General features: G+C 51.4%; 44 protein-coding genes and 2 tRNA genes (2 of these 46 cut by a window edge). 24 read left to right on the top strand and 22 right to left on the bottom strand.

Features of this window, described 5'->3' with window-relative positions:
- The 3 genes in view from DXV75_RS13150 to DXV75_RS13140 are tightly spaced (at most 7 nt apart) and all read left to right on the top strand, a layout consistent with a single transcriptional unit that may run on beyond the window.
- Positions 1 to 1,012, top strand: partial view of a DUF445 domain-containing protein gene (locus DXV75_RS13150; RefSeq protein ID WP_115593877.1) — the 3' portion only. Its footprint begins 194 nt before the window's first position; the window shows 1,012 of its 1,206 coding nt (coding positions 195-1,206); its start codon lies beyond the left edge, outside the window; the stop codon is at positions 1,010 to 1,012.
- Positions 1,013 to 1,019: 7 nt separating this feature from the next.
- Positions 1,020 to 1,691 (top strand): TetR/AcrR family transcriptional regulator, encoded by a 672-nt coding sequence (locus DXV75_RS13145; RefSeq protein WP_115593876.1) that lies wholly within the window; start codon positions 1,020 to 1,022, stop codon positions 1,689 to 1,691.
- On the top strand, positions 1,691 to 3,130 hold the full coding sequence (locus DXV75_RS13140) for a wax ester/triacylglycerol synthase domain-containing protein (protein ID WP_115593875.1): 1,440 nt from the start codon (positions 1,691 to 1,693) through the stop codon (positions 3,128 to 3,130). Before DXV75_RS13145 ends, DXV75_RS13140 begins: the two co-directional genes overlap by 1 nt.
- A 10-nt stretch (positions 3,131 to 3,140) precedes the next feature.
- Here the strand turns inward: DXV75_RS13140 and DXV75_RS13135 are convergent, their stop codons facing one another.
- Positions 3,141 to 3,857, bottom strand: a complete 717-nt coding sequence (locus tag DXV75_RS13135; RefSeq protein ID WP_115593874.1) for a DUF1439 domain-containing protein — start codon at positions 3,855 to 3,857, stop codon at positions 3,141 to 3,143.
- Positions 3,858 to 4,033: 176 nt separating this feature from the next.
- Between DXV75_RS13135 and DXV75_RS13130 the strand changes: the two genes are divergently transcribed.
- Complete coding sequence (locus tag DXV75_RS13130; protein ID WP_115593873.1) at positions 4,034 to 5,671, top strand: GMC family oxidoreductase; 1,638 nt, start codon at positions 4,034 to 4,036, stop codon at positions 5,669 to 5,671.
- Here DXV75_RS13130 and DXV75_RS13125 read toward each other — a convergent pair.
- Positions 5,668 to 6,279: a TetR/AcrR family transcriptional regulator gene (locus DXV75_RS13125; protein ID WP_115593872.1), complete on the bottom strand. Its 612-nt coding sequence runs from the start codon at positions 6,277 to 6,279 to the stop codon at positions 5,668 to 5,670. The genes DXV75_RS13130 and DXV75_RS13125 overlap by 4 nt on opposite strands.
- Before the next feature lie 176 nt (positions 6,280 to 6,455).
- Here DXV75_RS13125 and DXV75_RS13120 point away from each other — a divergent pair, with 176 nt between their 5' ends.
- Positions 6,456 to 8,495 carry an NADPH-dependent 2,4-dienoyl-CoA reductase gene (locus DXV75_RS13120; RefSeq protein WP_115593871.1) on the top strand — a complete coding sequence of 680 codons (2,040 nt, stop codon included), beginning with the start codon at positions 6,456 to 6,458 and terminating at the stop codon, positions 8,493 to 8,495.
- 4 nt (positions 8,496 to 8,499) lie between these two features.
- Here the strand turns inward: DXV75_RS13120 and DXV75_RS13115 are convergent, their stop codons facing one another.
- The 4 genes from DXV75_RS13115 to DXV75_RS13100 form a co-directional block, all read right to left on the bottom strand.
- Positions 8,500 to 9,585 (bottom strand): alkene reductase, encoded by a 1,086-nt coding sequence (locus DXV75_RS13115; RefSeq protein ID WP_115593870.1) that lies wholly within the window; start codon positions 9,583 to 9,585, stop codon positions 8,500 to 8,502.
- Positions 9,586 to 9,741: 156 nt separating this feature from the next.
- Positions 9,742 to 10,869 carry a retropepsin-like aspartic protease family protein gene (locus DXV75_RS13110; RefSeq protein ID WP_115593869.1) on the bottom strand — a complete coding sequence of 376 codons (1,128 nt, stop codon included), beginning with the start codon at positions 10,867 to 10,869 and terminating at the stop codon, positions 9,742 to 9,744.
- Complete coding sequence (locus tag DXV75_RS13105) at positions 10,869 to 11,318, bottom strand: acyl-CoA thioesterase (protein ID WP_115593868.1); 450 nt, start codon at positions 11,316 to 11,318, stop codon at positions 10,869 to 10,871. Before DXV75_RS13105 ends, DXV75_RS13110 begins: the two co-directional genes overlap by 1 nt.
- Entirely contained in the window at positions 11,311 to 12,018 is a 708-nt protein-coding gene (locus tag DXV75_RS13100; RefSeq protein ID WP_245953219.1) for a DUF8198 family protein, read from the bottom strand. Before DXV75_RS13100 ends, DXV75_RS13105 begins: the two co-directional genes overlap by 8 nt.
- A gap of 224 nt (positions 12,019 to 12,242) precedes the next feature.
- Here DXV75_RS13100 and DXV75_RS13095 point away from each other — a divergent pair, with 224 nt between their 5' ends.
- The 6 genes from DXV75_RS13095 (at position 12,243) to DXV75_RS13070 (ending at position 16,663) form a co-directional block, all read left to right on the top strand.
- A complete protein-coding gene (locus DXV75_RS13095; RefSeq protein WP_281268920.1) occupies positions 12,243 to 12,815 on the top strand; it encodes an elongation factor P hydroxylase in 573 nt (190 codons plus the stop codon).
- Positions 12,812 to 13,945 (top strand): ATP-NAD kinase family protein, encoded by a 1,134-nt coding sequence (locus tag DXV75_RS13090; RefSeq protein ID WP_115593866.1) that lies wholly within the window; start codon positions 12,812 to 12,814, stop codon positions 13,943 to 13,945. Before DXV75_RS13095 ends, DXV75_RS13090 begins: the two co-directional genes overlap by 4 nt.
- Before the next feature lie 10 nt (positions 13,946 to 13,955).
- Positions 13,956 to 14,252 carry a YfcL family protein gene (locus DXV75_RS13085; protein WP_115593865.1) on the top strand — a complete coding sequence of 99 codons (297 nt, stop codon included), beginning with the start codon at positions 13,956 to 13,958 and terminating at the stop codon, positions 14,250 to 14,252.
- A gap of 237 nt (positions 14,253 to 14,489) precedes the next feature.
- On the top strand, positions 14,490 to 15,170 hold the full coding sequence (locus DXV75_RS13080; protein WP_245953218.1) for a FlgO family outer membrane protein: 681 nt from the start codon (positions 14,490 to 14,492) through the stop codon (positions 15,168 to 15,170).
- 6 nt (positions 15,171 to 15,176) lie between these two features.
- A complete protein-coding gene (locus tag DXV75_RS13075; RefSeq protein ID WP_245953216.1) occupies positions 15,177 to 15,929 on the top strand; it encodes a FlgO family outer membrane protein in 753 nt (250 codons plus the stop codon).
- Between the two features lie 5 nt (positions 15,930 to 15,934).
- Positions 15,935 to 16,663 (top strand): FlgO family outer membrane protein, encoded by a 729-nt coding sequence (locus DXV75_RS13070; protein WP_115593864.1) that lies wholly within the window; start codon positions 15,935 to 15,937, stop codon positions 16,661 to 16,663.
- Here DXV75_RS13070 and mnmC read toward each other — a convergent pair.
- Positions 16,644 to 18,662 carry a bifunctional tRNA (5-methylaminomethyl-2-thiouridine)(34)-methyltransferase MnmC2/FAD-dependent 5-carboxymethylaminomethyl-2-thiouridine(34) oxidoreductase MnmC1 gene (mnmC, locus tag DXV75_RS13065; RefSeq protein WP_115593863.1) on the bottom strand — a complete coding sequence of 673 codons (2,019 nt, stop codon included), beginning with the start codon at positions 18,660 to 18,662 and terminating at the stop codon, positions 16,644 to 16,646. The two genes, DXV75_RS13070 and mnmC, sit on opposite strands and share 20 nt — an antisense overlap.
- Before the next feature lie 168 nt (positions 18,663 to 18,830).
- Between mnmC and fabB the strand changes: the two genes are divergently transcribed.
- The 6 genes from fabB to DXV75_RS13035 all read left to right on the top strand — a co-directional run bounded on the left by fabB (position 18,831) and on the right by DXV75_RS13035 (position 28,620).
- Positions 18,831 to 20,045, top strand: a complete 1,215-nt coding sequence (gene fabB / locus DXV75_RS13060; RefSeq protein ID WP_115593862.1) for a beta-ketoacyl-ACP synthase I — start codon at positions 18,831 to 18,833, stop codon at positions 20,043 to 20,045.
- Between the two features lie 183 nt (positions 20,046 to 20,228).
- Complete coding sequence (locus DXV75_RS13055) at positions 20,229 to 20,849, top strand: OB-fold-containig protein (RefSeq protein WP_115593861.1); 621 nt, start codon at positions 20,229 to 20,231, stop codon at positions 20,847 to 20,849.
- Positions 20,850 to 20,866: 17 nt separating this feature from the next.
- Complete coding sequence (locus tag DXV75_RS13050) at positions 20,867 to 22,612, top strand: flotillin family protein (protein WP_115593860.1); 1,746 nt, start codon at positions 20,867 to 20,869, stop codon at positions 22,610 to 22,612.
- Positions 22,613 to 22,938: 326 nt separating this feature from the next.
- Positions 22,939 to 24,087, top strand: a complete 1,149-nt coding sequence (locus DXV75_RS13045; protein WP_115593944.1) for a 4-phosphoerythronate dehydrogenase — start codon at positions 22,939 to 22,941, stop codon at positions 24,085 to 24,087.
- A gap of 63 nt (positions 24,088 to 24,150) precedes the next feature.
- On the top strand, positions 24,151 to 25,167 hold the full coding sequence (locus tag DXV75_RS13040; protein ID WP_115593859.1) for an aspartate-semialdehyde dehydrogenase: 1,017 nt from the start codon (positions 24,151 to 24,153) through the stop codon (positions 25,165 to 25,167).
- Positions 25,168 to 25,623: 456 nt separating this feature from the next.
- Positions 25,624 to 28,620, top strand: coding sequence for a FimV/HubP family polar landmark protein (locus tag DXV75_RS13035; RefSeq protein WP_115593858.1), 2,997 nt, complete (start codon positions 25,624 to 25,626; stop codon positions 28,618 to 28,620).
- Between the two features lie 79 nt (positions 28,621 to 28,699).
- On the opposite strand, the gene DXV75_RS13030 is transcribed toward DXV75_RS13035, so the two are convergent.
- The 9 genes from DXV75_RS13030 to DXV75_RS12985 all read right to left on the bottom strand — a co-directional run bounded on the left by DXV75_RS13030 (position 28,700) and on the right by DXV75_RS12985 (position 36,666).
- Positions 28,700 to 29,374, bottom strand: coding sequence for a DUF4097 family beta strand repeat-containing protein (locus DXV75_RS13030; protein ID WP_115593857.1), 675 nt, complete (start codon positions 29,372 to 29,374; stop codon positions 28,700 to 28,702).
- 206 nt (positions 29,375 to 29,580) lie between these two features.
- Positions 29,581 to 29,937 carry an outer membrane protein assembly factor BamE gene (locus DXV75_RS13025; RefSeq protein WP_115593856.1) on the bottom strand — a complete coding sequence of 119 codons (357 nt, stop codon included), beginning with the start codon at positions 29,935 to 29,937 and terminating at the stop codon, positions 29,581 to 29,583.
- Between the two features lie 118 nt (positions 29,938 to 30,055).
- Positions 30,056 to 31,741 carry a DNA repair protein RecN gene (recN, locus tag DXV75_RS13020; protein WP_115593855.1) on the bottom strand — a complete coding sequence of 562 codons (1,686 nt, stop codon included), beginning with the start codon at positions 31,739 to 31,741 and terminating at the stop codon, positions 30,056 to 30,058.
- A gap of 116 nt (positions 31,742 to 31,857) precedes the next feature.
- Positions 31,858 to 32,676: a nucleotidyltransferase domain-containing protein gene (locus DXV75_RS13015; RefSeq protein WP_220272529.1), complete on the bottom strand. Its 819-nt coding sequence runs from the start codon at positions 32,674 to 32,676 to the stop codon at positions 31,858 to 31,860.
- 19 nt (positions 32,677 to 32,695) lie between these two features.
- A complete protein-coding gene (gene rtcA / locus DXV75_RS13010; protein WP_115593854.1) occupies positions 32,696 to 33,733 on the bottom strand; it encodes an RNA 3'-terminal phosphate cyclase in 1,038 nt (345 codons plus the stop codon).
- Positions 33,734 to 33,736: 3 nt separating this feature from the next.
- Positions 33,737 to 34,963: an RtcB family protein gene (locus tag DXV75_RS13005; RefSeq protein WP_115593853.1), complete on the bottom strand. Its 1,227-nt coding sequence runs from the start codon at positions 34,961 to 34,963 to the stop codon at positions 33,737 to 33,739.
- A gap of 120 nt (positions 34,964 to 35,083) precedes the next feature.
- Positions 35,084 to 36,223 (bottom strand): slipin family protein, encoded by a 1,140-nt coding sequence (locus DXV75_RS13000; RefSeq protein WP_245953214.1) that lies wholly within the window; start codon positions 36,221 to 36,223, stop codon positions 35,084 to 35,086.
- 298 nt (positions 36,224 to 36,521) lie between these two features.
- Positions 36,522 to 36,593: transfer RNA gene (locus tag DXV75_RS12990), tRNA-OTHER, on the bottom strand.
- Position 36,594: 1 nt separating this feature from the next.
- Positions 36,595 to 36,666 (bottom strand) — tRNA-OTHER (locus tag DXV75_RS12985).
- 258 nt (positions 36,667 to 36,924) lie between these two features.
- Here DXV75_RS12985 and rtcR point away from each other — a divergent pair.
- The 6 genes from rtcR to DXV75_RS12955 all read left to right on the top strand — a co-directional run bounded on the left by rtcR (position 36,925) and on the right by DXV75_RS12955 (position 46,216).
- Positions 36,925 to 38,520, top strand: a complete 1,596-nt coding sequence (rtcR, locus tag DXV75_RS12980; protein ID WP_115593851.1) for an RNA repair transcriptional activator RtcR — start codon at positions 36,925 to 36,927, stop codon at positions 38,518 to 38,520.
- Positions 38,521 to 38,741: 221 nt separating this feature from the next.
- Complete coding sequence (locus tag DXV75_RS12975; protein ID WP_220272528.1) at positions 38,742 to 41,663, top strand: peroxidase family protein; 2,922 nt, start codon at positions 38,742 to 38,744, stop codon at positions 41,661 to 41,663.
- Positions 41,660 to 42,709: a catalase gene (locus DXV75_RS12970; RefSeq protein ID WP_115593849.1), complete on the top strand. Its 1,050-nt coding sequence runs from the start codon at positions 41,660 to 41,662 to the stop codon at positions 42,707 to 42,709. The genes DXV75_RS12975 and DXV75_RS12970 overlap by 4 nt, the downstream gene beginning before the upstream one ends.
- 42 nt (positions 42,710 to 42,751) lie before the next feature.
- Positions 42,752 to 43,207: a hypothetical protein gene (locus DXV75_RS12965; protein WP_115593848.1), complete on the top strand. Its 456-nt coding sequence runs from the start codon at positions 42,752 to 42,754 to the stop codon at positions 43,205 to 43,207.
- Between the two features lie 6 nt (positions 43,208 to 43,213).
- The gene (locus DXV75_RS12960; RefSeq protein ID WP_115593847.1) at positions 43,214 to 44,719 is read left to right on the top strand and encodes a c-type cytochrome; all 1,506 of its coding nucleotides are present in this window, start codon (positions 43,214 to 43,216) and stop codon (positions 44,717 to 44,719) included.
- Positions 44,720 to 44,737: 18 nt separating this feature from the next.
- On the top strand, positions 44,738 to 46,216 hold the full coding sequence (locus tag DXV75_RS12955; RefSeq protein ID WP_115593846.1) for a c-type cytochrome: 1,479 nt from the start codon (positions 44,738 to 44,740) through the stop codon (positions 46,214 to 46,216).
- Positions 46,217 to 46,320: 104 nt separating this feature from the next.
- Here the strand turns inward: DXV75_RS12955 and DXV75_RS12950 are convergent, their stop codons facing one another.
- Positions 46,321 to 51,099 (bottom strand): DUF2272 domain-containing protein, encoded by a 4,779-nt coding sequence (locus DXV75_RS12950; RefSeq protein WP_115593845.1) that lies wholly within the window; start codon positions 51,097 to 51,099, stop codon positions 46,321 to 46,323.
- A 604-nt stretch (positions 51,100 to 51,703) separates the two neighbouring features.
- Between DXV75_RS12950 and DXV75_RS12945 the strand changes: the two genes are divergently transcribed.
- Entirely contained in the window at positions 51,704 to 53,407 is a 1,704-nt protein-coding gene (locus DXV75_RS12945) for a BNR-4 repeat-containing protein (RefSeq protein WP_245953213.1), read from the top strand.
- A gap of 81 nt (positions 53,408 to 53,488) precedes the next feature.
- Here DXV75_RS12945 and nadK read toward each other — a convergent pair whose 3' ends face one another.
- From nadK to DXV75_RS12920, 5 genes are all read right to left on the bottom strand, one after another.
- The gene (nadK, locus tag DXV75_RS12940) at positions 53,489 to 54,364 is read right to left on the bottom strand and encodes an NAD(+) kinase (protein ID WP_115593844.1); all 876 of its coding nucleotides are present in this window, start codon (positions 54,362 to 54,364) and stop codon (positions 53,489 to 53,491) included.
- Positions 54,365 to 54,433: 69 nt separating this feature from the next.
- On the bottom strand, positions 54,434 to 55,201 hold the full coding sequence (locus DXV75_RS12935) for a 3-hydroxybutyrate dehydrogenase (RefSeq protein WP_115593843.1): 768 nt from the start codon (positions 55,199 to 55,201) through the stop codon (positions 54,434 to 54,436).
- Entirely contained in the window at positions 55,198 to 56,208 is a 1,011-nt protein-coding gene (locus DXV75_RS12930) for an extracellular catalytic domain type 2 short-chain-length polyhydroxyalkanoate depolymerase (RefSeq protein ID WP_115593842.1), read from the bottom strand. The genes DXV75_RS12935 and DXV75_RS12930 overlap by 4 nt, the downstream gene beginning before the upstream one ends.
- Positions 56,209 to 56,226: 18 nt before the next feature.
- A complete protein-coding gene (locus DXV75_RS12925) occupies positions 56,227 to 57,429 on the bottom strand; it encodes an E22 family MetX-like putative esterase (RefSeq protein WP_115593841.1) in 1,203 nt (400 codons plus the stop codon).
- Positions 57,430 to 57,438: 9 nt separating this feature from the next.
- Positions 57,439 to 57,671: the 3' portion of a GntP family permease gene (locus DXV75_RS12920; RefSeq protein ID WP_115593840.1), read on the bottom strand. The gene runs 1,063 nt beyond the window's last position; the window shows 233 of its 1,296 coding nt (coding positions 1,064-1,296); its start codon lies beyond the right edge, outside the window; it ends in the stop codon at positions 57,439 to 57,441.

The following is a 57,671-nucleotide window of genomic DNA, read 5'->3' as shown; positions in this document are numbered from 1 at the left end:
GGTGCTTGGCAAGCTGCTGAGCGTTGAGGAACTGGCCCGGCGCCTGGACGCCGGAGCACTGACCCAGGCCATTCAAAGGCGGCTTAAGCAGGTTATCCGTAAAATTGTCAATGATGTGATGCAGGAGTCTGCGCCTCAGCTGTGGGCGTCCATGCCGGTTCAGGGAAAAAATCTGGTTTACCGTCGCATCGAAAACGACATTCCCAACGTTGTGCACAAAATGGTTGATGACTTTCAGCATAACGTGAACGAAATTCTCGACATCAAGGAACTGGTGGTTGAACAGCTTGTAAATTCGCCTGAGCTCATCAACGAGATTTTTCTCACCGCCGGTGCGCGGGAGTTTCCGTTTATAGTGCGTTCCGGCTTTTATTTTGGTTTTTTGTTCGGTTTGCCGACCATGATTTTGTGGCATTATTTTCAGGCCTGGTGGTTGTTGCCACTGGGTGGCCTGATTGTTGGTTACGCGACCAACTGGATTGCGATTAAAATTATTTTTGAACCCAAGAACCCCCATAAATTTGGCCCTGTAACGATTCAGGGAATGTTTCTGAAACGACAGGGGGAAGTGTCCAGGGTATATTCGGAAATCATCGAACAGAAGCTGATCAATCCCCGCAATATTACCCATGTCATCCTGCACGGTTCCGGCTCGGCACAGTTACTGGAACTTATTGAATTGCACGTAAATGACGCCATTGAACGTTATGTCGCTGTGGCCCAACCCTATTTCGCTCTAGGAGTGGGCTCTGACAACTATTACAGAATGAAGTCGCTGGCCGTTAAGCAGATTTTTGACAATTCGGAGAAGTACCTGCTTTATGCCTACGATTATGCCAATGAAGCGCTGAATGTGGGCGCTGATCTCTGCGCCCGGATGCAGGCATTGTCATCGGAGGAATTTGAAGGCGTATTGCGGCCAGCGTATCAGCAGGATGAATGGAAACTGATTGTAACCGGGGCCATGCTGGGATTACTGGCAGGTATAGCACAACTCTACCTCATTTGGTGATACAAGCATGAAAACAGCAGAAAGGATTCTACTGACTGCGCTGACGTTATTTAATGATCATGGTGAAAATAACGTCACCAGTGTTGATATTGCCATGGAACTGGATATCAGTCCGGGCAATCTGTATTACCACTTCAAGGGCAAGGAAGTGATTGTTGATGCCCTCGTGGAGCTTCACCGCCAGCAGGTTATGCCACTATTGGCAACTAAGCTCCAGCAGCAGGTAGGCGCGGAAGATCTGTTTTATTACCTCTACATGCTGGTTGAAAAATTCCAGCTGTTTCGATTTTTATACCGATGCCCTGCAGACCTGGCAGAGAAATACCCCACAATAAAAAAGCGCCAGAGGCAGCTGGTAGGGGCACTTCAGATGCAGTTGACTGGCATACTGACCTGGTTGATAAAAAATGCAGAGCTTGCCGTTGAAGATTCCCGGCTAAGCCTTCTGGTTGATTCATTGTGTCTGATTCTGACCCAGTCCTATACCTTAGATCAATTGCAGAGCAGGGAAGATGAAGACGCGCAGCGGTACCATACACTTTCAATGATAATCACCTGTTTACAGCCCCGTCTGACCTTGTCTCCTGAAAGCCAGACGCAGATTCAACGGGCCGTTGACAGTCATTCGTTGGCACAATTCAGTGCGCAGATGCAACAGCGACTTGAGGAGGGGAATTGATGGCCAAGACACTGTCTTTTTTGGATAAAAGCTTTTGGCTGGCCGATTCTGACGCGAACCCGAAACATGTGGCTTGCCTGCAAAGACTGGAAATGCCTGAGGGCGCCGATCCCGTGCAGTATGTGGTAGCACTTCACGCCGAAATGCAGAGCTTTTCCAAGGCATGTTCACCGTTCAACTGCCGGGTTAAAGCCCTGTTCAAGTACCCTCTGGGTTTGCAACCCGTTAAAAATATGAACATGCAGTACCATGTGCAGTTGCACAAAGTTGCAGACATCAATGATGCCAGGGCCATGGACAGTTTTGTAGCACGGATGCATGAGTCCAGAATGGACCCCGACAAGCCACTGTGGCAATACCATTTTATTTATGATGGTGTTTCGCGGCAGTATGCGATTTACATACGGGTTCACCATATGTACGGCGATGGCTCAACACTGGTTCGCTGGTTTCAGGCAGGTTATATGTCCAGGCCGAAACAGCAGGGTTTCACGCCGGTTTGGGCTATGAAGCGTCAACGCACCCGCAAACCGAGGGAAAAATTCCGAACCCGTCTGTGGCAGGGGATCTGGAACAACCTGCTGATGATAAGAGATTTATCAGTGATCTTTATCCGTTTGTTGCTCAAACTGGTTCACATTAACCCGCACTATATGCCGGTACCTTTTTCAGGCACGAAAACCGTGCTTACCGGGCAGGTTAAAGAGGGCAGGGCTGTAGCTACTATGGATCTCGATTTTACCCGGGTCAAAGCGCTCAGCCGCCGTACCCGGGCGTCAGCCAATGAGATTTTGCTATGTGCTTTTGATATTGGTGTGCACAGGCTCCTGCAGGACCACGGCCATGTGTTCCGCAAGGCACTGTACACCAATATGCCGATTAATTTGCGCAAACCAGGGGAGAAAACCACTGGCAATAAGATTGCTATTGTACCGGTACAGCTGGCTCACGGTGATCAGGATCCGTATTTACGGCTGAGACAAATCATTATCAATCACCGTATTGTTAAATACGCTGCTCAGCGTGCAACACCCGGGGCGTTCAGTGCGTATACCATAGTGATTCAGTTTTTTGCTCAGCTCTTTGAGTGGTGTCATGTGTCAGATTGGGTCAAGCCCATCGGCAACATTCTGGTTTCGAATATTCCGGGGCCGAAAGATTACCGATATTTCAAGGACAGCAAGCTTTTGTCCTGCTACCCAATTTCAACCATGACCCCAGGTGGGGGCGTTAATATTACGTTGATGACCTATGCGGGAACGGCAAACGTGGGCTTGGTGTGTTGTAATAAGTCGATTAAATCCTTACAGCCATTGGCAGAATATTTCAGTGAGGCATTTGATATGCTGGAAGCCAGCGTGGATGACCCAAGCCTGAGTATTGCAGATATTGGTGAGCACCTTGAACAAATGCCGATATCTATCGTCAGTGAACACTGAACAGGGAGTTTCAAAACCAAAAGCGTAATTCGCCTTCATCCACTGACACCAATTTGCCGTAGCAACGAAACAGTTGCTCGCGCCAGTGATTTTCCTGCAGAGTATAACTGGGCTGCAGTTTGTCCAGCTGCTGTTCCAGAGCCTGCTGAATTTGTGGCTGATGATAATCCAGCACCCGTTGCATGCTGCCGGATAAATAGAGGCTTAAATAGTTTAGGGTTTTCTCGGAAGTGCCTGCAGAGATGACGTTCAGGGCATTTTCAAATGGAAAGCGTAAAAGGTTACCCAGCCCTTTTGGCAGCATGCTGCTTATCAGTCCCCGGGTATCCTTCAGAAGCGCATATTCATCATTGATAAGCTGGATGGCGCTGATGGTTGGAGCGGTAACGTTAACTGCGCATTTCGCTGTGTCATAGTCCGGTTTTACGGTAATGCCAATAACGAGGTGCGCCCGGTACAGCGGAGTGCCCATCCAGGAAATTTTAAGTGCCGCCAGAGACTGAAGTTGGACCTGATTGGAGTTTTGGGGAAGGGTGATTTCACCCCGCAACAGAGTCAGTTCGGCGCTCCCCACAGGAATTTTGACGGGAAGAGAACGGGGAAACGCAGGCTCAATCATCTGTGATAGTTCTGATGCGCTGAACTTATCGTACTTGAGTTTTCCCATTTTTATCAGGCTGACGCCAACCAGAAATTTGAGGCGATCGCGCCAAGGCAATAGCCTCATGGGCCAGTCTCCCTGTTCAGATTCATTGATGCCCTAACATGCTGGCAGTAGTGTGAATGTAACCTAAATGGCGGGGAAACTCTAATGCCTGAAGCAGTGACTTTATGCTATCGGAATTTGATTAAACTTTGATAAACTGGTACGAGCAGTAACCTCAACCACAAGTTACCTATTATATGCAAACAGCCCAGGAAAAATTCGATTACCTCATCGTAGGGGGCGGCTCGGCCGGTGCCGTGCTGGCAGCGCGGTTATCTGAAAACCCCACGGTTTCGGTTTGCCTGATAGAAGCCGGGGCACCGGATAACAACCCTTTGATTCATATTCCTTTTGGCTTGTCTCTTTTGGGCAGGTTCCGCAGCCTGGGATGGGGATATTACACAGCACCTCAGGCTCAGCTATATGATCGGGAGTTGTTTTGGCCCAGAGGCAAAACGCTGGGTGGCAGCAGCTCTGTGAATGCCATGTGTTACATTCGGGGGCAAAATCAGGATTACGATCGCTGGGCGAACGAAGGTGCCAGGGGCTGGGATTTTGAACAGGTTTTGCCCTATTTCAAGCGTTCAGAAAACTATTACCGCGGTGCGGATGAGTACCATGGGGTTGGAGGCCCTCTGAATGTTGATAAACTGCGCCATACCTGCCCGTTAACCGACGCTTTTGTGGAAGCTGCGCAATCGGTGAATTTGCCAATACTCGATGATTTTAACCGTGAAGAACGCGAAGGCCTGGGGTACTACGATGTTACCCAGATCAATGGCCAGCGGTGTTCGACTGCCAAAGGGTATCTTAAACCGGCCACCGGGCGTAATAATCTGACCGTGCTTACTCAGGTGATGGCCGAGCGGGTGTTGTTCAGGGAACGCCGGGCGGTAGGGGTCCAGGTTCGGTTTAAAGGCAAAGTCAGGCGCCTGTATGCCCGTCATGAAGTAATACTGAGTGGTGGGGCTATCAACTCGCCTCAATTGTTGATGTTGTCGGGAATTGGGCCAAAAGAAGCGCTTCAGGAGCACGGGATTCTGGCTCTGGTGGATTTACCTGGAGTTGGACAAAACCTTCAGGACCATCTGGATGCGATTGTTCAGTTTAATTCCCAGGCTCATGAAGGGTATGCTGTTGCCTTGTCAGCACTGCCTCAATACATCAAGGCCAGCTTTGACTATCTGTTTGGCCGCAAAGGTATTTTTTCTTCAAACATTGCAGAAGGGGGCGGATTTGTGCGCTCCAGTCTGGCTGAAAACGGCCCGGACATTCAATTTCACTTTCTGCCGGCCAAACTCCGGGAGCATGGCCGCCGGTCGGTGTTCGGCTACGGATTTGGGCTGCACGTTTGCTGTTTGTATCCCAAAAGTCGGGGTTCGATTACCCTGCAAAGCAACCACCCCGCCGATCACCCTTTAATTGATCCGAATTATCTCGCTGAAGAGGACGATTGCAAGGTTATGATTGAGGGCGTTCGCCTGGCGCGCCAGATTTTAAATTCTCCCTCCTTTGCGCCTTTCCGGGGCAAGGAAAGGCTGCCCGGAGCCCAGGCTGAAACGGATGAACAAATACTGGATTTTATCCGGGCACGCAGTGAAACCATTTATCACCCAATCGGTACCTGTAAAATGGGGGCGGATAATGATCCTATGGCGGTGGTGGACAACCAGCTTCGGGTCCGCGGTGTATCGGGGCTACGGGTAGTGGATGCCTCAGTAATGCCTTCGTTGTTAGGAGGGAATACCAATGCACCCACGGCCATGATTGCAGAGCGTGCAGCCGATTTTATCAAGGCAAGTCACGCCGGCGTCAGAGCCCCGATCGACGACTAACAATCAGTTTTGTGCTGGATGAACAGCGCTGCGGCACAGTCGCACATTTCTTCAATATGGCTGCTGTCGGCATAGATGCCGTCAATCAGCAACCGGGCGATGCCATGCAAGGTCCCCCAGGTAACCTGCGCAAGCCGAACCGGGTCCTGCTCTTTGGGCAACAGTTCATGCTGTTGCCACATGCGTGTCATCTCTACCTGGTACTGAAAGCTGGGGTAAGCAACGTTTTTCAGATCCTCGCTGGCGGCTCCCTGCTGCCACAATGTCCGGCCAAACATAAGTTCATACATTTGTGGGTTAGCTGCGGCAAAGCCAATGTAATTCTTGATGAATACTCTAAGGCGTTTTGCTGCAGGCACTTCGTGCTGCTCAAATATCTGTTTTGCTACATCATGCCATTGTGCGAATCCCTGGGCTGCAATGGCGCTTAACAGCGCGTTTTTGTCTTTAAAGTGGTGGTAAGGGGCTGTGCGGGACACACCCAAATCTTCTGCCAGTTTTCTTAAGGATAATCCGTCAATGCCGTGAGTTTCCAGCCTCTGAGTGGCGGCCTGAAGCAGGGTGGCCTGTAAATCGCCGTGATGATAACGCTGAATTGACTCCGTCATGTAACCTCTAACTGATAGTCTGCTGAATTTGTCTGGTAATTATCTTGACACTGTCAACATAGCCTTTTATCTTGACAGTGTCTAGTTTAAAAATTACCGGTGTTTTGCCAATTCCAATGATGACAAAAGGGCGAACACCGGATTGTCAGTCTGACAACCAACAGGATTGATCCAATATGACTTCAGTTACTCAGCCTCACCCTACCTATCCCCATTTATTTCAGCCGCTGGATTTGGGCTTCACCCAGTTAAAAAATCGTGTACTTATGGGCTCCATGCATACCGGGCTGGAGGATATTCCCAAAGGCCATATTGCGATGGCTGAGTTTTACGCTGAGCGGGCCAGAGGGGGCGTGGGCCTGATTGTTACCGGGGGAATCGGCCCAAATGAAGAAGGCTCCACTCACCCGATGACCCGCCGTCTTGATTCAGACAAAGCGGTTGCTAACCACAGACTGGTGACCGATGCGGTGCACGCCGAAGGTGGAAAAATCTGCATGCAGATCCTGCATACCGGCCGTTATGCCTATACCGACAAGCTGGTAGCGCCTTCGGCCATTCAGGCGCCCATCAACCCATACAAACCCAAGGCGCTCAGTGACGAGGAAATTGAAAAGCAAATAGAGGATTTCGTCTTTGCCGCCACCCAGGCACAGAAAGCCGGGTACGATGGGGTTGAGATCATGGGGTCTGAAGGGTATTTCCTCAACCAGTTTATTGTACGCCGCACCAACCAGCGTGATGACAAGTGGGGCGGTGAGTATGAAAACCGAATCCGTCTGCCCATTGAAGTAGTTCGCCGGGTTCGGGAAGCGGTTGGTGAACGGTTTATTATTGTCTATCGTCTGTCCATGCTCGATCTGGTGGAAGGCGGTTCGAGTTATGACGAAGTTGTGATGCTGGGCCAGCAAATTGAACAGGCTGGTGCAACCATCATCAATACCGGGATCGGATGGCACGAAGCCCGCATTCCTACGATAGCAACCAAGGTACCTCGAGCGGCCTTTACCTGGGTAACAGCCAAGTTCCGCGACGCCTTGTCCATACCCGTTGTTACCTCCAACCGCATCAACACACCGGAAGTGGCCGAAGAAGTGCTGGCCAGGGGGGATGCGGACATGGTTTCCATGGCCAGACCGTTTCTGGCTGACGCAGAGTTTGTGCTTAAAGCGGAGCAGCAACGCAGTGATGAGATCAATACCTGCATTGGGTGCAATCAGGCCTGCCTGGATCACGTATTCCAGGGCAAAATATCCAGTTGTCTGGTTAATCCCAGAGCCTGCCATGAACTGGAACTGGTGATAAAGCCGGCGGAGTATCCCAAGCGGTTAGCCGTGGTAGGAGCCGGGCCGGCAGGGCTGGCAGCCGCGGTGACGGCGGCCAGGCGTGGGCATCATGTAACCTTGTATGATGCCGGTTCGGAGATTGGTGGGCAATTCAACATCGCCAAGCAGATCCCCGGTAAGGAAGAATTCTACGAAACCCTGCGTTATTTTGGCCGCCAGATTGAATTGACTGGTGTAACGCTGCATTTGAACACCCGGGTTACTGCCGACGAACTCAACCGTGGCGGGTTTGACGAAGTGATTCTGGCGACCGGGATCCTGCCCAGAACCCCGGATATCAAGGGCATTGATCACCCTAAAGTTCTGACATACTTGCAGGTAATTAAAGATAAATTACCAGTGGGCAATAAGGTGGCCATTATTGGTGCCGGGGGCATTGGATTTGATACTGCAGAATACCTTTCTCATGGCAGCCAGTCACCCAGTCAGGACGTGGCGGCATTTATGAAGGAATGGGGAATTGACATGACCCTGCAACATCGCGCCGGTGTAGAGGGAATGCAGCCAGCTCCTGAGCCTTCACCGCGCACCATCTATCTGTTACAGAGAAAATCGTCCAAAGTGGGTGCCGGGCTTGGAAAAACCACTGGCTGGGCTCATCGTGCCGGCTTGCTGATGAAAGGGGTTAAAATGCTGCCAGGGGTGGAGTATCGTTGTATTGATGATGAAGGGTTGCATATTCAGCTCAATGGCGAAGTAAAGGTGCTCCCCGTGGACAATGTGGTTATTTGTGCCGGCCAGGAGCCTTTGCGTGAACTGGTGGAGGGGCTGGACTTGCCGTACCACCTGATTGGCGGAGCTGATGAGGCGCTGGAACTTGATGCCAAGCGCGCCATCGATCAGGGTACCAGACTGAGCGCCCGCCTCTGAGCGCTCATTTTTCTGTCATGAAGGGGTAGTCAACGTACCCCTTTTTATCGCCGGAATAAAACGTATCGGGATCCGGTGCGGCCAGGTCAGCACCTGTCTGAAACCTGTCCACCAGATCAGGGTTGGAAATAAAGGGTCTGCCAAAGGCAATGGCGTCGGCATACCCTGACTTAATGGCCATCTGCGCGGAGAGGTAATCGTAATCTCCGTTGCCAATGTAAAACCCCTGCCAGGCTTCTCTTAACCGGCTTTGAATATAGAGTTCACGGTTGTTAGCAGCAACGCCGGGAAATCTTTCCACCATATGCAGATAGGCCAGCTGATAACCGTTGAGCATGTCGATGGCATAGCGGAAGGTTTTCAGCGGGTTGCTGTCGTTGATGTCGTTGAAGGTGCTGGTAGGGGAGAGCCGAACGCCCACACAGTCGGCTGGCCATTCGGCGAGCACTGCCTCGGTAACCTGGCGCAAAAGGCGTGTACGGTTTTCCAGGCTGCCACCGAATTCGTCGTCGCGGCGATTTGTGCTGTCACGCAAAAACTGATCCAGCAGATAACCGTTTGCGCTGTGTATTTCAATCCCGTCAAAACCCGCAAGCAGGGCATTTTTGGCTGCGTGAGCGTAATCCTCAACGGTTTTCTGAATGTCTTCAAGGGTCATGGCCCGTGGTTTTGATGCCGCTTGCATCCCACCGTTAAAAAATACTTCCACGTCAGGCTTGATGGCCGAGGGGGCCAGCGGTGCGTCTCCGCCGGGCTGAAAGTGGCTGTGGCTGATACGGCCCACATGCCACAGTTGCAGAACAATTTTTCCGCCCGCATTGTGTACCGCCTGGGTAATATCACGCCACTGTCGCGTTTGTGCGGCAGAGTAAATGCCTGGGGTTCGAATATACCCCTTACCCCGGGGGTTGATTTGAGTGGCTTCGGTAATGATCAACCCTGCAGAAGCCCGCTGCTCATAGTAGCTTGCGGCATAGTCCGCAGGTATGTCGGTGTCGTCATCCGCGCGGCTACGGGTCAGCGGAGCCATAAATATCCGGTTGTGGGTTTCCATACTGCCAACCTGTGCCGGAGAAAACATGTCTGGCATGGTGTTCCTCTTGTGTTGGGGTTGTGGTTCGTCGGTTTGTGTGGATATGCGCCCAGGTCCGGGCTTGGTATCTGCACGATAATCTTTACAGTGTGCTACGCTGCTGGGCGATGAAAAGATTTACCCGAATCTGGATTTTTGTGGGCTGAAAAACGCCTAATGCTCACGCAACACCAGCTGGTCTGAAACCTGATCAATACGAAAATCAAACACTTTGAGTACGTTCATGCCCAGAAGGCCCTCCGCCCGCTGCATTTCACCAACAGGCATGACCAGTACACTCAGGTCAGAAAACTGGTAAGGACCAAGGGTGACTTGTGGTAATTGCACCAGAGGGGCGCGAATTTTCCCGGCCGCAGTATTGACATCGAAAACGCCAATAAAGCGAACCCGTTGGGTGGATTTTATCTGTTCAAATACCTGGCTTGAGATGGCGGTGGTACTGGCTCCGGTATCCAGAAGCATGTTGGTAGGCCTTTCGCCAATCCGGATTTGAGCCAGAAACTGATCCCCCACTCTTATCAGGCTCAGGCGCTGTTCACCCCCCGGTTCCCGGTCAACAGGCTTGTCAGTTGAAATATTTTCCCTGTTAAAGCCGGTTTCCCGGGCACGGAAAGCGCGTTGGCGAATAATTTGAGCCTGGCTGTCGTTTGGTGGCAGGGATGCCAGCACGTCTTCCATCAGGGTCATTTTTTGTTGCTGGCCATAGGCTTCGGCAAGCCCCAATATATAGCCACGGTGTTCAGGCAATAGCTGAAACAACGGCTCCAGCAGCTGCGCCATTAGGTCCCACGCCTGATCTTCTTTAAGTTGCCGTATGGCATTTTCAGATAATTCATTGATTATTGAGTAAATTTTTTGTCGCTCGGCGGGCGGTAAGGGCATCTCCAGGAGTGAGTAGTAATGCATCAGGGCTTCAGAAAGGGGTTGGGTAAGCGCTATCAGCTCAGCTTCCAGTAACAGTAGTTCTGCGTTTTCGGGGTTGGCTTGAAGCAATTCGGTAAGCCGGAATGCAACTTCATCATAATCGCCCTGCTGCAAACTGTGAGTGAGCCTTTCTATGGCGTCATCAAGACTTAAAGGAACGTCGGGGCTAACCGTCTCCATGCCGGATTTTAAATTGGGGGGCAGGTACACCGAATCAGTCGGTTTGGTTTGGTTTGAGGGGGAGATCAGATGGAGCTGTGTGCCCTTTGCATGATTAAATATCCGCCATAACAGCCATCCGTTTACAGCCAGAGACGCCAAAAGCAGAATGCTAAGCAGCGTTATAGCCAGGCGCATTATTGTGCTCCCACGCAGGCCTGGCCATAAATTTCTCGGAATTTTTCCGGCATACGCTTGGGCGCACCTGTGGTCACACTTACGCAGATAAACTGGGTTTTGGCGGCGTACACCGTTTGCTTGCGGCGCGTGCAGACAAACTGGAACTGCCGCGTAAGAGACACGGTGTTATCACAGGCAATGATCCAGGTGCCACATTCAATCACATCCCCCAAGTGGCAGGGCAAAAAATAGTCCAGTTCGTGGCGGCGGATAACCATGCCGCGGTCACATTCGGCATAGTCACTGAAACTCAGCCCCAGATGGTTGGAATGGGCCCAGGCCAATAATTCCTGCTGGCCCAGGTAAGCCACGTTGTTAACGTGCTGATAGTGATCAATGTGCTGCTGGCCAACCTGCCAGGTCTGGATGAATGGATTTTCGTGATACCAGGGAAGTCGTTCAGACATGAGGCAGCGGGTTGTCCTTTTTCAAATCAAGGTTCTCGTCGAACAGTTGTAGCATCAACGCTCGTTCCCGAGCAATAACCGGTTCAATAAAACTGTGTACATCACCGAGACCCTTGAAGGCGTCGAACCCTCGTTCCAGAAACTCGTGCAGAGTTAGTAATCCCGCCATTTTTGCGGGGCGGCGCGCGAGCTTGATGAGCATGCCGATGCCACGAATGTGCACCACATCAGCTAATTGCTGGCCCAAATGCGCAATGATTTCTATCTGATGGCGGCGGTCATCGGGGCGGCCAACCTGACGGTAGGCGAGTGCGTAGCTGTCACGGTCCAGGTTTTGGCCCTGAAGTTTGTCAGCCATCGCCAGGTCAAGCTCAAACGACAGTGCGTTAAGCGCCAGTGCATCATCCAGTGCGCTCATGGCTTTGTTGGGCAGCACACTGGCAAGTTTGGGGATCACGCGAGCCAGGTCGGCATCCCGCTGGCTGAAGTCTTTGGGGCCATACAGTTCATCGACAAAAAACTGCATTGCCAGCTGGTAGCGCTTCTGGCTGGCCAGGTCGGCATGAGTTGCAAGCAGGCGCTGGCACTGCCAGGCCTGCAAAGCATGGACATCATTGAGCAGTTGGCTCTGTTCGGCCTGTTCTCTGAGTTCATTAACCTGATGCAAATGTTCGACGATTGGGTGGGCGGAACCTTTCAACGGCAATCTCCTGAACTGAAACGGTTGGGGCGAACCAGCCGGAATCGACACTTGGTTTTCCATCTGGCTCGCCAACTGGCTCGGTGGCGTTCACCCAGTTTATGACAAGCTTTGTGTCACACCAACCTCTACAGAGGATTTATCCCCCGGAATGGCCGATGGTCGGAGTTTTTGGTAGACTCGCGGCAGTTTTAAATCCCGCGTTTAAGGTGATTGTGAGTTTTCTGAGTACAGACAATGGTGCAACAGATCTGAAGTCCCAGGATGACCCGCAACTGGGTATATTGATTCGGCTGTTTGATCGCCTCTTCAGCGACACATACCATACCCGGCTGGTTCGTGGTGAGGAAGAACCGGTTTATCTGCCGGCAAAAGATGGATTCGGCCACCACCGGATTGTGTTTGCACACGGTTACTTTGCCTCGGCGCTGCATGAAATCGCACACTGGTGCATTGCCGGTGAAGCCCGTCGACAGCTCGAAGACTATGGTTACTGGTATTGCCCCGATGGGCGGGATGCCTGCCAGCAGGCCGAATTTGAAAAAGTTGAAGTAAAACCCCAGGCCATCGAATGGGCTTTTACCCTGGCGGCGGGCCGCTCGTTTCGAGTCAGCACGGATAATCTCAATGGCGCGGAGCCCGATCGGGATGCGTTTACCAATGCAGTACAGCAACAATTGCTGAGCTATTTGGAAAACGGGTTTCCTTCCCGGGCGGCACAATTTATCCAGGCACTGCATCAACAATTCAATACGCCGCCATTGTGTCCAATCTCCCTGCAAGGTCAGGCCGCATGAAGCCGGCGCGGCGTTTCCGGTTAGGTGTGCTGGTAAACCCATTTGCCGGTATCGGTGGTGCACTCGCGCTCAAGGGCAGTGACGGAGCAGAGATCCGGGAGCAGGCACTGGCGTTGGGGGCAAAGCCTCAGGCCAATGCCAGAATGGGTAAAGCCCTGAGCCGGCTCGTTGACGCCGCTGCTGAATTTGAAATATTTACCGTTGCCGCAGATATGGGGCAAAGCATTTGTGAGGCGTTGGGCCTGCCCTGCCAGGTGGTGTATACCCCGGCGAATGTTCAAACTGAAAGCAGCGACACTGAAGCTGCTGTCCGTTGTCTTATCGAAGCGGGGGCCGATCTGATTCTGTTTGCCGGAGGAGATGGTACTGCCCGCAACGTGTGCCATGTGGTTCAGGACCGGGTGCCGGTTCTTGGAGTACCGGCTGGCTGTAAAATCCATTCTGGGGTTTACACTGTAACGCCGTCCGCGGCCGGTGAAGTGGTGCTGAAAATGCTCAGCGGTGAACTGGTTTCAGAATACGAAGCGGAAGTGCGTGATATCGATGAACAGGCCTTTCGTCAGGGGCGGGTTGTTGCACGCCACTATGGTGAGATGCGCGTTCCCCATGATCTGACTTATGTGCAGTCTGTGAAAATGGGGGGGCAGGAAAGTGAAGAACTGGTGCTGGCAGATATCTGCGATCATGTAACCGAACTGATGGATGAAATGCCCGACACGCTGTTTGTGATGGGCTCTGGTTCCACCGTTGCTTCCGTTATGCAGGAGCTTGGGCTGGAAAATACGTTGTTAGGTGTTGATGTGATTCGACAGGGGCAACTCCTGGCTAAAGATGTAACTGCCGAACAGCTGTTACAGATAACCGACGGGCATGACGTCAGGCTGGTCGTAACCGTGATTGGTGGCCAGGGCCACGTGTTTGGTCGCGGAAACCAGCAACTGAGTGCCGCTTTTTTAAAACGCCTTGGCAAAGACCGAATTCTGGTTCTTGCTACCAAGCAAAAGCTACAGCAATTGGGTGGGCGCCCCCTGAGGCTGGATACCGGCGACAGTGAATTGGACAAAGCCATGGCAGGCAGCTTTTCCATTATCACCGGGTACCATGACAAAGTGTTGTACACCGCAGTATAGGAGTATCTAAATGCAGTTTTCCCCTCAGGCTCCCCAAAACTTCATTCAGTCGGTTAGCCATATTGAACAACAGCTCGATGCGGTGGTTGATCACGGAAGTGATGATGAGCTTTTTGTCGCCAGTTATTTACAGGGGCACTTTGCCGTACTTGCCAGGCAGTTGGAAATGCGCGCCGATGCCGACATCACATTGCTCGATGAAGCCATGAAAAACAGCCTTAAACAGGCTTTTGCGCAAAAGGAGCTTGATGCTGAGGATCAGGATAAGGTTGCAGCTTTGTGGCAACGTTTGGTTGCGAGGGCCTGAATCGTTGCCAGGCTGGCAAGGGTTTGCCCTCTGACGGATTTTTCCTACCCTTTTGTGGGCTTACCTAGCGTGGCTGAAACGCTTTTGACGGCATGGGTAATGACCTGAACGTAAAAGATGTATTTGGTGTGAAAATTGCATAGTGCTGGCGAGGCGTCAATGTACCGTCACGGCTGAAATGGTGTGGCGGACATTGTCAAAAAATACGGTTCCCCAGATGTGAAGTAGAATTGGACCATGAGCAAATACACCTATTATTCTCCAGCCCGAAAGTGTTATCGCCGGGGGTTGCGTTTTCGTTATGTGGCCATTGCTATCCTGATAGGCATAATTGCGGCGATGAGTGGCTGTACCACCCACATTGAAGCGCCGGTTCTCACCCAGGCACAAATTGGTGAAGCATCGCAAAATGGCGTACCTGCACTCGGCAATGTTGAATACCACACCCATTTGCTGGCCAACGAATTGTTTATCCAGCTTAAGCCATCAAGGCAGGCGCGCTATGCAGTGGCGGGCTTTGTTCCTGCCGACACCCTGAATATTAACGCTGAGGAACAGCACCCTCTGATGATGCTAAGCCAGCAGCTTGAGCAGGGGTTGATCACTGAGGGCGTGAAACGTGGATTTATCGCTCAAGAGTTCAAGCTTACGAACGATATATTAATAGAACCTGAGTCTGATCGGGTATTGTCTCGTAATATCGAGCACCTTTCAGACGCAGGGCGGGTGGATTTTTACATCACCGGCACAATGGTTTATCAGCAGGAAGGGGCGATTGTAAACGCCCGGGTCATCAACGCTCAGACAAAAGATGTGGTGGCTGCGGCAACGCGGTTTTTTCCGCAACAGCTATTCTGGCGTGAAGAGCAGGTGTCCAGCCGCAATGGAAGACTATACAGAACCGAGCATAAGGGGTAACGGGGAATGAATAAGCAAGTCAGTCTGGTCGCTTTGGGGCTTGCCGTCAGCTCAGTTTTGGGAGCGTGCGCAATGCCGACGGAATTGTCATCAACGGCCCCTGAAGCGGCACCGGTAAGTACTGCATCTGCAATCAATGTGGTCGACATTGTGGCAGTAGAGCGGGACCCTTCTGCGGCAGAACCGGTTGAAGATATGGACAACTTCGGTGCCATTGGGCAGCCGCCACTGTATTCCAGTGAACAGGGGGCGTATCAGGGGCGGCCTCTGACCAAGCACATTGGCGATTACGTCAAGAATATGACCCAGGACCTGGTTGCTAATCTGGAATACGTTAACGTTAAAACCCCTGTTGCAGTGACCAACTTCGCGTTGCTGGATTCAGACTTGCAGGAAACCAATCTGCTGGGCCAGCAAATGGCAGAATCTTTTATCCATGAATTGCACAAATTCCGCATTCCGGTGCTGGATCACAAAGCCACCGATTACATTCGCATTACCGGCCAGGGCGATTTCTTGCTTTCCCGTGACTATCTGGAGCTGGATGCCAGTCTGCCAATTGAATACGTACTGACCGGCACCATGGCCAAACACCAGGGCGGTGTACTGGTCAATGCCCGCATTCTGGGCTTGCAATCACGGGCGGTGGTGGCCAGCGCACAAATGCTGGTGCCTTTCTACGTGGTGGACGCCTTGATCCCCAGTGATGGCAATCATCGCGGCGGAATGCGCGACGGTGTGAAGCTAAGCCAGGGGTAAGTTGAATGAGGCAGATAGCAATTTCGGCCACACGGATCAGCGTCGCATGCGCTCTGGTTCTTGCGCTGACCGGATGTTCGGCTACCCGTGAAAACTTTTCTTACTGGTTCAGTGAAGACGGCCGTGCAGTTAAGGCAGATGAAGCGGTTGAAGCACCCAGGGGAAGTGGCCTGGAGTATCGGCCGGACTCCCGGGATCATGCCTATAAGTATGAAGCACAAGCGCAAAGTGATGACCGCTACCGTGACCCCTTGCAGCAGGGCTTTTCACCTTCCCAGACCCACAAGCGGCTGAACGACTACGCGGCACAACTGGCCATGGACCTGATGGCGAATGCAACCCGCATGTCCACTTCCGATTTGGTTGGCATTGCCAGTTTTGTGCGCCTGAACCGTTCTCTTCAGGAGCCTACGGTGCTGGGTAACCAGATGGCCGAGTATCTGATGGCCGAACTGCAGGACTTTGGTCTTGCCGTGGTGGACTATAAACTTGCGAACGGCATTCAGGTAACCGAATCCGGAGATTTGTCGCTGAGTCGTAAAGGAAGCGAACTGGCAAACCAGGTGGCAATGGACCATATCCTCACCGGCACCCTGATTGAAGACGGCCGTGGAGTCCGGGTTAATGCCCGAATTGTTTCGGTGGAGAACCGCCAACTGGTCGCCAGCGCGAGTGTTTATATTCCGGCTTTTATGGTTACCAGCCTGAACGCGGTCACTCAGGCTGGTCGCTAATCTTATTGCGTAAACAGTCTCTAATAACGAAGCGGCTGGGGCTTACTGCCTGCAGCAGGGTGTCAGTCAGCGGCAGTGGTGAATGGGTCAGCTGACTGGCCAGTATCTCGCCCATGAGAGGCGCCGTGGTTAATCCTCTTGAACCCAGTCCTGTCAGAACACTGACCCGGCTGGCCGGTGGCATCGCCTGTTCTTCCAGCGGCTTGCCCTTTCCCAGCCCGGCGTAAGTTTCCCGTAACTGACTCCAGTCATGCACATGTCCTGTAACAGGTTGATGATCCGGCAACCCCAAGCGAATGGCGGCCCGCGCTTTACCATCGTGCTTCAGTGCAGAAATCCAGTCACATTCACTCATGGCCTGTTGATGGGTATTCAGATTCGCCTCACTTTCGCTGACTCTTACTTCCTGCTGAAGGTCCTTTTTTACGTAAGTGGAACCCAATGCATGGCGTCCATTCCAGGCCGGAGTCAGGTACCCTTTATGACACAGCACGGTAGATAACCTGTCCATCGGAGGCTGGGAGGGGAGGGACTCAACCTGGCCCCGGACGGCGCGAAATGGCAAGCCCTGTAACGCCGGGGACGCTGCAGACTCATGCCCACTGGCGAGCACCAGATGGGCAAACTGTTTTGGTGGCTGACCGTCAAAGTGAACGGCAACGGCTTCGGATGTTGCCTCATAGTGATTGACCCTTGTACCCGTATGTACGGTGATAAGGCCTGTCTGCGTGGCTTTTTTCAATAACGCCTGAACCAGTTGTGGTGGGCTTAGCCACCCACCTTGTTCAATGAACAGGCCAGAGTAGGGCAACGTGATACCCGCCAGTTCCGTGGCTTGCGCAGAATCCACACCCCTCACCAGTTGTGCAGGCCAGACAGCCTGTTGCAGCAAATTACTCTGTCGCTTTGCCACTTCTTCACTGAACGCCAGTTGCAGTACTCCGCAAAATTCGTGTGGTACCGGCTCGCCGCTAACCGCTTCATCGTATAAGCGGCGGGCGTATAAAAAACTGTGTGCCTGAATCTGGCTGGCGTGACTGGCCTGAGCGTGTAACTGAGGGTAAAAGCCACCCTGGGGATTTCCGGAGGCACCCTGAGCCAGCTCGTTACTGGCGCAAAACAGTTCACAACGAATATGTTTTTGCACCAATGCATAGGCAATTGCTGCGCCAGCCAGGCCTCCGCCAATAATCGCAACGCTGTCTTTCGCAGTAATTGCATCAGCCTGATACCGTGAATAGGGCGGATTAATAGGATCTTTGGCTTCGTTTTTCGAATAATGGCCGATCAGCATGTCACGCTTGCGGCCGAAACCTCCAACCTTTTCAATGCAGAACCCGGCTTGCTGCATGCCACGCTTGACGATGCCTGCGGCCGTAAAGGTGGAAAACGTTCCGTTGGGTTTGCTCAGACGGGCCATTTCGCCAAAAAGGGCATCGGTCCACATATCGGGGTTCTTGCTTGGTGCGAATCCATCCAGAAACCAGGCATCTACAAGCCCAGAGGGTGGATTGTGCCATTCAGGCAGCGTATCGTGCACGTCGCCCAACCACAAATCCAGACAGGTATGAAATGCCGGCATATGCAATCTGTGGCAGCCCTGGATGGCCATGGGATAAACGCTGAGCAAAGCGTCAGAGGCCTCTTTCAGCTGCTCAAATGAGCCCAGCGCCCGGGCGATATCCGGTTTGGGTAAAGGGAATTTTTCGGTGGTCAGAATATACAGCTGTTTTAATGTATGGTTCGGATGTTGCATTCGAAACTGCTTGAAGGCCAGCATGGCTACCAGACAATTCAAACCGGTACCGAACCCGGTTTCGGCAATCACAAAACTGGGCTCGGAGTGCTTCGCCCAGCGCTCAGGCAGGTTGTTACCTCTCATGAATACGTGGTAGGTTTCATTTATGCCACTGTCATTAGAGAAATACACATCGTCGAACAGATCGGCGACAGGAGTTCCCTGATCATTGAAGTGGATTTGAGCCTGGGGTGTTTTCACTCGCGAGCCTTGAATTGTTCAGTCTGAGATATTGCGTCAGGATCATACCTGTGAGGCGCATTCAGCGGTAGTGATTTTCCGGTTTAGACCAATGCCATCAGTTAAAGAGCGGACCACTTTGTGATGGAAAATCGTTACCATATGCCGCATCAACGCAAAAGGTGTAATATGAGAAGAGCTGTTATTACCGGCCTGGGTATTGTATCCAGCATCGGTGTCAATAAAGACGACGTTTTGGCGTCGCTGAAATCCGGCCGATCCGGCATCACATTTTCCGAGCAGTTCGCCGAAATGGGGCTGCGAAGCCAGGTGTGGGGTAATGTCGATATAGACCTTAAGGATCACATTGACCGCAAGTCGATGCGTTTTATGGGCGATGCAGCCGGGTACGCATATGTTGCCATGCAACAGGCCATTGAAGATGCAGGCCTGGAGCCGCATGAAATCTCCAACGAACGCACAGGCATAATTGCCGGTTCAGGTGGCGCATCCTCTGAGAATCAGGTGCTTTCTGCAGATATTCTGCGCGAAAAGGGCGTAAAGCGTATGGGGCCTTATATGGTTCCCCGCTGTATGGCTTCCACAGTTTCAGCCTGTCTGGCTACGCCGTTTCAAATCAAAGGCTTCAATTATTCAATCGCTTCTGCCTGTGCCACCAGTGCTCACTGTATCGGTAACGCACTTGAGCTGATTCAGCTAGGTAAGCAGGACCGGGTGTTCGCCGGTGGTGGTGAAGAATTGCACTGGGCATTGTCCAGTCAGTTCGACGCAATGGGCGCTTTGTCTACCAAGTACAACGATAACCCAGCTGTGGCTTCACGTACTTACGATGCAGACCGTGACGGTTTCGTCAGTTCCGGTGGTGGTGGCATGGTTGTGGTAGAAGAGCTGGAAACTGCGCTGGCGCGGGGCGCGAAAATTTACGGTGAAATCGTCGGTTACGGAGCTACTTCTGACGGTTTCGACATGGTTGCACCTTCAGGCGAAGGGGCCATTCGCTGTATGAAGATGGCGCTGCAAGGTGTGAAGGGGCCTGTGGATTACCTCAACACTCACGGTACTTCAACGCCGGTGGGTGACGTTAAGGAACTGAACGCCATTCGCGAAGTATTCGGCAATTCGCAGGTGCCCATTAGTGCTACTAAGTCACTGACCGGACACGCGCTGGGTGCGGCCGGGGTTAACGAAGCCATTTACAGCCTGCTGATGATGGAAAACAACTTCATTGCGCCTTCCATAAACATCGATACCCTGGATGATGCAGCGCAAGGTCTGGACATTGTTACCCAGACCCGTGAAGCAAAACTGAATACCATCATGTCCAACAGCTTTGGTTTTGGCGGCACCAACGCGACCTTGGTTATTCAGCGCTATCAGGGCTGAATGAAAAACCGGTTTGACTAAATCGGCGCCTCAGGGCGCCTTTTTTGTGTCTCGCTGCCACCCCTGAGCTTAGGTTCAGTTCTGTAACAGCGGAATAATGCTGTGTTATCAATTCGCTATTTCCGTGATATAACGTTTTTTACCAAAGAAAAAATCGGTTTTTAGCCAGGGAAGAAGGTGTCGATGTCTTTTTTGTTTTCAGATGCCAATATGTTTTACAGTGCGGCGTTGGTGTTTGTTGTACTGTTATTTATGGTCGAGGTTCTTGGCCTGCTATTTGGCCTTAGCCTTGTGGGGTTGCTGGACGATATTGTGTCTGTGGATGCAAAAGCAGACCTTTCCGCAACAGGCCCGAGCGAGCTACTAAGCTGGCTATGCCTGGACAGATTACCACTGCTTGTCTGGCTGATTTTATGGCTGACCTGCTTTGGCGCAACCGGGTTTTTCATTACTTCTTTCCTGTTGGCAGGGCTGCCATTTGGTGTTCCTGCTGCTCTGCATATTGTTGTCTCGATGATTTTCGCGACTTTTCTCACTGCCAAATTTGGTGGTGGTCTCGCAAAGCTTATCCCCAAGCAGCAATCCACGGCCATTGATACAGAATCTCTGGTTGGTTCTGCGGCTGTCATTACGCTGGGAACCGCTTGTGCTGGTTCTCCGGCGGAAGCAAAAGTGACCGATGCGTTTCAGCAACTTCATTATGTGATGGTGGAGCCCATGGAAAACGATAATTTCGTGAAGGGTGACACCGTTATTCTGGTTCAAAAAGGACCTCGTGGCTGGCTGGCCACGCGTTATCAGTAGTAAATTAAGGACTATATATGCAACCCATTGATTCTAATAACTTGATTACCATCGCGCTGATTGCAGGGATTGGCTTTATAGCGATGCTTACCATTGGTTTGATTTTTGCCAAGCTGTATAAGCGGGCCACCAAGGAGACCGCCTTTGTGCGGACCGGACTGGGCGGCGAGAAAGTGATTAAAGACGGCGGCGCGATAGTGCTGCCTGTGGTTCACGAAACCATTCCGGTCAATATGAATACGTTGCGCATTGAAGTTGAAAAGACTCAAAAAGATGCGCTTATTACTAAAGACCGCATGAGGGTTGATGTTAAAGCCGACTTCTATTTGCGGGTAGCACCAAACGCGGCAGGCATTTCCATGGCGGCACAGACGTTAGGTACCCGAACCACCCGGGCAGAAGAAGTTAAAAAGCTGATGGAATCGAAGTTTGTGGACGTACTGCGTGCAGTGGCTGCCGAAATGACCATGACAGAGATGCACGAACAGCGGGCCGACTTTGTGCAAAAAGTTCAGCAGAGTGTTGCCAATGATCTGGAGAAAAACGGTCTTGAACTGGAATCGGTGAGTTTGACTGGCTTTGACCAGACAGATCTGGAGTTTTTTAATGAAAACAACGCATTCGATGCCGAAGGTCGTGCCCGCTTAGCCAAGATTATTGAAGAGAAGCGTAAGGAAACCAACGACATTCAGCAAGAAAACCGCATTAAAATTGAGCAGCGTAATCTGGAGGCGGAAAAGCAGGCGCTGGACATAAAGCGCGACGAAGAGGAAGCCCGTCTGATGCAGGAGCAGGTGCTACAGTTCAAACGTCAGGAGCAAAAGGCTGAAATTGCCAAACAGCGGGAACTCAAAGAGCGTGAAGAGCGTGAAGCTGCGATTGCCAAGGAGAGGGCTATTGAATCCGCTGAGATTGAGAAATCACGTGAAATTGAAACGCAGGACATCGCCCGTCGTCAGGCGTTGGAGCAAGCTCGTATTCGACAGCAGCAGGAAGTGGAAGTTGCAGAGCAAATCAAGCAGATAGCAGTTGCGGCAAAATCTGAAGAAGAGTCGGCGGCCCGCGCAAAAGCGGCAGAAGCGGAAAAAGCCAAGGTTGAAAAGGAAGAAGCGGTTATTACTGCCCGCCAGGTTGCAGAAGCAAATCGCCGCATGCAGATCGAAGTGATAGATGCTACCAAGGAGGCTGAACGTGAGGCAGTTTCTATCAAAGTGGAAGCCGAAGCCAAGAAGGAAGCGGCCGAGAACACAGCTGACGCCATACTGACCGAGGCTCGGGCTTCGGCCGATGCGAAAAAACTGCAGGCTGAGGCAGATGAAAAAGTATTTGCCGTGGAAGCGGAAGGTAAACGTGCAATGTACGAGGCTGAAAACAGTCTTAAGGTCGAACAAATAGAACTTCAGAAAGCGCTGGCCATTCTCAAAGTACTGCCTCAAATAGTCGCCAATGCCGTGAAACCGCTGGAAAATATTGAAGGGATAAAAATATTGCAGGGCTATGGCAGCCTTGGAGCGGGCGGAGAAACTGTGGTGACAGGGCAGGGTGGAATTGCTGAGCAGGTTACCAGTGCAGCACTCAACTATCGGGCAAACGCCCCCGTTGTCGACGCGATGTTAAGAGAACTGGGCATGGTTGATAATGAAAAAGGGACGTTGGATGACCTTATCAGAGGGCATTCACAGATCACAACCAGCAGTTTTAGTGGCGCCCGCAATGCCAGCGTGAATGGTGCGCAAAAGCCTGACGAAACTCAGGCAGACTGATAGTACGCGCAGGGTGTTGATAAAGTCCCGCTTTTCGAGTGAAACACTCTGCAGACTGGAGACAAACGTAGCGAGCGAAGAAAGTGCAAGGAAAAAGTCGCCGAAAAACCGCAGTTTACATAGGGTAAATGAGGATTTTGAGAAGACTTTTGACGCTGCAATTTCAAGCGCAGTAGTTTGTCATCAGTCTGGGCTGACTGATGGTCAGCGTTTAACTACCCTCATAAATGCGGGCCTCGATGCCCGCATTGCGTAACAGCAATCGTTTTAATCTGTCTGAAGTTATTCTACACTGCCCCACTTTGAAAAAGCGTGCGCAGATATCCATGAAGTTATTGTTTGAAGACAGCATCCCGTTTGGACAGGTGTATTTTGCCGAATTGGGCGATGCACAGGCTTATAACTGGCAAACACTTCAGCCACAGGACCTCAAGGACGTAGATGTACTTGCGGTGCGCTCTACCACCCGAGTGAACAGTGAGTTACTGGCTCAGGCAAATGCGTTGCAATGTGTTTTCACCGCAACCGCGGGTACCAACCACATCGACAAAACCCTTCTTCAGAGCAAAAACATTGGCTGGGATTCTGCCGCCGGCTGCAATGCAGTATCGGTTGCAGAGTATGTGCTCAGTGCATTATTGCGCGCAGATGGCGACGGAAAAATCAGCCTTGCTGCATGCAAGGTTGGAATTGTTGGCGCCGGCCACGTTGGCACTGCGCTCTGCAGGTTACTGGATGCCCTTGAGATCCCCTATTTACTTTGTGACCCTCCGCTGCAGGCGGCGGGTGATGTGCGCCCAATGGTAGGAATGGAGGAGATCCTGAAATGCGATGTTATCAGTCTTCACGTGCCATTCACCCGGCTGGGTGAATACCCGACAGCTGCAATGATAGGTGCGCATGAGTTGGCGGCGCTAAATCGGAATCAGATGCTGATAAATGCCTGCCGGGGCGAGGTCATTGATGAGCGGGCCTTGCTTGAGCGTATGGCCCGACCTGACGCTCCAACGTTGGTACTGGACGTATTTGACAATGAGCCTGAGATTGATACGGCTGCACTTCAGGCCGCGTGGCTGGCTACACCGCATATTGCCGGGCATTCAATAGAAGGCAAGATTCGTGGCACCCAAATAGTATACGAAAAAATCTGCCACCGGTTTGGTATTGCGCCAACACGGGAACTGGCCAGTGTTCTGCCTGACGATCATCACGTTGATTTTGAACCAGGATCACCCGGCGCTACCCGGCTGGAATGGGCGAAACTCCGGGAACTGTTCTTTTTGGTATATGATATCCAACACGATGATAGGCATTTTCGTCAAGCCATGGCAAAATCCAATCAATTTTCGGCGTTAAGAAAAGAGTATCGAATTCGCCGGGAATGTTCGGCTTTTCGGTTAAGTGTACCTGGATACACTTCCGAGGCAATTCGTGCCCAGTTGTGTGGGTTGGGTTTTCACCTGACTGCCAAGTAAGGGCACCAGTAATTAACGGGTGTGAAACTGGATTCACACAATAAATTAGGAGCTTCACCTAAAATGTCACAAGCCTTTGATGTTGCCGTACTCGGCGCCACGGGTCTGGTCGGCCAGACAATGATCGAAATTCTGGAACAGCGTAAATTTCCGGTTAAGACCCTGTTCCCGCTGGCCAGTAAACGTTCTGCCGGCGGCACCGTGACTTTCAAGGGCGAAGAGGTAGAAGTCCTTGATGCAGAAACCTTTGACTGGTCCCGAGTTCAGTTCGGTTTCTTTTCTGCCGGCGGCAGCATCTCCGAAATTTACGCGCCCAAAGCGGCTGATGCCGGTTGTATCGTTATTGATAACACCTCACATTTCCGTTACGAGCCTGATATCCCTCTGGTGGTGCCGGAAGTTAATGCTCATGCGCTGGCCGATTTCAGAAACCGTAATATTATCGCCAACCCAAACTGCTCGACTATTCAAATGCTGGTGGCGCTGAAGCCCATTCAGGATGCTGTAGGTATCGAGCGCATTAATGTCAGCACCTATCAATCGGTATCCGGTGCCGGAAAATCAGCAATGGAAGAACTGGCCAAGCAAACTGCTGACCTGTTGAATGCGCGGGAAGTCAGCTCGGAAGCCTTTAGCCGCCAGATTGCTTTCAATGCCATTCCGCAGATTGATGTATTCCTTGATAATGATTACACCAAGGAAGAGATGAAAATGTCGTGGGAAACCCAAAAAATCATGGGAGACGACAGCATCCTGGTTAATGCGACTGCCGTTCGGGTGCCGGTATTTTACGGTCACGGTGAAGCCGTGCACCTGGAAACCCGTCAACCGATCGACGCAGAAGAAGTCAAGCGCCTGCTGGCCGATGCCCCCGGAGTAAAACTGTACGATGCGCGGGAAGATTTCCCAACCCAGGTGAGCAGCGCCAGTGGCAACGACTGGGTACATGTAGGGCGTGTACGTAACGATATTACTCACCCTAATGGTATCAACCTGTGGATTGTGTCGGACAATATTCGTAAAGGTGCCGCCACCAATAGTGTACAGATCGCTGAAACCATCATTCGCGATTTCTTCTGATAATTCCTCCCGGCCAGTAAGCGCATTCTCAACTTTTGAACTTGCTGGCCGATATCCTTCCTAAATAAGCATAAATTGCATCACTGTTAACTACTTACGAATCTAGATCGGTTCGGACAAGTGGTTTATAGTGCAGACAGAAACACTTTCGGTTTGTTAAACTGGAGTAGTTATTGCATCTCACGCAGGTTAGGCAAAAAGAAGCACCTGTGTGCATAAATTGATTCCGGTGTACCCGATTAATTCGGGCAATGCCTGACACGCAGCAGCGCTAGCTGTGTGTATGCAGTGCTGGTTTGTTACACCAGCCTAACAAAAGGCGGTTGAGCCGCTAAAATAATTATAATCGGCAAAGGTATGCGGACTCGTCCGTTCTTCCACGGTATACCTTGTTGCCAGTGATTTATTGCCAGGGTTTATTCGGCGAATAAACGCTTGAGGGCTTATAGGAACGCTATGAAATTGCATTTGACGGGCTTGCTTTTGTTGTTGCTGATCAGCTCAGCGCCGTTATCAGATGTTTTTGCCCAGGAACGAGTGACGCAGCTCAAAGGTCCCAAAAATGCGACCAGCCAGTATTCCGGCTCGGTTTATGGCCCCATTGATTCCTCGGATACCTTATGGCGAATTGCCAACCGTTATCGTCAGAATAAGAGTCTGACCGTTTATCAGGTTATGGTCGCCATTTATGAGCTCAACCCAGACTCATTTGAACAAAGTAATTTAAATTTGCTGGTGGATGGTGCCACACTAAAACTGCCTTCCGAGCGCTATATTGCGCGCATAGATGCCCAAAAAGCGCGGATGAGGGCCGATCAGGATGATGCCGCATTCGCGCGCATGCAAGGAATACCTGGCGACAGCCTGAATAACATCAAGCCCCCGGTGCCACTGGTCAATCAGGAAGACCTGTCCAATACCAAAACTGCCATTGAGCAGCAAATTACCCGCCTGGACTCCCAGCAGGCCGAGAAATTCGATGAGCTGCGGCAACAATTTGCCGCGTCGCTGGATAATGTTGAAATACTGCTGTCTGAAAATCGCAAACTGTATGAGAGGGTAGAGCAGGTCAACACCGACCTTATGAACCTGAAGCAGCAGGTTGAGGGCGATGTACAGTCTCAAATGGACGAACAGCTGATGCTGCAACATCAGTTGCTCGATATGATTAAACAGGAGCAGGCGCAGCGCCAGTCTGAGCAGCAACGTTCGCTGGTTTCCGTCCTTACCCAGCCGATCAGCCTGATAATTGGTTCGGGGGTTATCACGTTGCTGGTGATTGGTGGCTTGGCCGCCTGGTTGCTAAAACGAAAACCCGCATCCAACGCAACTCAGCCCTCTGGAGCGGCGTCTTCGCAGGAGCCTGAGGCACCCACTCGCCCAAAGGTTGAAGATTTGGCCACGTCTGTCGGGGCGGGGCTGACTGAAGAAGATGACTTCTCAGACGATGAGTTATTTAACGACAACGACCTGCTCGACGACGTGTTGTCAACGGAACTCGAAGAAGCGCTCGACGACGAACTGGAGAATTTTGCCGATCTTGATGACGACATGCTGGTCCCCGAAGACGAGCTTTCGGATCTGGACGACGAATTTGAATCAGGTTCTGGGGAACTCGGTCAGGATGAGCTTGATAACCTGTTCGAGCAGGACATTGCGTCCGAGTCTCTGGCATCCGAAGATGAAGACGAATTTAATGGTTTTGATCTTGCCTCGGATGATGAATTTGAACTGGATGAAGTTGATTCTCCAGACTCCGGAGCTGACGCTCTGGAGACACAGCAAGAACCTGAGTTATCAAACCTGAGTGTTGATCAGGACGACGAATTTGCATCTGTCGGTCTGCAAACGGACGAAGAATTACAATCCTCTGTTCCGGGCGACGATGAACCTGCTCGTGATGCTGTTCAGAATGAGCCGATGAAAAATGTGGCTCATGAGGATGACAAGCCAGAGATCACCATTGACGAATTACTCGCGGAGCAGGAGCAGCCAACCCTTGCTGATACCTTGGGAATGGATGATGACAGCGTTAACGAAGAGATGCTGGAACGTCTTGATCGGGAGATTCATCAGCAAGGGCAGGAACTCGACAGGCTGACTGACAACATTCTTGGTGAAATTGAGCAACTGGAAATGATGGGTGGCATGATGCCGGATGATGATCCGGAAGACGAGCCCCCAATCACCTCGAAATCATCACCCTCTCCACAGGCGATACAGGACTTGGACGCTGTTGCTGAAGAACTGGATGAAATTGATATCGAGGATATGTCAAACGCCGAAGATTTCAGTGATCCGCTTTCTGATGAATTGATTGCTGAACTTCAGGCTGATATTCCGCAAGAAGACGAGCAGCAAGCACCAGATGTGGTAGATACAACGGAGTTGGACATTGGGCTTGATGGACATTCCGAACCTCTTACCGACAGCGAAGTACTCTCGGATGAACTGCTTGCAGAGTTGAGCGCAGAAGAACAGGCGGGAACCGACAAACTTGACGCACTTTCGGATGAGTTGTTAGCAGAACTCGAGGGTGATACAGATTTGACGCCGTCCTCCGAAGAGGACGAGGCAGTCAGCGAGTTGGCAACTGATGAACAGAACATCAACGAGCCAGTACTCCCTGAGCCGGACGATGAATCGCCTGCCGATCCGTTGGAAGACGCTTTAAAAGCGTTTGACGAGCAGATGATGGAGGAGATCCCATCTTTTACCGCAGAGAACTCCGAAGAGATCGCTCAGAGTGGATTCGATGATGACCTGCTCAACCAGTCGTTTGATGAGCTGGAAGCCGGTGCCGATGAAACCGGCCAGGAAATTGAGGCATTTTCGCTGGAACAGGAAGTTGATGGTGTTGAACGTCAGCCTTATTCCCAGGCATCCGATGACGATATTAACGAGCTCGAAGATGTGCCGGGGCTTGGTGATTGGCTGAATGACGCGAAATCCGGTGATGATTCTGCCATTTTGGATGAATTGGAGCATTCGGAATTTGATGATCTTCTGCACGCCATAGATTCAGAAGATGTTGCCTCAGAACAGCAGAGTGCACTAAAGCTGGACAATCCTGATTTGGATCTCGAAGCGTTACTCCGTGAAGAGGATGAAGTTTCAGGTACCGAAGCAACCTCGGAGTCTGACGAGCACTATGTGGATGTGGAGACTTTGATTGACGACAGTCTGGATGGGGAAGGCGAAGGCTTTGAGGAGACGCCATTAGATTTGGATGTCAGTTTGTCTGATTTCACCGGCGTGCATGATGACGACGATATGATTGATATTGATAAGGATGCGGGGCAAAGCGCTAACCTGGATCTGGCCCGGGTTTATATTGAAATGGATGATATTGCCGCTGCCCGGGAGCTGCTCGAAGAAGTTATGCTGAAAGGCAGTGAAGAAAACAAGGAAGAGGCACACCTGCTTTTAAAGCAACTGGCTGAGGCCAGTTAATACTTTCGGACACAGCAAGGCCAGCCGGAATTCGGCTGGCCGATGCATTTCACAAAGTCAAATTGAATCGACCTGTAGCCTATTGATGTGAATAACGGTGGATCACTTTTGAGCCCATTTCCGGGTTTTCCAGTTCAAGCTCAACTGGCCGTTGAATGATGATGTTACCCAGTAAGTTCACGTCTCGTCCCACAAACAGAACTGAGGGGGTGGATTCGCCCCAATTCCATTTGTCATTTGAGGAGCGCTGAAAAACGATATCCCCATGAATGGTGGAAGAACCTTCTATTCGAATATCCCCGTTTGAGGTGACAATGTCGTCGAGAATTTCTCCATTTAAAACCTGAATGTTTCCGTTCACAGTTTCGATATTGCCGTTAATGCGTGCATTGTCATCCAGGCGGATGTCGCCGTTCACGGTAACCAGTGAGCCTTCCACGACCAGATTTCTTCCGGCTTCGATATCGCCGTTGACTACACTGGCCCTTTCTATCAAGACATTCTCACCCATCTCTATCCCGCCGTTTACGCTGTCGAGAATCTCTGCAGTAACATTATTTTCCAGTTCAATACCACCGTTGACCGTAGAGATGCTGCCAACCCTGTTTCCACTGTCTACGTCTATCCCCCCAAAAACACTGCTGAGCTCAGCTCCTTCTCTGTCTTCGTAACCACCTCCGACGTGGATCACACAACCCGATAACGACATGGTTAATACACTGGCTGCAAACATGAATGGAACTGCTTTTTTCATTCTGATTTCCTTGAAAGCTTTATTAAGTGAGTTGAGTTTGTGTGGGGATTTCAGCAGTGATTATGCCAAAAGTATAAGCTGTTGATTTATAGGGTGTAATTTGGTTGATTGAGTCGATATGTACGTTTGGGGTGGTTTGGTTCGCCAAGGGGTGGCGATCCAAACCAATTATTAGCTATTTCAGTGTATTCGGCTCGAGAACGGCCTTACTGATCAAGTGGCGTATTAAAGTCTTCTGAAAGTTCAAAGTCGCCGTCAATTTTTGCAAGCCTTTCGTTTTCGAAAGTGATGATCATCTGTTTCTGAAAATCTTCACCGCGGTTTTTCATACCGCGTTTCATGTCATAGACGTAGTACCAGGTATCCTTGTCAAATGCGTCATTCACAACCGGGTGACCCAATACATAAATAACCTGTTCTTTGGTCATACCAATTCGCAGTTTATCTACTGCCTGCTGGTCCAGAAAGTTACCCTGTGGCACATCTATTCGATAAATCCAGTTTGAGCAGGCGGCAGTGGTTAAGGTCAGTCCGCACAGCAGACACAGTTGATACAACTTCATGGGTGATTGATTCCAGTAAATGCTTGTTGGTTGCCAAAAACATGGGAAAGCTTTTGACATTAATTTTGTATGCGCGATGGCATGCTACCTTAGTCAACTAGGACCAATCAACCGCTTATTAGTTCGATTCGCAGCTTTTCAGCATCTCTCTTGCATTCGCGAGTGCGGAGTCAGTAATTTTATCGCCTGCCAGCAGTCTCGCCAGTTCATCTACGCGATCCTGTTCGGTTAAAGCCAGCATGTGCGTTTCGGTGCTGTTGCCGTCAGTAAGTTTGGTTACGAACAACTGATGATGCGCTTGAGCGGCAACCTGAGGTAGGTGCGTGACACACATGACCTGAGTGCGCTTGCCCAGCCTGCGAAGCAAGCCACCCACAATTGAAGCTGTGGGGCCACTGATACCGGTGTCGATTTCGTCAAAAATCATAGTAGGGGTTGCGTATTGATCATTTGCAATAACCTGCACCGCAAGGCCGATTCTCGATAATTCACCGCCCGAGACCACTTTGTCGAGTTTGTCCTGGGCCTGGCCGGGATTGGTCGAAACCAAAAACTGAATATCGTCCTGACCTTTGGCAGACGGTGCTTTGTTTTCGTTAAATGTGATCTGTATGCGCATTTGGGCGTGAGGCAGGTTCATTTGACGAATTTGTTCTTCAATCGCTTTCGCCAGTTTTTCCGCTACTTGCGTACGGGAATCAGACAACTGCCGTGCGGCCAGTTGATACGCCTGTTTGGCTATATCAACTTCCGACATCAGATTTTCCAACCTGCCTTCCTGTTCATTCAGCCCCTGGTATTCAGTTACCAGCTGCTGGTGATGGGAATACAGTTGTTCTGGTGTGACAGAGTGTTTGCGAGCGAGTTCCATGGCCTTACTGAATCGGTTTTCCACCTGCTGTAACCGAAGCGGATCAATTTCAAGATGGTCGCAATAGCTGCGTAATTCGTGGGCTGCTTCCTCAACCTGTATGGACGCCTCGTTCAGCATCGCTACAATTGGGCTGAGTGTTGCGTCGTGGGCTTCCAGTTCACTTAGCCGCTCTATGCTGTTCTGGATAACGGAAAGGGCATTTCCTTCATCGCTTTCGTATAGGTGATAAAAGCTGGTCTGGGCCTGTTCCAGCAATGACTGGCCATTGCTCAAGCGGCGAAATTCAGTTTCCAGTTCAGAAAACTCACCATCCGCCAGAGCGAAATCGTCCAGCTCCTCAACCTGATAGGCCAGCAACTGTTGTCTGTCTGCTCGCTGCTGCGCGGCTTCCTGCAAAAACTGCAGTTCCTGTTGTTTGTTACGCCAGTCCCTAAAGCTATCTGAAACCTGGGCCATCAGGTCTGAATGTTTCGCGTAGCCGTCAATCAGGTTGCGTTGGTGGTCTTCCTTGAGTAATTGCAGATGCGTGTTCTGGCCATGAATTGCCAACAGATACTGGCCAAACGATTTCAGCTGCTGCAGTGATACAGGTGTACCATTAATAAACGCTTTTGAACGGCCTTCTTTAGAGATTATGCGGCGGATGAAACAGCTGTTTTCGTCGTCCTCGGAAGTCAGCTCCATTTCATCCAGGAACCTGCGTGCGGCCGGAATGGCTTCAAGATTGAAGTGGGCGATGATCTCGGCTTTGTTTGCTTCACCACGCACCGAATTGGCGTCAGCCCGTTCACCCAGGCAGAGGCTCAGTGCATCAATGGCAATAGACTTTCCGGCACCGGTTTCACCAGTGATTGCGGTCATACCCTGTTCAAACGCAATGGCCAGTTGTTTGACCACAGCAAAATTCTTTATGGACAAATGGACTAACATATAAATACTCGATACCTATACAGTACGTGTAAATATATACAGTATTTCTGTGTTGTAAATACTGTAAATGTTTTTTTCTTTAAATGCGGATCTGATTTTGGTCTGTTGATGTCAGCCTACACTCTGAGTGGGTTACTTTCTAATACCGACTGAAACAAGATGTTCAGTTCATCAAAGTTAGCATCCCGCTCAGTAGTGTTAGCGGCATAAGATTCGTGGCGTTTCAGTTCTGATTCGATGAAATCGTTTATCACAGGCACTGCACTTGCGTATTCCTTTTCAAGGCTCACTTTCTTACGCGCCAAAAGGTCAGTTATTGCACTATCCAACAATGTGTTATCCGCAACCAATTTACGTAATACGTCAAACTCTATGGGGGCCGGTTTATCATAACGCTCTAACCATATGATGGCGAGCAATGGTCGTAACACATAAAAGTACTTTTTTAGCGGTACGACGTCCTTTTTTAAGTACTCACGATAGTTGCCTTTGGCCATATGCAGGTAGTGGTATATGCCTTTATATGATGATGCTACACGCGGCATCATTTCTCGGGCTTGTGCAGCAAAGTGCCCATCATCAACATACACGATAGGGGACTGAAGCCATTCGATAAAAGCCGGGTTGGATTTCCAAAACAGCTTAAGGGCCTTTTTGATATCCCAACCATTGATATCGATTTCATCTACTATCGGGTATTCGATGACGTCGCGCTTATCTTCCACATTCACAGTTAAATACCAGTCTTTAGGATGCGCATAGATAAATCGCACATCGTAGTCACTGTTGGGGCTGGCAAATCCCCAGGCGCGACTGCCTGATTCAACGGCGTAAAGTATTTTTACATTGTGTTCCTGCTCTGCTGCGGTTATACGCCTCATTATTTCTGCTCTTATTTCCGGCTCTATCGCGTCCGGTGCGTGTTTGTTTTCCATGTTGTACTGCTCCGTTAAATTATTCACCGAGGGTAATTTTCCAACACACGTCATTCACTTGTTTCTCTACAATATTAATATCCACAAATAGTCGGATAATCTCGATGTTGGTGGTTGTGTGCAGTGTCGGTTTTGAGGTGGTGAAAGTCCCGCCGCCAGCCAACACCATTGGAATGAGTAATTGGTCTGCCAGTTGCTCCTCCACTGCCGCTTGCGAATGAATAAACTTTCTCACGCGGCCAGCACATCGTTTGGCGACCCGCTCTGCGGAAACTCCCAGTTCGCCGACCACTTCAAATAGGCTTGTGTGCGTTTTACTTTCAATTTTCAACTGAAAGCTATTACCTGGCCCGAGTGAATCTACCTCTGTGACTGCTCCTTTTGAAGCGTTCCAGTTCAATATGGCTCTTGCTGTTTCTATTTCTCGTTCGCCAATCGAAGGCGGTAACTGACTGACCAAAGCATGTAGCCGGCAGTTTTCTGGTGCTGCGGCAATGTTGTCGGCAGCTTCTGTAAGCTCAATCCGACTTAACGCTTTGGCCGGTGTGATATGGATTTTCCACTTGCCGCCACCGGCGGGATAAAACCCCAGAGCTGACCTTTCAACCTGACATCCTATTCCCATCTTCTGTAACAGCGGCAAATAGGATTGCTCCAGAAAGCACAGTGATGGTGACATGCCATTATGTGTGCCGCCTTCAAAGGTCACACTTGAACTGGCATTGGCCAATGCCAGTACTGGTAAAATGGTCTGGCAGACCAGTACAGTGCTACCCGCCGTTCCTATCGAGAAATGGTAATCACCCGGTACAACCTCACCGGGTGTAAACCGTATTCGCCCAGCACCTAGCTCCACACCCTCTGTGGTCGCGCCGCATATCGCTTGCGCGGCCAGCACTGAGGTGATGTGTTGACGCAATAACCCTGGCTTTTTGCGTTTGGCACGTATGTTTACTATTTCAATAGGTTGCTTAGTGAGGATGGACAAGGTTAAGGCTGTCCTTAACACCTGTCCGCCGCCTTCACCTTGCGCACCATCAATGTGTAAGTACGTCATTGTTTACCCCTTTACACACACCACTTGCTTTAAGGTATAAACCACTTCAACCAGGTCTTTCTGGGCTTCCATGACTTTATCAATATCCTTATAAGCATGTGGGATCTCATCAATCACTGACTCATCCTTACGGCATTCCACGCCCTGAGTCGCTTCAATCTGATCTTTTATGTTGTAGATCTTTTTCGCCTGCGTCCGTGACATGACTCGCCCGGCGCCATGGCTACAGCTATTGAAACTTTCAGGGTTTCCCAGGCCTCTTACGATGAAGGAACGCGCCCCCATGCTGCCTGGAATGATCCCCATTTCACCTTTCTCTGCCCGCACAGCCCCTTTACGTGTCACAAAGCAGTCTTTACCAAAATGCCGTTCTCGGGAAATGTAGTTATGGTGGCAGTTCACAGCGAGTTCTGCCGTTGAAAATGCCGTGGGGATCTGTTTTCTCAATGCGGCAATGGCATTAATCATCATGATCTCACGGTTTTTCGCGGCATAGTCTTGTGCCCATTCCACCGCTTCAACATAGTCATCAAAATACTCACTGCCTTCTTCCAGGTATGCCAAATCTCTATCAGGCAGATTTATCTGATGACGTTCCATTTCCTTTTTAGCCAGCTCTATAAAATAGGTACCAATACGATTACCCACGCCGCGACTGCCTGAATGCAGCATGATCCATACTGCGTTGTTTTCATCTAAACACAGCTCAAGAAAGTGGTTGCCTGTTCCCATCGTACCTAAATGGTTTACGTGGTTACTCTTTCTGATTGCCGGGTGCTTTTCACAAATGCGTTCAAACCGGGCTTCAAGTTTCTTCCACTCTACGGCGACTACATCCGGAATGTTATGCCAGGCACCTTTATCCCGTGCCCCCCTGGCCCTTGCGCTTCTTCCGTGCGGGATAGCAGCTTCAAAAGCACTTCTAATACCTGACAGGTTATCTGGAAGCTGGCTGGCGGATAAGGTGGTTTTTGTGGCCACCATACCGCATCCAATATCTACACCCACTGCCGCAGGGATGACCGCATCAACAGAGGGGATAACACTGCCTATGGTTGCCCCTTTGCCCATATGTACGTCAGGCATAACGGCAATATGAGAGTGGACCAGCGACATACTAGCGATGTTATTTAACTGTTCCTGAGCCTTGTCTTCGAAAGGGACACCCTTGGTCCACGCCTTAATGGTTGCCCGTCCTTCGCTTTCAATAACGTTGTAGTTGCTACACATTATTTACTCCTTAACTTCTTTTTGTTTTGCTCGTTTTATCTCTGCGAGATTTCAATGGCGGACTGCGACACCTTTTTCGTCGCAGTCCTTCCCGCTTCCTAATTTTTAACTACGCGGTTTTTATGCTATTTTCACCACGCCATTCATCAGACCCTCGAGGCCACCATATACCGTTAGGTTGCCTATTTTGTCCGACACTTTTTCAAGCGCTTCGAGCTCTTTCAGGCGCATCAGGGTAGGGTTGTTTTCCATCACCTTGGCGGTGTTGTGCAAACTTCTGGTAGCCGAAGTTTCTTCCCGCCGTTTAATCACATTGGCTTCTGCGGCTTTTTGCGCTTCAACCACCTGATTCAGGATGGCCTTCATTTCGCCAGGCAAAATGATGTCCTTCACGCCTACATTTATCAGCGATATGCCTATGTCGTTAAGTTGCCCCGACACTAACTCTTTCACCGTTTCGTTAACGTACAACTTATCCAGCAGGATATCGTCTAGCGATTTAGTGCCTACGGCCTCTCTTAGCGCGAGCTGCAGGGTTTTGTAGACATAGTCATCCACCTTATCAACGCTGCGGGCGGCAAGCTCTGGGTCCTGCACTTTGATGCTTGCACTCAGGTTTATTCTGAGACTCACTCTGTCCTTACTCAGGATTTCCTGTCCGGAAATCTCCAGCATCTGTGTTCTGCAATCAAATGCCTTTACCTCAATCGTGTGATTGAACTGCCAGAAGGCGTGCTGACCGGGCTCCAGTCTGCGAACGAATTTTCCATTCACATACAACAGACCAACATGTTCTTTTGCTACCGCTAAATCAGCAATTGGCTTAACTGCAACAGTACGGCTACTTCTAATCAACCTTGAAGCACTATTGGCTCCCGCTCGGTTAATCAGGAAAAGCAGTTTTTCGTCGACGGCCAGGTTGTCGTCTATCGAGAGCGTTTCCAACCTTAATTCGCCGGCATCTTTCCAGAGGTAGATATGTTCACTTGGGGCAACAATACCTTGTAGCAAATCATCTACGTATAGCAATCCGACTTGGTTGCTCGACAATTTCCAGTGTGAAATATGGTTACGCAAGGTTTCACTATTTCGATAAAGTCTGTCGGCATTTTTTTCAGAAAAGTACAGTTCATTGATGTCAAAGGTTATAAATTCGAGTTCATTTTTGAGATCCCACATTTTGTGCTTTCCTGGCTGCAGGATGTCAGTCAGCTGTTGATTTTTAAACAACAACATTCTTTGATTTTCAGCGACTGTCACTGTTTTTCTCATTAGGTTATTTTTCAACATCATTAATTTCCTTTTATCATTCCATCCACTTTTGCAACGTCTTGTCGCTAAGTGGTGTTAGCAAGGGTTTATTGCTTCACTGACAAGGGCACCGGAGCGTTGAATAGCAGGGAGCATCCGACTTGCTGCTAGTCGTTTCTCTTTAGCGCTCATCAGTCATTGGCAAAAACGACTTACTAACGTACTTTTACAATGTGTTTTTAGGGTGGGACTTGAACCCACAACAATCGAAGTAAATGTTCGATGCTCTACCAATTTGAGCTACCTGTATTTAAGGAAGGATTCGAACCTTCGCCAACGGGTTTTACGCCGTTGCTCTATCCGCTTGAGCTACTTAAATAGTATTAAGATGGGAATCGAACCCATGACCGGCGAATATCAATTCGCTGCTCTTCCAACTGAGCTACTTAATAGGTTGTTTGATTAGGCATACGCAGTCACAAAGTTCAGCGCACCAGTGTGATGTTTTGAATCACAACCGTTTAATCAGACACTTTCTGTATATCAATCGATGTGCCAACCTTGGTTTTATCCTTTGTGTTTTTTATAAGTTTATGTTTTTAATGGGTTATTTTTGTATTTTCTATTGGATTGAATGTGTTTTTACAATTTGACTTGAAGAAAAAATAATAATTAAATGGATATTTAGTTATCTATATGGATATATTTTGATGAAGCGTACCGTGGTGGTAAGCCTGATTGGCACACAACTGGATTATGTTGGAAAGCGAGTGGATCGCTGGGCCAAATGGCGGCCTAATGTCAGCTTATGTAGTCAGGATGATTTAATAGTTAGTCAATTGCACATGCTGCATGACAACCACAGTACCCGATTAGCGAATAACGTTGCGGTTGATATTGAAAGTGTCTCGCCGGAAACCAACGTGGTTTTGCACAATGTGAATTTTAACGATCCGTGGGATTTCGAAGAAGTATATTCAAAGCTTTACGACTGGTGTCACCAACAAGTCTTCGACACCGATCGCAATGACTACCTTTTCCATATTACAACGGGTACGCACGTCGTTCAGATATGCAGTTTCTTGCTGACAGAAAGCGGCCATTTCCCGGGACGATTAATACAAACCTCGCCGGATAGAAGCAACAAAAATAAAGCCATAGGTAAAACTCAGATCATTGATCTGGACTTGTCCAAGTATGACCAACTTGCCACACGTTTTGATCGGGAACATTTGGAAGGTAAAGAATTTCTTAAAGGCGGTATTCAAACCAAGAACACAGCTTTTAACCGTTTAATTACCCAAATTGAAAAGGTTGCTATTCGCTCTAGCGATCCCATGTTGCTGACTGGTCCAACGGGAGCTGGTAAGAGTCAACTAGCGACTCGTGTGTTTCAACTAAAGAAGAAACGGGCCATGCTAAAAGGTGATTTCGTCTCGGTAAACTGCGCCACGTTGAAAGGTGAAAATGCCATGGCGGCGCTGTTTGGCCATACCAAAGGGGCATTTACTGGCGCGCAGAAAGAACGCAGTGGTTACCTGATGACTGCTAACAAAGGCATGTTATTCCTGGATGAGATTGGTGAGCTAGGACTAGAAGAACAAGCCATGTTACTTCACGCCATAGAGAATAAAACCTTTCATCCGGTAGGAAGCGACCAAACCGTCAGCAGTGACTTTCAATTAATTGCGGGCACTAATAAAGATCTTAAATCGGAAGTCGAAAGTGGCCGATTTCGGGAAGATCTGCTGGCAAGGATAAATTTGTGGACTTATCAGCTTCCTGCTTTAAAAGACAGGCGGGAAGACATACCGGCGAACATTGATTATGAAGTCAGTCTGTATGAACAAAAAACAGGTCAGCGAATTCAGTTCAACAAAGAGGCGCGCGACACCTTTGAGCAATTCGCGACATCAGCAACTGCCATTTGGTCTGGCAATTTTCGGGATTTGAGCTCAGCGATTACCAGATTATGTACCCTCGCTGACTCTTCTAGGATTTCAGTTGATGATGTAAAGGATGAGATTGAACGGCTCAAGCAAGCCTGGCAATCATCCGGTCAATCGACTTGTGTGACAGAGTTAAATCATTACTTTTCAGCGAGAGAAATTGAACAGTTGGATCACTTTGATGCTCATCAGCTTAACTTTGTTTTGCAGGTGTGTGGGCAGCACAGCAGTATGGCATCAGCTGGCAGAACGTTGTTTAACGTCAGCAGAACCAAAAAGGCTCAAATAAATGACTCAACGCGTCTGCAGAAGTACCTGCAAAAGTTTGGTTTGAAGTGGGCGAAATTAAAGCGCTGAAGCGAGCGATGTTGCTTTTACTGCCACGTTTTGGTCATAGTCGGCAGGTAGCGTTTAAGTCAGTGAGGAAGCTCACACCAAGGCGGTTCCCGGCACAGATATTTTTATATGACAGATAAATAGACTATCTTCATTACTGTCAGTAAGGATAACTACTCGCTGTTACAGTACTGCATCTGCGCTGTCAAACCGCCAACACCAATTAAATGAAGGGTAGGGGTATGACTGCAAAACATCTCTTCGTTCTATTTTTTGTCACTTCCTTGTGTGTCTGCCACTCCTTTGCCGAAGAACAAAAATCTGAAAACATGGCCTGCATCGATATGGTCAAGGCCGGTTTCAGACCCATCGACGACAACCGCCAAACCCGATTCCTGGGAAAAGTCGCCAGCGACACGGCATTGTGCCGGGGCGGGGAGAAGGCCACGGCTTTTCGTTATACGCCGTGGGTGGACTGGTCAAATTACTGGGCCTCCGGCGACAGCGCTTCCCTCAAGGAGGGAGAGGAAGCCATTACCATATTAGGTGAACACCTCAAACCCAACGGGCGCGGCATTGACGGTTCGCTGATGGATCTGGAATACCAGAGGGTGGAACTGATTAAATTTAATTTGTTCGATAATTACACCTACGAGGAGTTCATCAAGGGGCGCAGTGGCAAAGACGGTTCAACAATAAAACAGTGGGATGCCATGCGACTCGATGCTACCAGCCCGTATTATGATCAGGTGGGAGGAGCTGGTATCCAGCTGTGTGGCGGCGAGCTGATTCGTTACCGGACTTTGACTGGCATTTGTAACGACTTAATCAATCCCAAAATGGGTTCTACCGGCACTGATTTTGCCCGCAATGTTGATTTTGAATCAACGTTTCCCCGTCTCGGAAAAACGGAAGTCGCCCGCAACCGGCACAGTGATGCCGAACACGGCATGCGCATTGACCTGTTGACACCGGATCCACAGTTAATTTCGCGCAAGCTGTTTACCCGAAGACAATCCGCAGACAATGGTTGCAACGACGGCATGGGGGCTTCGGACCCTTCCTCCAGTGCGGAATGCGACTATCTGAAGGCGCCATTTTTTAATGTGCTGGCGGCGTTCTGGATCCAGTTCATGACCCACGACTGGTTTTCTCATTTACAGGAAGGGCGCAATGCCCGCGGTTATACCGATGTGGGGTGCAAGAGCGAAGAAGCCCAGGCTCTGGGTTGCCGCCCTGAAGACCAAATCGAGCCCTCTTTGTTCGACCAGACTTCCGAACCCGGACGCTTTCAACACAATAACAAACAGTATTTAAACAGAGCCTTTAAAACCACCCAAAACACCGTTACCGCCTGGTGGGATGCTTCGCAGATTTACGGCTACGACGATATCTCACTGCAGCGGGTGCTGCGCGACCCGGAGGATAATGCAAAGCTGGCAATGCCATCCGGTTACCTGCCGCTACTGGCTTCCTGCAGTGAAAGCACATTGGGCGACTGCCCGGTGCAGCCGCAATGGCAGGGGCAGGAAGCTGCTGCATTTCCGGATAACTGGAACATAGGTTTGAGCTTTTACCACAACCTGTTTGTGCGGGAACACAATTATTTTGTTGATCAGTTTCGTGCCTTGCAGGGCTCCAGCCCCGACGCTGACTCGGGCTTGCGTAACCCTTCTGCGCCAGAGAAGGTTATTACCTATCAGCAGGTTACGGATGAGGAGCTCTATCAGGCTGCACGCTTGGTGGTCTCTGCCATGATTGCCAAAATTCACACCATCGAATGGACCACACAACTGCTTTACAACGACCCTATGTACCGGGCCATGAACTCCAACTGGTTCGGTTTGTTCAACCTGGAAGAAGGCAGCCGTGTGTCTGCTGCAATTCGCAAAATTACCCAGAATGATGAAAACTTTTTCAGCCGTGCCTCTGACTGGCTGGCTGGGCTGTTCGGCGGTTCCGACAAAGCCGAAACCGCCAATTCCTGGTATTCGGTGTTTGCCTCCGGAGCGGGCATATTTGGTCTTCAGAATACCCGCCCGGAAGGCATGCTTTGGTGGGAGAAGGATGCCTGGGACATCACTAATCCTGAACACGTTAACGGCGGGGTAAACCATTTTGGATCTCCCTTCAATTTTCCGGAAGAATTTACCTCGGTATACCGCCTGCATCCGCTGGTTCCGGATTTGATTGAAATGCGGGATTATCATTCGGCCAATGAAATCGGTGACAAGGTTGCGGTCCTGGATACGGTACGCGCTGGCGCTACCGCCCAAATGCGTCGTTACGGGCTGGAGAACTGGGCGCTGGCCATGGGGCGCCAGCGGCTGGGCGTGTTGCATCTGCAAAACCATCCACGTTTTCTGCAAAATCTGCCCATGCCTCACCTGGATACCCCATCCCAAAAAATTGATGTGGTGGCGCTGGATATTATCCGTGACCGCGAACGAGGAGTGCCCCGTTTTAACGAATTCCGTCGCCAGATTGGCCTTAAAACCCTGACCAGCTTTGACGATTTTGTTGACCGTCGTCTTGACCCGGGCAGCCCGGCCAGAATGGCCCAGGAGCAGGTTGTTAACGATATCCGCAGTATTTATGGCACCCATACCTGTGACGCTTCCAAAGTCATCAGTGACGTTCAGCTGAACGACGATGGTTCACCCATAAACGACTGCCATGGAGCACCAGATGGCTCGGTGGTGGACAACATTGAAGATGTTGATCTCGCAGTGGGCTGGCTGGCGGAATATACCCGCCCGCACGGGTTTGCCATATCAGAAACCCAGTTTCACATTTTTATCATCAATGCCTCCCGGCGTCTGTTCAGCGACCGCTTCTTTACCTCGAGTTATCGCCCCGAGTTTTATTCCTCATTGGGGTACGACTGGGTGATGAACAACGGGCCGTTAAGTGAATGCCCCTATGAACTTGAAACCAGCAATGATGGCATCCAACAGTGCAATGAACCCCGGCAGTCCAATGGGCATACTATCGCGGTTTCACCGCTAAAGCGCCTGTTGATGCGTAATGTGCCTGAACTCAGGGAAGAACTGATGCCGGTTGTGAATGTGTTTGATCCCTGGGCCCGGGATCGCGGTGAGTATTACTCTCTTGAATGGACACCTCGCAAAGGTGCCGAGCTCGATCCGGCGTTTAGGCCATGACACGGTTAAATGCAATTCGAAGGCTTTCCCTGCCAACCGTGTTGCTCAGCACATTGCTTTGCGCCACAGGAGCACTCGGGCAGCAATTCGCGGGTGAGCAGTTTAATGGTCAGGAAGACGCCCTGGCTGCACAGATGAGTAGCCTCATTAAACAGGTTGTTCAAAACCGCTACCCCACAGGAACGCTGAGACGTTTTAATCAGGCCAAGTCACTGGGCTGTTTTGATGCCCGTTTCAGTGTGAATGAAAATGTACCGGCGAAGCTTCGATTCGGCATTTTTTCACACCCCGCCAACTACCCTGCCTGGGTGCGCTTTGCCAATGCCAGTACCCAGGACGATGAGGACAAAGACCTGCGCGGGATGTCTATCCGGTTATCTGGTGTGTCAGGAGACGTGGCATGGGGGCAGCCGGGGTATCAGGATTTTGTTCTCAACAGTCATCCGGTACTGTTCGCGGCAACGCCGGAAGAGTTTCAGGAATTTATTCAGGCTCAGCTGGACGACGATATGCTGTGGTATTTTCTCAACCCGGCTCACTGGGATTCCCTGCTGATTTTGTTAAACGCAAGAGGGCGCCCTGCCAGCCCGTTCGATATCCGTTACTGGAGCACCACTCCTTATCAGCTTGGGCCCAATCAGGCGGTGAAATATTCGGTTAAACCCTGTTCGGACTATCGCAGTGAAAAGCCGAATGACTATACCAATAACTACCTGCGCGCCGCGATGCAGACGCATCTGGAAAATGCTGCAGTGTGTTTCGATTTCATGCTGCAAAGCCAAACCAATAACCGGGACATGCCCATCGAGGACGCCTCGGCAGAGTGGGATGAAGACGAGTCGCCGTTTGTGCCGGTTGCTAGGCTAACTTTCGGGCATCAGCCGTTTATTTCCACCGAAGCACTGGATATCTGTGAACAATCCGAATTTAACCCCTGGCAGAGCCTCACTGAGCATAAGCCTCTGGGACGCATGAATTACGTACGAAAGCAGATTTATCAGGAACTGTCCGCGTTCAGAATGCAATCCAGGCAGCCAAACCCTTAGTTGTGGCGTTAACCCGCTGCCCGCAAAAAGGAGTCGATAAACGTGAATTCCACCATTGAGCACTGGTTGCAACTGAGCAGGGAAGAGCTGGATGAGATTTATATGCATTCTGAGGCTGGTAGCCTGCCTCGCGGCGATACTCGCGGAACGGCGATAGTCGCCGGGTCTTCGTGTGCCAGGTTTGTTGCCAGCATAGCCAGATTACTGGCGTGGCAGGGGAAGGTTTTTGACATTTTTCCTCCCGATTACGAGCGCGGAATTCTGATCAACAAGGTGTTGCCCATCGGGCTGGGCCTGATTGTCGCCAAAGTCTATCGGGGCGAAAGCTGGATGGACGGCAAAGAAACCATAGTGATTGATTACAGCACCACCTCGGTGTCGGCCCGGTTTATCCGCGACGAAATTCGCGAAGTGGAGCCAGGCATCTATCTGGGCAAAGTATGGTGGGGAAAGACCCGCATTCTCGATTTTGCCCTCAACAGCCATCCCAATCGGTGATATACGATGCTGGCGGGTCTCAAAATAAACTGGTGGAAAGTGGTGTTACTGGCCTTTGTCGGCTTAATCGTCGCTCTCGGCCTGTATCTGGGTACGCGTTTTCTGACCGACAGGCCGGTGGAATACGACAACATCGAACAACATTTCAAATACGGTTCGCTGGGTGGTGAGCGCAATCTTGGAATACCGTACTGGCTGTGGAAAGCGGTTCCGGAACTGTGCCCGGATCTTTTGCCGAATCGTGGTCCGGATGATATTGGTCTGGAGTCCATAGGCATGGTTTACGAGCCCGGGCGGGATTTACCCGTCGGGGTATCCATGCGCCGTCATCTGGGCATTGATCGGGTCTTTATGAACTGTGCGGTTTGCCATTCCAGTACCGTACGGGATTCAGAGCAGGGCGAACCAAGATTAATTCTTGGCATGCCAGCCAATCGATTCAGGCTGATGGAGTTTGAAAAAACCTTTTTCAGCTGTATGTCCAGGCACGATTTCAACAGCAGTAATCTGATCCCTCTGGTCGATTCGATGGGGGCAGAATTGGATTTGATAGATCGTTACCTGGTATACCCCATTGCAATATGGATGACCCGGGAGCGTCTGTCGTTGCTGGAAACCCGGTTAGGTTTTTTCAAACACCAACCCGAATGGGGGCCCGGAAGGGTGGATACCTTCAATGCAGCCAAGGCCATCTTTAACTGGGACTGGTCTAAAACGGCAGCGGGGGAAATGATAGGTACAGCGGATTTCCCCTCTGTCTGGAACCAGGGTAAACGCAAGGTACGCGATGACGGCATGGCCATGGAACTGCACTGGGACGGTAACAACGATGCGGTAGAAGAACGCAATCTTTCCGCGGCTTTTGGTGCAGGGGCGACGCCCACCAATATTGATCATGGCGCACTGGCCCGCATTGAAGACTGGCTGCTTACACTGCCTGCGCCCCCTTACCCCTATGCCATCAACCGCGAGCTGGCGGCGCAGGGTAAGGCTCTCTATCTTGATTACTGTGCCGGCTGCCATGGCCAGAGTGGCAGTGATTTCAGTGGCAGTCGGGTCGGGCATGTGGAGCCCATAGAACACATTGGTACCGACCGCTGGCGGCTCGACTCGTACACCGCTGAACTGGCACGAAACCAGGCAACACTGTATGCCACTGACGAGCAGTATCGGTTCAAGCGTTTTCATAAAACCCAGGGCTACGCCAACATGCCGTTGGACGGCATATGGCTGCGCTCGCCCTTTTTGCATAATGGTTCGGTACCCACTCTACGGGATTTGCTGGAACCCGCGTCCGGGCGCCCGGCCTTTTTCTATCGGGGGAACGATATCTACGATCGGGATAAGCTGGGTTTTGTCAGCAACCAGCCCACGGCATACGGTCGCCCCCTGTTTGGTTTTGACGTCAGCGTTGACGGCAACGGCAATCAGGGCCATGAGGGAGCCCGCTACGGAACCGAGTTAAGCGCTCAACAGAAGGATGCCATTGTTGAGTATTTAAAAACCTTCTGACACCGGGTGGGGGATGGTATGACACAGTCCGTAAGCAGCCGAGATGGCAACAAAAAAACACCGTGGCTGAAAGTCTTTCTGATTGCCCTGCTGTTGGTGGGGGCACTGGTTGCCTATGTTGGCTGGTACAAGGTATTTCGCGACGTTCCCCAGCCTGACTGGATCCGCTCCGACCCGCAAATGCGCTTCAAGTATGGTTCAATTGGTTCGGAATACGACGCCGGCATTCCGTTCTGGATTTATATGGTGCTGCCCCAGATGTTCCCTGAGTATCTACCGGGCAACGGTGGTTACACGTCGCTCGGGTTACCGTGGGAAGAAGGGCAGGTACTGCCAATTGGCTTTACCCGCAAAACCATTGGTTTTGACCGGGTGGGAAATAACTGTGCGATGTGCCATACCACCCAGTACCGGGTGTCTGAGGAGACTTCACCGGTTTACGTGATTGCCGGTGCCGGCCACACCGTAGACATTGAAGGTATGTTTACCTTTCTGATCAGAAGTGCCAAAGACCCCCGCTTCAACGCCGACAATATCCTTGAGCAGATTGGCATGATCCACGACTTGCCGTTTATTGATAAGTTGCTCTATCGGTTTGCCATCATTCCCATTACCAAAAAACGTTTGCTCGAACGGGAAGAACAGTTCGCCTGGATGTTCCGTGAAGACTTTCCGGATTGGGGGAGGGGCCGTGATGACCCCATGAACCTGACCAAGTATTTTATGCTCAATACGCCGATGGACGATTCCTATGGTCCGGCCGACATTCCCTCCATCTGGAATTTACAGAAATATGATCCGGAGTTACTCAGTCTTAACTGGGACGGTGCCACTCACGATGTGCATTCCGTGGTTATTGACTCTGCACTCGGCATCATGGGGGCAGAACCACATGACAAGAGGGAATTTCTTGAGGAAGTGGCATGGTTACAGGATTATCTTCGAACTTTACCGCCTCCCAAATGGCCATTTGCAATTGATGGTGCCCTGGCGGAAGAGGGCAAAACCATATTCGATCAGCAGTGTGCAGGTTGTCATGCCAGCGAGCAGACTGGCAAGCCCATGCCTTTGGCGATGGTAGGAACAAGCCCGGCGAGGCGCTACACATGGAACCGACAAAATGCCATCGACGCCAATAGGATTGTTAGTGACGCGGGAATCGAGCGGGCGGGCCTGGTGGAAGAGGAGCTACCGGGATATGTGGCGCAGTTTCTGGACGGTCTGTGGCTGCGCGGCCCCTATCTGCACAACGGCTCTGTGCCTACCATCCGCGACCTGCTGTTACCGGCAGACCAAAGGCCTGTGAGCTTCTATCGTGGTTACGATGTGTATGATCAGCAAAACATAGGTTTTGTCAGCCAGGGCAGCAAGGCTCAAAGATACGGCACCCTGCTGGACACCCGGGTGAAGGGAAACAGTAATCAGGGCCATGAGTTTGGTACACAACTGATGGCTGCTGATAAAGCGGCACTGATGGAGTATCTAAAAACGTTGTAACCGACACTTGCGGGATACGGCCTCGCTTGCTTTCGCTGCGGGGCTGTGGGTTTCAGCCTTAGGGCGGCGGTACAGATTTACGCAATCTGCACCGCACAACCCCATCAGGTAATAATGCCACCGTTATGCGCCTGGCCCGGGATAACCGCGCAGGATTCCACCGGGCTCAATAACGCAAAAATGCGCCCGGTACTTTGGGTATCCAGCCCGGTGAGAGCCGGGTTGGCTGCAGGGACAGGGGGTAAATTTCCATTATCTTCCTCCTGCGTATACAGCTGGGTGCGCTCGACAACCAGGTGGCGGGTAGCGTCCAGGGGGTAGCGGCGTTTTCGTACTGACTGATCCACATTGCCGCCGATGGCTATCACGTAGTCGTTTCCAGGGTCTGCTTCCACGATGATGTCGGCGTGAAGTTTTCGCCCACCGGCCAGTGTTGTGGGAATATTGTTGAAACTCACTACGCTGCCATGACGATCCTGCACGATAATGTCACCAATTTTGGGTTCCCGTTCACTGATTTCAAACGCCTGATAGGTTCCGGTAGCCTGACCAGGGCCAAAGCGGCGGCGGTAAGCGCCCAATACATAGGTTGCGTGCCGCCCGGTGGGGATAAGCAGTTCATCACTGCCTACATGGGTGCTGCCCGACATAGCTTCGATGCCAAGCTCAATCGCGGCGTTTCTCACGCAATAACTGATAAAGGCCGCACTCCAGGCGGTGGTGTTAACACTGTAGTCCCAGGCTTCTCTGAGTGCATTGTCGATGATCGCGCTCAGGTTGGCGGGGGTGTGGGTGGTGGGAACGCCGGTGAGCAGTGTTGCCCGCGCATTGGCAATGGCGGTATTGAGTTGAGCGGTGGTTGCCGTTGCCGAGGTTAAATTGCCGTACACGGTTGCTGGGTCGGTGGCGTTGGCATACAGCGCTTTGAGGGCATCGGGCGGTAAGGCTGCGAACCTGCACAAACTGTATGCCACCAGGCGGCCAAACTGGTCGTTGTTGTCTTCCTCCAGCCGGCCAGCGGTATTACTTGCCCAGGCACTGTGTTCGGAATTGGATTCCGCAACTGTTTTGTCCCGCACTTCAGTTTCACTGGCAACGGCGGCTGGGCCAAAAAATCCACAGATCCGTTTGAGGTTGTTCGCCCCTGGAAGCGATGCCAGAAGCGGCCCTTCTGCGGCAATTTTTACCGATTCAGTTCCCTCTTTTGACTGCCGTGTCGCCTCAATGCTTTGCCCCGTGGAAGCGGCATTCTGCATGGCCTTTTGAATGGTACTCTGCTCGGTCAACGGTATGCTGTCCGGCGTCATGTTCTGTTCGTCGAGTACTTTGGCGGCTTGTTTTTTCGCATCCGCTTTGTCAATCAGGCCACTGCTCTCAGCTTTCTTAATATTATCGAGTTTTTTCTTCGCAGAATCGGTACCGAATTTGGACTTTTGGAAATCGACCGCTTTCTGGCCGAAGCTGGTGGCCATGTTTGCGGCAGTCTGGAGCGCCGCTGCGGCATTGGCCTGAGTACCTGCAAGGCCTGCCATATCGCGGAATGCGTCACCTTTGGTAACCGCACCCAGTACGCCGGCAAGGCCGGACGGGTCGGGGGCGGCAGGGGCATTTTGCAGCGAGATGATGGTATCCGGCAGGTTGGTGGGAGTCAGGTTTTCCGGCGCTGCACGGCGGCTGCTGAGCTGGTCTGCGATGGCTTCCAGTTCCGGATCCTGGTCCGTCAATACCCAGTCGGTACTGCCATTGTGCTCTTCGGTGGCCTCGCATTTGTCCATCAACGCCTGGGCGTACAAGCCTTCGGTGGGCAGGCTGACTCGCAACGGCTCAGTTCGTACCTGGCTGTCGTAGTAATAGCGATGGGCCGCATCGGGGCTCTCGTGGCCGTCAATGCCCAGAAATGCGCCCGCGGCCACCCGGAATACCAGTGAATTGCCAAGTATCGCAACCGGGTCCCGTTCTACCACCGAGGCCAGGCTGCGACCGGGGTCCTCAACCCAGGAACCATCTTCAAAACGCCGCCCGTAAGGAGCGGTAAACCCGTCCAGCATCATGTAGAGTTCGTCCCGGTCCATCAGCCACCAGATGACTTTGTGGTAATAGACCAGATTGGCATTCAGGTGCAGGATCAGTTTTTCTACTCCGCGTTCAATCATTTCGCGCAGATTTTCCCGTTCCCAGGCAGACAGTCGAAAGTGCGCAACGGCTCCGGCGTCTGGCAACCCGGTGGCTACACTGACTAAATCTCTGGTGCCGGAATCCGACTGGACTTGTCGGTCGAAGTGGGCAGTGTAATAGTGCAGCGCGACCCGTTTGACGTTGGCCACTGAACCACGGGGCAGGGCCTGTGATGATCGGACGGTAATTTCCTGTAATTGTTCACGGTTTAGTGACCCATCCAGGGCGGCGGTGAAATCCACCCGAACGACCTGACCAAACCGATAGCTGCTGGCAAGGGTGAAGTCAGCGTCCGAAACAACACTGCCGCCAATCACCAGTTCAAGGCGGTCAGTCCAGCGGGATGCCATGGTCGGTGCAACCTCGCGCTGGAAATAGGCATCGCGCTCCCGCTCGGCCTGGCGAATGGTTTCAATGATCCGGCGCACAGGAAAACCCAAAAGTGGCGAAAATGGTCGCCAGAGCTGCTCGTAATCTTCCAGAGCTTCCTGTTCTGTCTGTTCCCGAATTCGCTCTATTGAAAGCTGAATGTACACCGAGCCGGTGAGGTGGTTGATGGGATGCTGACTGCGACGACCGGGGGGAATATCGGAATCGGCCCAAGCCGAGGCTACTTCATCGAGGCGATCCAGCGCCCAGCGCAATGAGCGGTCGAGCATGCCCTGGAACAGTTTGTCCCGCCACTTGAGTGCTTTATCCAGATCAAAGGGCGTGACGGAAAAAGGCACATACAGGCACTCCCGCACTCCGCCAAACGCAGTATCAACCCGCAGGTGACGAAGAATTTCATAATAGAGTACGGTCAGGGCATGACAGTGATTCACATTGCGCAAAGTTTCCGACACGCCTTCCACTTCTTCCTGCTGCGACAGCTCGGTGATCACTGTGCTTTCCAGGCTGCGCAGGGATTCACCATACTGGCGGATTGCATCGCGCAGCTGCTGTTGCTCGGCGGCCGCAACCCGGCGCCCCCCGCTTTGCCAGCTTGACGAAGACGCCCGCCCGTGGGCCGCTCCGCCGCCAATAACGACCGGCCCCATGGCAAAGCCAATACCTCCGGCCACCCCGGTACTGCGGGATTTTGAGCCGCCTTTGCTCCACTCCGAGAGGCTCGACTGTACCGCATCGGTGTAGTCCCTGGCTCGGGTGGTGACCTGGGTCAGCGCATCTGTGGCTTCAGTTCGCTCGCGGCGGACAGCCTGCTCGCGCCGTTGCCAAGAAATTTTTGAGATGCGTTTGGTTTGCCGCGGTGCCAGGGTCAGGGTGTGGGCAACATTGCCCAGGGAATAGCCGTTGGAGCGCCATTGCACCCGCCATTCGAGTATGTGCCCACCGGCAACGGTGGCGGCCTGATAAATGGTCGGGTCTCCGTCCCACTCAATGGGATTACTGGCGGAAACTGGCATACGCGCTTTGGAGCGCTTGCGTACCCAGTCGGTCCAGGGAATTCGGGAGGGTTTAAAGATGGCAGTGTCTATAAGTCTGCGGAAGTCCAGCCGGGGTTGTGCAGCGGTCGCGGTAGTCAACCGGGTGGTGTTAATGGTGGTGAGAGCATTCAGGGGAATTCCGCCATTTTCCTCACGGGCGGCTTCAAAGGCACTGGCGACGGCGGTCATTTTGATAGGCGGGGCCAAATCCAGCAGTATGGGGCGGGAAATCTTGAGCGAACCCTGGCCGCCAATTTCCGGCTGGTCGATGCGTAAGACGGTAAAAAAACGTTTCTCACCCAATATGCGCTGAGGATTTTCAAACGGGCTGCAAAACTTGCCAGGGTCGTCAGAAAACATTCCCGGATGGTCAACCAGTTGCTGTTCGTCGTATTCCATGGGAATAGAACTGTGTTTGCAGCAGGAGTGGTCTGCTTCGGTATCGCTGTCCGTTTCCGGGGTAACCGGCGTTGATGCGTCGCCTGCAGCGCTGGTTGCTTCAAAAGGCAGCATGATGATGGAAGCCGGGCGCCGCTCAACCGGAACCGGGTCCAGCTGGTAGCCGGTGTAATTTTGCCTCCCCAGCAACAGCCAAAGCCAGGCAATTTCATCACCTTTGACGTCAATGGATATGTCGAACGCACCGTCGAGCCGAATAGTAGCGTTTTGAAAAGCAAGGGCATTGACGGCCTCCGGATCCAGTTTTTTGGGATTAACCGTGGTTACTTCAAAGGAGGTTACTTCGCCATTGCCGTTGAGCCCGAGCACTTTGCGCACGGCGGCGGTCTGTGGGTTGGTGTTGCCATCAATTTCTGCCGGGCGAATGGCTGCCACAAACAGCCTGTAGCCTGAAAAGTCGGGCAGGGTATCATCGAGTCTGACAAATCGCCCAGCCCGCAGAAGCGTCGGGGATGCTGAGGGCGTACGTTTCTGCGCAGCACCGTAAACGGCGTTTGGCACGCTGACAGCGATTGGTTCTTCGGCATCACCCAAAGTAAATTCATCGGAAGTCCACAATACCGCACCCTGGGCGGATTCAATCTGCAGGCGGCCCGCAGACCCGGCTGAGTAATCCTCTGCCGTCAGAGATGTTTTGCCTTCTGCGTCAAGTTCTTCCCGCAGGGAGCCTTCAATATTGCTGGTGGAGGGCGCGCCATCGGCGACGTCTTCCGAAGGGACTTCCCTGAGGTACTTTAACCTTGCAAACAGGGTTTGCGAAATTGAATCCGGATCTGTGATCGCCGTTTTGGGTTGCACGGTGACCGTGAGTGTTGCAGCCATGGTAGTTCCCCTATGCCATTATTGTCACCCGCACTGTGTGGTGCTGTGCTTGGACAGTAAATCCGTGAGGCAAAGCTAACCCTGTCATCTAATCGCGCCAGCCGGGCTGGCACCTGCGAATAAAAGTCAGTTCAACGATGGGTTGAATTGGGTCTGTGGCTGCGTTATTGACCGGCGTAACGTGGCACAACAGCAAAATGTGGGCAGGCCGAAACTTCCGTGTAGGAAACCGTGCGCAGGGAATTATCAGGCCATTTCTCTGTGCATGCATCCAATTGTCTGGTTGTAATTTTACTCTGCCTTTCTGTCCTCATTAAAAGATGAAGCTCGAATTATCCTGAATGCTGACTTTCAAAGGATAGCATTCTATCAGCTACCTGCCATGCAGTTACCTGCCAAGTTGGAAGGATAATAAGACCACACAGAATTGCCGATTACCCTAAGGTGATTTTAGTACGGTATTTATCTCATTCCGAGGGGTGAGGTGCCAAATCGAAAACAAGTCGATTGGACAATGTGCTTGTAATCTATTATCGTCAAAAATGTTCAATATAGATCAATATGTTTACATAATAAGTCAAAATGTTCGAGCGGGAGGCAACATATGGAAAGGCAGTTTTCGGGTTCGCTGATGAGCGTAAAAGTGTTGTTCAGGAGCTTGTTGGCGGGTGCGTTGCTTGTTGCCAGCAGCCATACTTTTGCAGAAATTGTGCTGGAAAAGGAAATACAGATAACGGACACCGGGTTGTTTTTCGATGGAGAAAAAGTGACTACCAATCGCAGCGATCCTGCGGTGGTAAACGATGAAAAGTATCATTACTATTTCGGCAATCGAATTAGCCCGCATGGAGACAGTATCAAGAAGCTGGGTGATTATGTGTTCATGACCTGGTACCGGGGCGGAAAGAATGACCGCCATGTCATGCTGACCCGTTACAACATGGTTACGGGCAGCCTGAAAACCATCGAATTTCCCCATCAGCATACCGGATACCAAAATCAGTGGTGGATAGGCGAATCGCACAATACCATTGCCGTTGGTGTGAGCCCCGTTGATGGCACAATCCATCTGCTTTATGACATGCACGCCTACGGCTCAGACCGCCCCTCAGATGGCAGCCTGGCCAACGATTATTTTCGTTACTCCTACTCCAAACCCGGGGCGGCCAACGTTCCGGATGACGAATTTACGCTGGATCAGTTTGTTAAAGACACCAGCTTCAACAGTGAAGGCGACAGCGATTACAAACACATTACTCTGACCGGTGAAGTGGATTACGAAGCGTTTTCCGGTTTGACGTACCCAGGCTTTTTCCTCAACACCGACGGTACCTTGCTGATGTACATGCGCAAAGGGGGGAATAACAACGGCGGTTACAAGTTCGCCCGATATTACGCAGATAACAAAACCTGGTCTGATTTTTTGCAGTTCAACGTAGTGGATGCCAAGTCATACGGTATGGACTATAACTGGGGTCTGTACGGCAGCATGAAGTATGTGAATGGCAAACTTCGGGTAGGATTCCAGCGCCGATCCAGCAACAATAACGACAAATATCTTTACCAGAACGGGTTTTATTACGCTTACTCCGATCATCCCGATGGCGTCAGTGACTGGAAAAATCACCGCGGAGAGGCGGTGGAAACCCCGTTGGTAGACGCGGATGATATCAAGGTTTCAGAGCCCGGCGATCTGGTATCCACAACGGCGAAAAATCAGGTCTACATTGTGCACGGGTTCGACTGGAATGTAACCGAACGCGGTGATGTTCATTTAATTGGTAGCGTTAAAGATACAGAGAACAACGTTACGGTGAAAGTACACACGTACAAACCTGCCGGGGAAGCGGAATTTATTACGTCGACGGACTTTTCCGGCGCAGATGAAATTTATACCGCAGGCAATAATATCTACATCATTGGCCTTAATTCTTCAGGGCGCCCTTACATTGAGAAAGCGGAGGGGGGCACGAATAAATTTACGCGGGTCTACGAGCAGACAGATGGACGGGAATTCCGCCATGGTAATGTTTATATCGACGACGGCAAACTTTACTTTTATCTGATGGAAAAGGGAGAAGGCAGTGCACAGCCGGTTTATCTTCAGATTATCGATTTGGATTTGGATGCTACCGAGCCAGCGCCACAACCAGAGCCACAACCAGAGCCGCAACCTGGGCCCGATCCTGTACCTTTGCCCGCTCCGCCGCCTGACAGTAATTCCTCCGGTGGGGGCGGCAGCCTGAATTTTGTTCTACTGCTTTGCCTTGGGCTGTTGAGCCTGATGCGCAGAAAAGCCCGGATTTAGTTTTATCTTCAATATCCATGTAAAAAAATGGCCGTTTTTTGCGGCCATTTTTGTCTCTGTTCTGTTATGCCAAAACAGGCCTCAGTACAGTTTACTGCCCCAGCCGAGTTTGTTTCTCAATACGGTGAAATAGTTGTAGCCTTTCGGGTGCACCAGGGTCAGTTTGTCAGCACTCTTCTTAATTTTGATTTCGTCGCCGGGCAATACGGGCAACACAATGTGGCTGTCGCAACTAACCTGCAGGCTGTCGCTGTTGACCTTGGAAACCCGCATTGAAACCGTGCTGGTGGCGTCGACTACAATTGGGCGGCTGCTCAGCGTGTGGGGGAACATGGGTACCAGGCACAGTGCATCCAGCCTTGGCATTATGATGGGGCCGCCACCTGACAGGGAGTAGGCTGTGGTGCCGGTAGGGGTGGCGACAATCAGGCCATCCGATCGTTGGCTGAAGACAAAATGGTCGTCGATGTAAATTTCAAATTCCATCATGTGCGCCACTTTGCCATGGTGCAGCACCACTTCGTTGACCGCTGAATTGTTACTTTTCAGCTTTTCGTGGCGGTAAACTTCCACTTCCAGCAAAAAGCGCTGTTCCACCACAGATTCCCCGGCAAACAGTAAATCCATTTGTTCTTCAATGTCATCGGGGTTGATGTCGGTGAGAAAGCCCAGGTTTCCGCGGTTAACCCCCACCACCTGAATGTCAAAGCGCGCCAGCACCCGGGCAGCGCCGAGCATACTGCCATCACCGCCAATCACTACGGCGAGGTCGGCCTGCTTGCCAATGGTAACCAGGTCGCAGGCGGTAAATCCGTTGCCGGGCATTTCACTGGCAATGTTTTCTTCTACCAGGATCTGGCAACCCCGTCTGGTAAGATAATCGGCGAGTAATTTGAGGCTGTCGTGGGTGCCGGTGTGGGCCGGTTTACCAAGCAGCCCAACAGTTTGATAGGGCATAAGAATGCTAATGTCCTTTAACAATCAATGGACTGGACATTAGCATAGTTGATCTTGAATTGAAAAGCGCTAACGGGCCGTCCAGCCGCCATCGAGGATCATGGTCTGGCCAGTGATGTTACGCGCGTTGTCGCTGATCAGAAAGCGGGCGGTAGCGGCGAGTTCCTCTACGGTAATGAAAGCCTTTTTGGGCATGGGTTCAAGCATGATCCTGTTGACCACGTCCTCTTCGCTGAGGTTGTTCTCCCTGGCCTGATCAGCGATCTGTTTTTCCACCAGCGGTGTTTTCACATACGCAGGGCACAGGGTGTTGATGGTCACATCACAATCACCGGTTTCCAGCGCTACGGTTTTGGCAAACCCCAGTAGCCCGTGCTTGGCGGCCACATAGGCAGATTTGTATGGGGAGGCGATTACCGAATGAATCGAGCCCACATTGATGATGCGGCCAAAGTTGCGCTCCCGCATGCCCGGCAGAAAGGCCTGGGTAAGCAAAGCGGGGCCAACCAGCATGATGTCGATCAGCTGCTGCCACTTGGCTGCAGGAAAATCTTCCAGCCGTGAAACGTGCTGTATGCCCGCGTTGTTCACCAGTACATCAACCGGCGTTGCTGACAGTGTTTCATTTAACCGGGAGATTTGCAGTGCGTCGCACACGTTGAGCTGCACGGCCTGGGCACTGAACCCTTGTGACTGCAGATGGTCTGCCGCTTTGGTGGCGGCGTCCACGTCAATGTCGGCAATGATCATATGATGACCGTCGGCTGCCAGCGCCCCGGCAATGCCAAGCCCAATGCCGCTGGCACCGCCGGTGACGAATATGTTTAATGTGTTCATTGCGTGTCCTCTTTGTGATTTAACCCCTCCACGATGGCTTTGACGGCCTGCAGCTGCTGGCCGTTGGCGGTGGCATAGTCTTCGCCGGTATAGCCCCACCAGTCCCAGCAACCCTGAGGGTTTAGGGGCATAAACATGGATTTTTTGGTTTGTGGGTACACCACCACCATTTGGTTGTCGTCGGCCCAGCGATTCAGGCCGGTGTTTTCTGCATATTGGGTTCCGATGGCTTCGGCAAACTGGTTACAGCCATGAAAGCTGATATGCACCCGGCAAGAGTCACCCTGTTGACAGCGTTGCGGGACATAGGCATAGCCGGTTTCGGCCATTGTGGAAGCTTTACTGCCGGCGATTTGTGTCTGGCTGAACTCAATGACCTTGCCACTCAGCGCACCATCCGGGGTTGCCAGGTCATCGTAAAGATGGTTGAGCATCTGGCCGGCAGCGTCATAGTCACACTGGCCAATAAATGGGCTTTCTGATTCTGCGCAGTTGCCGCCATTGGTCAGGGTGGGGAACAGGTGGGCAAAGGGTTTGTCGTTCACGTAGACGAGATTTTCTGCATTAACCCAGCTTTGATACTGCGCATACAGCGCCTGGCTTACTGCCTTGTTAACCCGGTTGTCGGCACTGCCGTGGAACAGCCAGACTTTGCTGTCCGCCAGGTTATCCAGAGCGGCGATTTTGTGTTCGCTGGCCCATTGCCTGGCCTGGGCAGAGAGCGCCTCAACCTCAATGGGGGCAGTGACTTTGTCAACGCACTGGCCGAGCGCGACGGTAATGTCATTGCGGGCACAATAATAGGGCCCGGCCGCAATGATACCGGCGCCAGATACCCAGTCACTGAAAGCCAGATGAAACTGGTTGGCCATGTAACCGCCAGACGACAGCCCGGAGACCGTCACTCGCTCCAGATCCAGATTCAGTTTCTGAGTCTGTGCAACGCTGGCGGCAGAAATGCCCAGTGCCAGAAGCGCGAAAGGCATGCTGTGGTGAAGTGTTTTCATTTTGTATTCTGCCCTTGTTTAGTTTTCTAAAAAGGTTTTCAGGGTTTGTGCCTGTTCACTCACATCGAGCACTCCTTCCAGATGACCCAGTTCACCGTGAAGCTCCTGATAGTCGCTGTGTTTGCCTTGGGCAGTTAACTTGTTGTGGGCCGATTGGGCCAGGTATGGCATCAGGAGAAGGTCTGAACTGGCGGGCATAAACAAGGTTTTGGCCGTTACCGTTTTAAGGCCTGTGGCCAGGTCGCCGTTATGCCCGGCAACAAACAACTGGCATGCCCGCACCAGATAAAGCAGGTGATTGGCGTCCATTTTTTTGGCCCGCCCGTGGGCCCGCTCGAATAACCAGTTCACGATGCTGTGGCGGCTATTAATGTCTTCCAGCGGGCCCTGCTCCACGGGTGAGTAGCCCAGTTGTTGGCCCTGGCGGGCAAAAAACTGCGGATGCAGAGCCTGCTGGGTTATCAGCGCCAATGCTGCAGCCAGTCCATCATCCGGACGATTTTCAGCGCTATAATTTCCCTGCTGCCAGTTCGGGTCCAGGCGTATGGGCGTGGCCCATTGTTCCAGTGCGGCCGTAGTCCAGGCATCGCTTTCACCTGCGCCAATCACGGATACCATGCGATCAACCCAGTCAGGGTAAGCGGTCGCCCATTCCAGCGCCTGCATGGAACCCATTGAAGGTCCAACAACAGCATGCAGCCTTTTGATCCCCAGGCTTTCCAGTACCGCTTTTTGCACATTCACGAAATCGCGAATGGTTACCACCGGAAACGTTAGCCCGTAAGGTTTGCCGGTAGCCGGGTTGATGGAGGCAGGGCCGGTTGTGATCACATTGGCATCGTAGGCATTCAGGTTGGCAAGGCTGTCGACGCTGACAACAAAAAAGCGATTGGTATCAATGGCTTTTCCCGGGCCAATAATGGCATCCCAGTAACCGGGGGTTGTGTCGTCCGGGTGATATTTGCCGGCCGCATGGGAGGTGCCGGAAAAATAATGGGTGACAAGAACAACGTTGTCCTTGTCGGCATTCATCTGCCCATAGCTCTCCCAGCCTACACGAACGCGCTCAATGATCTTACCGCCAAAGGTCTGGAAATCGCTCATTTCAAAAGTCTGCTTTTCTGTCAGCAGGGCAGGCGCAGCCGTTTCTTTGGCCACTGCGCCAATCTGTACCAGGCTCAAGAGCCACAGCCCGGTAACCAGTTTCAGAGTTCTTTGCATATTCGACTCCTAAAAAACGCTAAACAGGGCAATAGCCATGGCCAGCCCCACCAGTGGAACAACGACCGTGAGCGCGGCCACAGCCCCATAAGCCGCCTTGTGGGTTTCCTGGCAGATGGCGCGTATGGTGGTGACAACATAGCCATTGTGAGGCAGCGAGTCTAACGCACCGGAAGAAATGGATACAATCCGGTGCAGTTGCTCGGGCTCTACCCCCTGGTCGAGGTAGTGGGGGCCTACCA

This window comes from Alteromonas aestuariivivens (assembly GCF_003367475.1).
In the GTDB taxonomy this organism is placed as follows: Bacteria; Pseudomonadota; Gammaproteobacteria; order Enterobacterales; family Alteromonadaceae; genus Alteromonas; species Alteromonas aestuariivivens.
Note: the sequence above shows the minus strand (reverse complement) of the source record. Positions and strands in the feature narration are given on the sequence as shown.

Excerpts from the sequence above, each read along its gene's own strand:
- DXV75_RS12960 (WP_115593847.1), top strand. The coding sequence starts at position 43,214 with ATGCTGGCGGGTCTCAAAATAAACTGGTGGAAAGTGGTGTTACTGGCC.
- DXV75_RS13145 (WP_115593876.1), top strand. The coding sequence starts at position 1,020 with ATGAAAACAGCAGAAAGGATTCTACTGACTGCGCTGACGTTATTTAAT.
- DXV75_RS13075 (WP_245953216.1), top strand. The coding sequence starts at position 15,177 with ATGAATAAGCAAGTCAGTCTGGTCGCTTTGGGGCTTGCCGTCAGCTCA.
- DXV75_RS12945 (WP_245953213.1), top strand. The coding sequence starts at position 51,704 with ATGGAAAGGCAGTTTTCGGGTTCGCTGATGAGCGTAAAAGTGTTGTTC.
- DXV75_RS13070 (WP_115593864.1), top strand. The coding sequence starts at position 15,935 with ATGAGGCAGATAGCAATTTCGGCCACACGGATCAGCGTCGCATGCGCT.
- DXV75_RS13045 (WP_115593944.1), top strand. The coding sequence starts at position 22,939 with ATGAAGTTATTGTTTGAAGACAGCATCCCGTTTGGACAGGTGTATTTT.
- DXV75_RS13085 (WP_115593865.1), top strand. The coding sequence starts at position 13,956 with ATGCAGTTTTCCCCTCAGGCTCCCCAAAACTTCATTCAGTCGGTTAGC.
- DXV75_RS13135 (WP_115593874.1), bottom strand. The coding sequence starts at position 3,857 with ATGAGGCTATTGCCTTGGCGCGATCGCCTCAAATTTCTGGTTGGCGTC.
- nadK (WP_115593844.1), bottom strand. The coding sequence starts at position 54,364 with ATGCCCTATCAAACTGTTGGGCTGCTTGGTAAACCGGCCCACACCGGC.
- DXV75_RS13015 (WP_220272529.1), bottom strand. The coding sequence starts at position 32,676 with ATGGAAAACAAACACGCACCGGACGCGATAGAGCCGGAAATAAGAGCA.
- rtcR (WP_115593851.1), top strand. The coding sequence starts at position 36,925 with ATGAAGCGTACCGTGGTGGTAAGCCTGATTGGCACACAACTGGATTAT.
- DXV75_RS12925 (WP_115593841.1), bottom strand. The coding sequence starts at position 57,429 with ATGCAAAGAACTCTGAAACTGGTTACCGGGCTGTGGCTCTTGAGCCTG.
- DXV75_RS13090 (WP_115593866.1), top strand. The coding sequence starts at position 12,812 with ATGAAGCCGGCGCGGCGTTTCCGGTTAGGTGTGCTGGTAAACCCATTT.
- DXV75_RS12975 (WP_220272528.1), top strand. The coding sequence starts at position 38,742 with ATGACTGCAAAACATCTCTTCGTTCTATTTTTTGTCACTTCCTTGTGT.
- DXV75_RS13005 (WP_115593853.1), bottom strand. The coding sequence starts at position 34,963 with ATGTGTAGCAACTACAACGTTATTGAAAGCGAAGGACGGGCAACCATT.
- DXV75_RS13120 (WP_115593871.1), top strand. The coding sequence starts at position 6,456 with ATGACTTCAGTTACTCAGCCTCACCCTACCTATCCCCATTTATTTCAG.
- DXV75_RS13125 (WP_115593872.1), bottom strand. The coding sequence starts at position 6,279 with ATGACGGAGTCAATTCAGCGTTATCATCACGGCGATTTACAGGCCACC.
- DXV75_RS12950 (WP_115593845.1), bottom strand. The coding sequence starts at position 51,099 with ATGGCTGCAACACTCACGGTCACCGTGCAACCCAAAACGGCGATCACA.
- DXV75_RS12955 (WP_115593846.1), top strand. The coding sequence starts at position 44,738 with ATGACACAGTCCGTAAGCAGCCGAGATGGCAACAAAAAAACACCGTGG.
- DXV75_RS13035 (WP_115593858.1), top strand. The coding sequence starts at position 25,624 with ATGAAATTGCATTTGACGGGCTTGCTTTTGTTGTTGCTGATCAGCTCA.
- fabB (WP_115593862.1), top strand. The coding sequence starts at position 18,831 with ATGAGAAGAGCTGTTATTACCGGCCTGGGTATTGTATCCAGCATCGGT.
- DXV75_RS13025 (WP_115593856.1), bottom strand. The coding sequence starts at position 29,937 with ATGAAGTTGTATCAACTGTGTCTGCTGTGCGGACTGACCTTAACCACT.
- DXV75_RS13055 (WP_115593861.1), top strand. The coding sequence starts at position 20,229 with ATGTCTTTTTTGTTTTCAGATGCCAATATGTTTTACAGTGCGGCGTTG.
- DXV75_RS12970 (WP_115593849.1), top strand. The coding sequence starts at position 41,660 with ATGACACGGTTAAATGCAATTCGAAGGCTTTCCCTGCCAACCGTGTTG.
- DXV75_RS13080 (WP_245953218.1), top strand. The coding sequence starts at position 14,490 with ATGAGCAAATACACCTATTATTCTCCAGCCCGAAAGTGTTATCGCCGG.
- DXV75_RS13105 (WP_115593868.1), bottom strand. The coding sequence starts at position 11,318 with ATGTCTGAACGACTTCCCTGGTATCACGAAAATCCATTCATCCAGACC.
- DXV75_RS13050 (WP_115593860.1), top strand. The coding sequence starts at position 20,867 with ATGCAACCCATTGATTCTAATAACTTGATTACCATCGCGCTGATTGCA.
- rtcA (WP_115593854.1), bottom strand. The coding sequence starts at position 33,733 with ATGACGTACTTACACATTGATGGTGCGCAAGGTGAAGGCGGCGGACAG.
- DXV75_RS13140 (WP_115593875.1), top strand. The coding sequence starts at position 1,691 with ATGGCCAAGACACTGTCTTTTTTGGATAAAAGCTTTTGGCTGGCCGAT.
- DXV75_RS12930 (WP_115593842.1), bottom strand. The coding sequence starts at position 56,208 with ATGAAAACACTTCACCACAGCATGCCTTTCGCGCTTCTGGCACTGGGC.
- DXV75_RS13030 (WP_115593857.1), bottom strand. The coding sequence starts at position 29,374 with ATGAAAAAAGCAGTTCCATTCATGTTTGCAGCCAGTGTATTAACCATG.
- DXV75_RS13040 (WP_115593859.1), top strand. The coding sequence starts at position 24,151 with ATGTCACAAGCCTTTGATGTTGCCGTACTCGGCGCCACGGGTCTGGTC.
- DXV75_RS13130 (WP_115593873.1), top strand. The coding sequence starts at position 4,034 with ATGCAAACAGCCCAGGAAAAATTCGATTACCTCATCGTAGGGGGCGGC.
- DXV75_RS13115 (WP_115593870.1), bottom strand. The coding sequence starts at position 9,585 with ATGCCAGACATGTTTTCTCCGGCACAGGTTGGCAGTATGGAAACCCAC.
- recN (WP_115593855.1), bottom strand. The coding sequence starts at position 31,741 with ATGTTAGTCCATTTGTCCATAAAGAATTTTGCTGTGGTCAAACAACTG.
- DXV75_RS13110 (WP_115593869.1), bottom strand. The coding sequence starts at position 10,869 with ATGCGCCTGGCTATAACGCTGCTTAGCATTCTGCTTTTGGCGTCTCTG.
- DXV75_RS12935 (WP_115593843.1), bottom strand. The coding sequence starts at position 55,201 with ATGAACACATTAAACATATTCGTCACCGGCGGTGCCAGCGGCATTGGG.